Raw genomic sequence first — 55,489 nt, forward strand, 5'->3', positions numbered from 1 at the left:
GACGGCTTCGAGCAGATGCTCAAGGAACTCCCAGGCTGTCTTGCGATTGGCCTTTTCGACGAGTTGGGTAACAGCGTATTTGCTGGTTCGATCAATGGCGACGAAGAGAAATAGCTTGCCCTCAGCGGTCTGGACCTCGGCGATGTCCATGTGGAAGAAGCCGATTGGATACCGTTTAAACCGCTGTCGCTTTGGTTTATCCCCCTCAACATCTGGCAGGCGCGATATACCATTCCGTTGCAGGCACCGATGCAGTGCCGACCGCGTTAGATGCGGGATCGATGGTTGAAGGGCATAGAGGCAATCATCCAGTGGCAGCAATGTATGTCGTCGGAACGCAACGACCATAGCCTCTTCCTCTTCGCTGAGAACGGTTGAGCGGGGCTTTTTGGGCCCTGTTTTGCGATCTTCAACAGTCTCGCGCTTTCGCCATTTGGCGACGGTCTTCGGATTGATCCCAAGTTCGCGGCTCAGCTCCGCGACCGAAGCTTGCGATCGCTGTATTGCTGCTCTGACGGCGTGCGTGCCCTCTCGGCAGATTTGCGTTGCAAATCGCCTGCCGGGTAACAGTGCGTGGCGCAGCCATGACGTACTTGTCCCATAATGCTTCCTTCCATTTCAACGAATGGATCGCACCATCAAACCTTGGGATCAAACACCTAGGCAAAATTGTCAATTGCAGTTATTTGGCTGGCAGCAAACCGGAGACGTTCATGCCATCGCGCCGCCACATCGTCCGTGATATTTCTTACGCCTATTCCGCCGAAACCAAGAGCGGGCGGATGGTCATCAAGCTGATGGAGAACACGACCGGTCGGCTGCGTCTGATCAAACGGGCCGACGGTTATGAACAGGAAATCGCCTGTGGGCGGGATTTCTGGTCGGTCATGGTCGAACGCTATGGGTTGTCACTGGATGTAGCTGCCGGATCATTGGAGAATATTCCCAAAGAGGGGCCCTTGATCCTGATTGCCAATCATCCCTATGGAATATTGGATGGAATGATGATGGGGCATATTCTGTCCCAAACGCGTGGTGATTTCCGAATTCTGGCGAATCGTGTGTTCCGCAAGGCCGAAGACCTGAACCGTATCATCCTGCCGATTTCGTTTGACGAAACGAAGGAGGCGATGAAGCTGAACCTTGATACTCGCAAAACCGCATTGAACTATTTAAGGGAAGGTGGCGCGATCGGGGTCTTCCCCGGTGGAACTGTCAGCACAGCGGCCAAACCGTTTTCTTATCCGATGGACCCGGGTTGGCGTGGCTTTACGGCCAGAATGATCGCCAAATCAAACGCCACCGTGGTACCGGTATTTTTTGACGGCCACACGTCGCGCCTGTTTCAAATCGCCAGTCATCTGCACAATACGTTGCGGATGGGATTACTGATCAAAGAATTCAAAAAACGCGTCGATACGCCCGTGAAAGTGGTCATTGGGGAACCGATAGAGCGTGATGTTCTGGACCCATTGGGCAAGGATACGCGCAAGATGATGGATTTCCTGCGCAAAGCCACGTATGAGCTGTCCCCGAAGCCGTTGAAGTCCTATGACTACGGCTATGAATTCGAGGAACGGCATCGCGCCTGAAGGGGCAAATGGCAGTAGGCATCTTTGATTCCGGATTGGGCGGGCTGACCGTCCTGAACGCCGCGCAGAAACGTCTGCCGGACGTGGATTTCCTGTATTATGCGGACAGCGCACACGCGCCGTATGGCGTGCGGAATGCGGACGACATCTATCAACTGACCCGCAATGCGGTGCAGGGTCTGTGGGCGCGGGGTTGCAATCTGGTGATTCTGGCGTGCAACACCGCCAGCGCCGCGGCGCTGCGCCGGATGCAGGAAGAGGGCGTGCCCGAAGGCAAGCGTGTGCTGGGCGTGTTCGTACCGCTGATCGAGGCGTTGACGGAACGGCAATGGGGCGACAACTCTCCGCCGCGCGAGGTTGCCGTCAAGCATGTGGGGCTGTTTGCAACGCCCGCCACGGTGTCCAGCCGCGCGTTTCAGCGCGAACTGGCGTTTCGCGCCATCGGTGTGGATGTCGAGGCGCAGGCCTGTGGCGGTGTGGTGGACGCAATCGAAGAGGGCGATATGATCCTGGCCGAGGCGCTGGTGCGCTCGCATGTCGATGCTCTCAAGCGGAAAATGCCGGAACCTCAGGCCGCTATTCTTGGATGCACCCATTACCCGTTGATGGCCGAGACATTTCAGCAAGCTCTGGGCCCGAATGTACAGGTTCTCAGCCAGGGAGATCTGGTGGCAGAAAGCCTGGCTGATTACTTGCAGCGGCATCCGAACATGCTGGGCGATGGCGCGGATGGGTTTCTGACCACCGGCAAACCGGGTTTTGTCAGCGACCGGGCGACACAGTTCCTCCGACGACAGATCTCGTTCGAGGCGGCCTGACTTAGGTCAAGGACGATGCCTTTCTATTTCCTTTATTCGAAGACCGTCGCATCGGCGGTCGTGACATGTGACACACGGAAAAAAGAGGTCTGACATGACCCATAAAATCGCAATTCTGGGCGCATCCGGCTATACCGGCGCCGAACTGGTGCGGCTGATAGCCGAGCACCCGAACATGGACATCACCGCGCTGGCTGCCGAGCGTAAGGCGGGCATGTCGATGGCACAGGTGTTCCCGCATCTGCGCCACATGGACCTGCCGGACCTGTGTAAGATTTCCGAGATCGATTTCTCGCAAATCGACCTTTGTTTTTGCGCTTTGCCACATAAAACCAGCCAAGAAGTGATCCGGGACCTGCCAAAAAACCTGAAGATCATCGACCTGTCTGCGGATTTCCGGCTGCGCGACGCGGATGAGTACGAGAAATGGTATGGCAACCCGCATACGGCTTTGGAGCAACAGGAAGAGGCCGTTTATGGCCTGACCGAGTTCTATCGGGACGACATCCGTGCCGCGCGTCTGGTGGCTGGCACCGGCTGCAACGCTGCGACGGGGCAGTATGCGCTGCGGCCGTTGATCACGGCGGGTGTCATTGATCTGGACGATATCGTTCTGGACCTGAAATGCGCTGTGTCAGGGGCGGGACGGGCGCTCAAGGAAAATCTGCTGCATGCCGAGTTGAGCGAGGGGGCCAACGCTTATGCGATTGGCGGCACGCACCGGCATCTGGGCGAATTCGATCAGGAGTTTTCAAAACTGGCTGGACGTACTGTGCATGTCCAATTCACACCACATCTGATTCCGGCAAACCGCGGTATTCTGGCGACGACATACGTGAAGGGCGACCCTCAGAGTGTCTATGAGACGCTTTGCAACGCATATGAGGCAGAGCCATTCATCCAGATGTTGCCGATGGGTGAGGCCCCTTCGACCCATCATGTACGCGGTTCGAATTTCTGCCATATCGGTGTAGTCGCTGACCGGATCGAACGGCGCGCCATCGTGGTTACGGCACTGGATAACCTGACAAAAGGTAGCAGCGGGCAGGCCTTGCAGAACGCCAACCTGATGTTAGGTGAAGATGAAACCCGGGGCCTGATGATGGCTCCTCTATTCCCGTGAGGACGGTATGAAAACACTCAAGAAACGTCGTCGTATACAAGTCATTTTGGTGGCCGTTGTTGCCCTGGTGGTATCGACGGCGTTGATTGGGTACGCGATGCGCGACGGGATCAATTTCTTCCGCTCGCCCAGCCAAGTGATTGCCGAGCCGCCCAAGCCGACCGAGGTGTTCCGCATTGGCGGCCTGGTCGAAGAGGGTTCGATCATTCGGGGGCAGGGTGAGATCATCCGCTTTGTCGTGACAGATGGCGGCGAAAGCGTGCCAGTGGCATTTGCTGGTGTTTTGCCGGATCTGTTCTCGGAAAATCAGGGTATGGTTGGCACCGGAAGCTATGTGAACGGTGTCTTCGAAGCCACTGAAATTCTTGCCAAACACGATGAAACTTACATGCCCAAAGAAGTGGTGGATGCGCTGAAGGAACAGGGTGTCTATCAAGAGCCGGAAGAGAGCTGACATCAGCGACAAGTCATTATAGGGCGTTGCGTGTTTTCAGCAGGCAGCGCCCTTTTTCGTTGCCAACTGTTTACTGTTTTTGGGGATCGTTCGTGCCACCAACTGTTGAGAGGGTGGCATGCAGACGGTTCGACAAATTGCCAAAGAGATTGTGGCGCGTGAAGGCGGTTTCGTAGACGATCCGGACGATCCAGGTGGCGCGACCAAGTTCGGCGTGACGATTCATACGATGCGCAGGCTGGGCCTGGACTTGACCGGGGACGATGTTGTGACTCCGGCGGATGTCCGGGCGTTAAGCCGTCAGCAAGCCGTTGATATCTTCGTCCGGTATTACTTTGCGAAACCGCGCATTGGAAAGCTGCCAAAGGTGCTGCATGCGTCAGTGTTCGACATGTATGTAAATGCCGGGGCGCAAGCGGTCAAAATCCTGCAAAACCTGCTGCGCGAGATGCAGTTCGAGATCGCAGTAGATGGGGTGATCGGGCCGCAAACGGTGCAAGCGAGTGTCTCTGCGGCAGGCCCGCAATCCATAACCTTGCGAGATTCCTACGGCGTGGCGCGGCGGAATTACTATTTCCGGCTGGCGGATCGGCGGCAAGCGTCGCGTAAATATGCACGCTCCCGGTCTGGCGGAAAGGGTGGTTGGATAAAGCGCGCCGAGGAGTTTCTATCGCCACAATACCACATGAATGACGCACAGTTTCAAAGGAGGGTTGCGGGATGGGATTGATCTCGGGCGTGTTGGCAATGTTATTCGGTGGTGGACGCAACGTAGTGCGGGAAACGGCCGAAGTCTTTCGGGAAAATGCTGACGCAAACGCCAAGCGTGGCGTTACAATCCAGAGTCAAGCGATGACCCAGTTCGGGGCCGAGTTTCAAGTGCCGCGCAAGGGTGGGTTTGATCGTTTCATGGATGGCCTGAACCGATTGCCGCGTCCGGCGTTGGCGTTGGGTACGCTCGGATTGTTTGTTGCAGCTATGGTTGATCCGTTGTGGTTTGCGGCGCGAATGCAGGGGATAGCATTGGTGCCTGAACCGTTATGGTGGCTGTTGGGTGTCGTAGTCTCGTTTTATTTCGGGGCTCGGCATCAAGCTAAAATGCAGGACTTACAACGGGACATCACGACGACGATGCTGCACGTGCCGACTGTGATGGCTAATATCGAAGCCTTAAGGCAGATGCGCAGCGACAGCCCCGGTGCAGCGGACACCGGATCGGATGCCCAACTGGCGATGGATGTAACCCACCCAGATGCCAACCCGGCGCTTGAGGACTGGAGGCGTCTGCGCCAAGCCTGAGCCGCGACACTATGTGCGTGTGAAATTGACGAAAGTCATTGGCGCTTGGCTGAGCTCGGGAGTATATCCTAGGGCATGATTACAGAGCTCGGTCACTTCGCCCTCATTCTCGCTTTTCTCGTTGCCATCGTTCAGACTGTGGTGCCTTTGGTCGGGGCTGCAAAGCGCTGGCCCGGATGGATGACATTTGCCGAACCGGCGGCAATTTCCCAGTTCCTGCTGACGGCGTTTTCCTTTGGGGCGCTGGTTTGGGCGTTCACGACTTCGGATTTCTCACTGCGGATTGTGGTAGAAAACAGCCATTCGGCAAAACCGATGCTGTACAAGATCAGCGGCACTTGGGGGAACCACGAAGGCTCGATGCTGCTGTGGGTTTTGATCGTGACCTTGTTTGGGGCTATGGCTGCGTTTTTTGGCGGTGGCCTGCCACCCTCGCTCAAGGCACGGGTTCTGGCGGTGCAATCGGCCGTCGCGGTGGCGTTTTTCGCCTTTATCCTGTTCACCTCGAACCCGTTTGACCGGTTGGCGGTTGCCCCGTTTGACGGCCGCGATCTGAACCCGTTGTTGCAGGATCCCGGCTTGGCCTTCCATCCGCCGTTCCTGTATCTGGGCTATGTCGGACTGAGCATGGCGTTCAGCTTTGCTGTTGCCGCTCTGATCGAAGGGCGCGTGGATGCGGCATGGGGTCGTTGGGTGCGCCCCTGGACATTGGCCGCATGGATTTTCCTGACCATCGGCATCGCGCTGGGATCATGGTGGGCCTACTACGAACTGGGCTGGGGCGGTTTTTGGTTCTGGGACCCGGTTGAAAACGCCTCGTTCATGCCATGGTTGCTGGCTGCGGCTCTGCTGCACTCGGCCATCGTGGTTGAAAAGCGCGAGGTGCTCAAAAGCTGGACTATTCTGCTGGCGATTATCGCCTTCGGGTTTTCCCTGATCGGGACATTCATCGTGCGTTCGGGCCTGCTGACATCGGTGCACGCCTTTGCCAATGATCCAGAACGCGGGGTTTTCATCCTGTTTATCTTGGTGATCTTCATCGGCGGCTCGCTGACGCTGTTTGCGGCACGCGCGCAGGCGATGGTCGCCAAGGGTGTCTTTGGCATGGTCAGCCGCGAATCCGCGCTTATCGTAAACAATGTGTTGCTGGCCGTTAGCTGTTTTGTGGTGTTCTTTGGCACCCTGTGGCCGATGGTGGCCGAGATGGCGTTCGATCGAAAGCTCTCGGTCGGGGCGCCATTCTTCAACGCCGCATTCACGCCGTTCATGATTTTGCTGGGGATGGTTTTGCCGATCGGGGCAATGCTGCCCTGGAAACGGGGTAAGCTTGGCAAGGCTGTTTGGTCCCTGCGGTATGCCTTTGGTCTGGCGTTGGCGCTGGCACTGTTGGTCTGGGCCATGCAATCGGGGCGCAGTGCGCTGGGGCCAGTGGGTTTGTTCCTGGGGTCCTGGATCACCTTTGGCGCCATTGTCGATTTATGGAGCCGTACCGGTCGCAAGCGCAGTCTGAAACGTTTGTTCCGCCTGCCGGGGGCCGATTGGGGCAAAGCCGTGGCTCATACTGGTTTGGGCGTCACGATCTTCGCGATTGCCGGTCTGACTGCGTGGGAAGTCGAAGACATCCGTGTCGCGCAGCAGGGTCAACCGTTCGAAGTCGGACAGTTTACGCTGACCTTGCAAGATGTCCGGAGTGTTCAGGGGCCCAACTATTTCTCGACGACGGCTGACGTTCTGATCGAGCAGAACGGACGCCCGATTGGAACTCTGCACCCGGAAAAACGGGACTACCCCGTGGCCCGGATGCCGACCACAGAGGCGGCGATTGATTACCGTTTTCTGCGGGATCTGTATGTGGTGATCGGGGACCAACAGCAGGACGGCGGATGGGTGATGCGAACCTATATCAAGCCTTTCGCAAACTGGATCTGGGGTGGGTGTATCCTGATGGCGCTTGGTGGTGTCTTCAGCCTGTGTGATCGGCGTTTCCGGGTCGCAGCAGGGGCGCGCAAGACGCCTGCAACCGGAGTGCCTGCGGAATGAAACGCATTGTCTTGATCCTCATGATTTTGGCTTCACCGCTTTTCGCGGTGCAGCCTGACGAAGTTCTGGAAGATCCCGTTCTGGAACAAAGGGCGCGTGACATCAGTACCGGGTTACGCTGCCTAGTGTGCCGGAATGAGAGCATTGACGAAAGCAACGCTGATCTGGCGCGAGATCTGCGCCTGTTGCTGCGTGAACGGTTGGTAGCTGGCGACACGGACGATGAGGCTGTCGCCTTTATCGTGGATCGCTATGGCGAGTATGTACTGCTGAACCCAACCACGAGTGGCTCAAACCTGTTCCTGTGGCTGGCTGGCCCCATCATGTTGTTGATTGCTGCGGCTATGGGGTGGAATTTCCTGCGCAGCCGCGCAAAGGTTCATGAATCTGGCGATACCGATACGCTGAGTGACGCAGAGAAAGAGCGCCTGCGCCAAATTCTCGACGACTGACGTTTGGTTCCACTTTCCCTCGCAGAGCTTATAAGTCAGGGTGCCCCGAAACACGGCGCGAGGGAGGTTTTCATGGATTACGAAACGGTTCTTTTGGACATCACGAATGGTCTGGCGGTTTTGACACTGAACCGCCCAGACAAGATGAACGCGCTGACCACGCAGATGCGCGCCGAAATCACACATGCCATGAAATTTGCCGCCAACCACGCCCGTTGCATTGTGATGACGGGGGCCGGGTCGGCATTTTGCTCGGGTCAGGATCTTGGCGACGCCTCAAGCACCGGCAAGATCGATCTGGAACGGTCGCTGCGCGACGAATATGAGCCGATGCTGGAGACCATTCATAATAGTCCGGTTCCGACCATTGCCGCCGTTAACGGGCCTGCGGCCGGGGCAGGGGCCAATCTTGCGCTGTGTGCGGATGTGGTTATCGCGACCGAGAGCGCCTATTTCCTCCAGGCTTTCGCGCGCATTGGTCTGCTGCCAGACGCCGGAGGTACCTGGTTCATGCCGCGCCAGATGGGGTTAGCCAAGGCCATGGGCGCGGCGCTTTTTGCCGACAAGATCAGCGCCCGGCAGGCGGATGAATGGGGACTGATTTGGGAGGCGGTTGCTGACGATGCCTTCGCCGATCATTGGCGCAAGCGAGCAGAATATCTTGCAAAAGGTCCGACGGCGGGATTTGGCGCTATCAAGCAAGCACTTCGTGGCACCTATGAAAAGACCTTGCCGCAACAATTGGAAACCGAGGCCCATTTGCAGGGAGAGTGCGGACGCTCGCGCGATTTCGCTGAGGGTGTTGTAGCATTTTTGGAAAAGCGCCCCGCAAAATTCGAGGGGCGCTAACCTGCGTCACGCACGGCGGCGGCGGCGTGTCCGCCGTTCTGGGACGGCGTCGTCACCGGTGCCGTCCGAGGCCGAGGAAAACGGCCCCAGTGCTTCGGTAATTTGATCCAGAGTCGGACGGTCGGCACGCGGTGTATTGTCCAGTGCTTCGCGCATTTTCTCCAGATGCGCGGGCATCGTACCACAGCAGCCACCAATGATTGTCGCACCGGCATCCCGGGCCATTACAGCGTACTGCCCCATAAGTTCCGGCGTGCCGTCATAGTGGATATGACCATCCACATATTTCGGAATGCCTGCATTGCCCTTTGAAATCAGTGGCCGTTCAGTGCCCTGCGCGGCAAAGCCCAGAACTGTGCGCAGGATATCTGATGCTCCGGTGCCGCAGTTGGCGCCGAAGGCCAGAGGTGGATTGGGCAGGGTCTCGACCAGTTGGGCCAGATCAGCCGAAGTGACGCCCATCATCGTGCGCCCGGCAGTGTCAAAGCTCATGGTTCCGCACCAGGGCATGTCGGCCAGGGCAAACGCCTCGGCTGCGGCACGAAATTCTTCGGGTGCGCTGATCGTTTCCACCCACAGGACATCAGCGCCGCCTTCTTTCAGTGCGGCAGCCTGTTCGTGAAACATCTCGACGGCTTCGGCGTGGGTCAGGCTGCCAACCGGCTGCATGATTTCGCCCGTTGGTCCGACTGAACCGGCGACCACCACGGTACGTCCAGCCTTGTCTGCAACCTCGCGACCAAGTTCCGCGCCAATGCGGTTCAACTCGGCCACGCGATTCTGCGCGTCATGCAGTTTCAGCCGTGCAGCCGTGCCACCAAATGTGTTGGTCAGAAACAGATCGCTGCCAGCATCGACAGAGCCCTTATACAATGCCCTGATCTTGTCCGGTTCATCGACATTCCACATTTCGGGCGCGTCACCCGATTGCAGACCCATATTGAACAGATTGGTCCCCGTCGCCCCATCTGCCAGAATTGAATCTGCGGTGTTCAGAAGTTTGCTCAGCGCGTTTGTCATTGGGATAATCCAAAAAAGGCGCAAATCGCCGTTAAAAATAGAGACGCCCCGTGTCTCATGACCAGGGCGTCAAATCAAATTCATAAAACTCATGAAGATCATGAGGCCTGTGTTGCGGGTCTTATAGATCGGCCTCGGCTAGGACCTGCTCTTTGGCCTCAACCAGCAATTCGACCATCTTTTCCCGAATTTTGGCTTCGTCGGCAAGATCGCCAAGATAACCTTTGACGGCGACGACGACATCATCTTCGCTGACGTTTTGCAGGTCGGTGTGCACCAGCTCCTGTCCGTAAGCGCGGGCTTGTTCGACGGTTTCACCCTTTAGGGTTGATGCCCATACAGCCATGAACCGGTTGCGTCGCATCCGGGCAATGAACTGCATCTTTTCGTCATGCGCAAACTTGTTTTCAAACGCGGCTTCACGTTCTGCGAATGTGGTCATGAGTTGGGGACCTCTTGGGTTACAGTTTCATTCCTGATGATATGACTATACGTGCCGCAAGGTGCAAGGGATTTGCGCTGCGTCAAAGCCCCTCGGGCCTGTGAACTTGCGGGAAAGGGGGCCTTGGATTATGACGGCGCCAACGCGAAGGGACTCAATCCCTCGCCCCAGACTGGAAAGGTCGCTTATGGCGCGTCGGAAAAAAATCTACGAAGGCAAAGCCAAGATTCTGTATGAAGGCCCCGAACCGGGTACGATCGTACAGTATTTCAAGGACGACGCCACCGCGTTCAACGCCGAGAAAAAAGATGTCATCGATGGCAAGGGCGTACTGAACAACCGGCTGAGCGAGTACTTCATGACCGGCCTGAACCAAATCGGCGTTCCGACCCATTTCATCCGTCGTCTGAACATGCGCGAGCAACTGGTCCGCAACTGCGAGATTGTGCCGCTGGAAATCATCGTGCGCAACTACGCCGCTGGGTCTCTGAGCAAGCGCTTGGGGATTGCCGAAGGCACGCAATTGCCGCGTCCGATCATCGAATACTGCTACAAGGACGATGCACTGGGTGATCCGCTGGTGTCCGAAGAGCATATCGCGGCCTTTGGCTGGGCCAGCCAGCAGGACATGGATGATATCCTCAGCCTGGCGCTGCGGGTAAATGATTTCATGAGTGGCGTGATGTTGGCCGTCGGTATCCGTCTGGTCGATTTTAAAATCGAAATTGGTCGCGTTTTCGAAGGTGACTTCCAACGTCTGATCGTCGCAGACGAGATCAGCCCTGACAGCTGCCGTCTGTGGGATATCGAAACCGGTCAGAAGCTGGATAAGGACGTGTTCCGTCGTGATCTGGGTAACCTGGCAGATGCCTATTCCGAGGTCGCGCGTCGTTTGGGTGTTCTGCCCAAAAGCAACGTTGCCAAGCCGACTCTGATCAATTGATCCATCGGTTTGCGTAAAAGTGAACAAAAGCGTTGCTCCAATCCAGGCAACGCTTTTTTCTTTTGAAGTCGAAATTTGCCAATCGTCCTGCATTGTCGGGCCTGGCATTTAAATCAGGGTGACATTCGACATGGGCGAATTGTTCGATCAGGCAGTTTTTCTGAAATTCCTTGCGGCGCTGCTGGCGATTTTCAACCCGCTTTACGGCATCCCGATTTTTCTGAGTATGACTGAAGGTTACTCCACGCCCGAACGCAGACGTGTCGCTTTGGTCGTGACGGGGACGACCATCATTGTTGCCCTGGTCGCAGTTTTCCTCGGTGAGAAAATTCTGGCCATTTTTGGTATAGATATTCCGTCTTTTCGCATTGCTGGTGGGCTGATCATTCTTGGCGTGGGCATGTCGATGCTGAATGCGTCGGCCCCTTCGCCCGGAGATCAGGACGCGGTAGAGGAAGGTCATAAGAAAAGAAGCAATATCGCGGTGGTGCCACTGGCGATTCCGCTGACAATCGGTCCGGGCACCATTGCGACGACAATCGTGTTTGCACATACACTTTCAAACGGAGCCGAGATTGTGACCTTGGGGCTAGCCGTGTTGATTGCCTGCGCGATCGTCGGGTTGGGTCTGATTTTTGCTGATCCGATTTCGCGGGCTCTGGGACCGACAATGATCAATGTCATTACGCGTGTGATGGCGATTATTCTTGTCGCCGTCGCTGTCGAGATGGTTTTGACCGGGACGTTCAACGCCATTGATACGCACTATCCGGGGTTTTCCTCGATGCTGGGCGGCAAGGGAGGCGGCTGACCTGTTGCACTGCGGTAATCCGCCCGGGTTGTGAAGGGTTGTCCAACGATGCCAAGCAGGCTATTCCCCGCGCAACGAAAGGGGCCTACAGCCACGGCCCACAGGTGGAGTTGCAGAATATGAAGGCACGGGTGCATGTGATGCTCAAGAACGGAGTGCTTGACCCTCAGGGTGAGGCTGTGCGCCACGCCCTTGGTGCGATGGGCTTCAATCAGATCGAAGGTGTGCGTCAGGGCAAGGTCATTGACCTGGAACTGGCCGAAGGGGCGACCGAGGCGGACGTGACCGAAATGTGCGAAAAGCTGTTGGCCAATACGGTCATCGAGCGCTACGAAATCGAACTGGTCTGAGTTCCTAATTCAGATTTGACCAAGGAGGGTCCGCCATGCGCGCAGCCGTCATCGTATTCCCCGGCTCAAACTGCGACCGTGATCTTGCCGTTGCCTTCGAACAGGCCGGCTTTCAGGTTGATATGGTCTGGCACAAGGACGCAGCGCTGCCGGACAGCGTGGACATCGTTGGCGTGCCGGGTGGGTTCTCTTATGGTGATTACCTGCGGTGTGGCGCAATCGCTGCGCAATCGCCGATCTGCAAGGCCGTGGTTCAGCATACAGAGCGCGGCGGCTATGCCGTGGGTATCTGCAATGGCTTTCAGATCCTGACCGAGACTGGAATTCTGCCGGGCGCGCTGCTGCGCAATGCGGGTCTGAAATACATCTGCCGCACTGTTGGCCTTAGGGTTGAAACCAGCGACAGCGTCTTCACCGAAAGCTATAATGCCGGTGATGTGATCGGTATTCCGATTGCGCATCACGACGGCAACTACTTCGCGGATGATGCCACGCTTGCCGCGTTGAAAGATCAGGACCGGATCGCGTTCAGCTATACCGAGAATCCAAATGGATCGGTTGGGGATATCGCTGGAATTCTGTCGGAAAACCGTCGGGTGCTGGGAATGATGCCGCACCCTGAACGGGCGGCGGACGAAGGGCATGGTGGTACCGATGGGACGGCATTGTTCCGCGCATTGTCGGGTGTACTGGCGCCAGCGTGACTTGAGATCGCGCCCACGCCCGCGTAACTTCTGGGGATGAGTATCGAAGTTCGCTCTGGCTGGTCCAAACTGACAAAACCGTTTCGCGGCGCTCCACTGGGGTGGCGGTTGCGCGTGGCCGTAATTGTTCTGCTGATCGCGACTGTTGCGACTGTATGGGTAACAAATCGTCTGCTCACTGACCGGTTTACCGAATCCACCCGTAACCGGGCCGAGCTGCGGCTGGCGCTTTATTCAGGCAATTTGCTGAGCGAGCTGCGCCGCAACGCCATCGTGCCACAATTGCTATCGCGCGACCCGACGCTGCTTGGGGCGCTGCGATCCAGCGACTATTCGCTGTCAACGCAGCGTCTGATCTCCTTTGTGGAAGAAATTGGTGCCGCCTCGCTGATGCTGCTGGATCGTGACGGGCGGTCTGTCGCTGCCACTGACCGAAACCGGCTGGGCGAGGCGCATCGGAATTCAGCCTATTTTGTGGATGCCATCCGGTCCAATTCGACAATCTTTTCGGTCATTCCGAAAGAGTCTGGCGGGTACAGTTTTGTCTATTCACGGCGGATGGATGCCGGGTCTGAGATCCTGGGCGTTATTGTTGTTGAAGTTGATCTGCAGAAATTCGAGCGTGCCTGGTCCGGAATTTCAGATGCGGTGATGGTGACGGACAGCACCGGCAACATCATCCTGTCAACCGAGCCGCAATGGCGGGGGCTGGATGAGAATGCAGCCATGCTACGTCAACCGCCGCAAGGCGCCATTCAGCGGGCCATTCGGGCCACTACGGATTGGACAGCTTTGCCGCCCGATGCCTATCTGCAGGGCGAAGCTGTGATGCGGATGGAAACACGCATTCCCTTCCGCGGTTGGCAGATGACCTCGTTCACCACCTACGCGTCGATCCGGGAAAAGGTGAACAGCGTGCTGGCGCTCGAGATCATGGGATTTGCGATTCTTCTGGCTTTGGCCTTCTATGCGCTGAGCCGGCGGGCGACGTTGCGAATGGCTTTGTTTCAGCGCGAGTCGGCAGAGCTTCGCGCATTGAACGCCAGGCTACAGCGGGAAATTGCTGAGCGGGAACGGGTTGAAAAGACACTGGATCTGGCCGAGCAGACGCTGGCGCAAAGCTCGAAACTGGCCGCCTTGGGCGAGATGTCGGCTGCAGTCAGTCACGAACTGAATCAACCGCTGGCTGCAATGAAAACCTATCTGGCTGGCGCACGTCTGCTGTTGCGTCGCAACCGTCCCGAAGAGGCGTTGGCCAGTTTTGGCCGCATCGACGGTTTGATCGAGCGAATGGGGGCGATCACCCGACAGCTTAAATCCTACGCGCGCAAGGGTGCGGATGCGTTTTCCCCTGTAAACCTTGGCGAAGCGCTGGCATCGTCGCTGTCGATGATGGAGCCGCAGTTGCGCCAGCGACATGTGAAGATCACTCAGATCCTGCCTGAAGAACCGGTAGTCGTTATGGCGGACCGGATGCGGATCGAACAGGTGATGGTGAACCTCTTGCGAAATGCGCTGGATGCCACCAAGTCAGTTGCAGAGCCGGATGTGGAAATCATCCTGGCGGCGGGTGACACGGCGGTGTTGACCGTGCGCGACAACGGTCACGGGATCGAGAATATCGAAAACCTGTTCGAGCCTTTTTACACAACCAAGCAGCCCGGCGATGGTGTCGGACTGGGGCTTGCTATCTCGTCCGGGATCGTGAACGACCATGGCGGACGGCTGACTGCGCGCAACGCCCAACACGGCGGTGCGGTGTTTGAGATGCAATTGCCGATACTGGGAAGCGACGGCCTAGAGGCCGCTGAATAACGAGGAATGACTATGGCACAGGCCATGAAGATAGCCATTGTGGACGACGAACAGGACATGCGCCAGTCGATCAGCCAATGGCTGGCACTTTCTGGATATGACACCGAAACCTTTGCCAGCGCCGAAGATGCGCTCAAGGTGTTGGGACCGGAATACCCTGGCATCGTGATCTCGGACATCAAGATGCCGGGGATGGATGGCATTCAGTTGCTGAAGAAATTGATGGGTGCCGACAGCACTTTGCCGGTCATCATGATTACGGGCCACGGTGATGTACCGATGGCGGTCGAGGCGATGCGGGTCGGCGCGTTCGACTTCCTTGAAAAACCGTTTAATCCGGATCGCATGTCAGAACTGGCCAAACGCGCCAGCAACGCACGGCGTCTGACATTGGACAACCGTGCACTGCGGCGCGAGCTGTCTGGCGGCACACAGATCATGAACAAACTGATCGGCGCCAGCCCTGTGATGGAGCGCCTGCGTGAGGACATTCTGGATCTGGGGCAAGCCGACGGTCACGTGCTGATTGATGGCGAAACCGGCACGGGCAAAACGCTGGTGGCGCATGCGCTGCACGCGGTAGGCAGCCGGGCCGGAAAGAAATTCGTTCTCGTCTCCTGCGCGGCGCTTGAGGAAGAGGCGCTATCCAAGCGCCTGTTTGGCCCGATGATGCCGGAAGATGCGCAATTGCCTGCGATCGAAGAGGCCCGCGGCGGTACGCTGGTTCTGGAAGATGTCGAAGCGTTGAGTGACACGCTGCAGGCCCGGTTGTTAAGTGTGATGAACGATCAGGGCACGCCGGCAGAGACCCGGATCGTTGCCATTTCCAACCTGCAAGAGGCTGGAAAGACCAGCGAGGATGTGCTGCGCCCCGATCTGTTCTATCGATTGGCGGCTTTGCGCATCACCATGCCTCCGCTGCGCCAACGCGGCGAGGATATCCTGACGCTGTTTACCCGTCTCAGCGAACAGTTTGCCGAAGAATACGGCTGTGAAGCACCTCAGGTTAGCGCACAGGAAGCGGCCCAACTTTTACAGGCCCCTTGGCCGGGTAATGTGCGGCAATTGATCAACATTGCAGAGCGTGCAGTTTTGCAATCCCGGCGTGGCTCGGGAACCATCGCTTCACTACTGATGTCAGACCACGAGGAAATGCAGCCGGTTATGACGACCGAGGGCAAGCCGCTCAAAGAATATGTCGAGGCCTTCGAGCGGATGCTGATCGACAATACCATGCGTCGCCACAAAGGATCGATCGCATCTGTGATGGACGAATTGTGCCTGCCGCGCCGTACGTTGAATGAGAAGATGGCCAAATACGGCCTGCAGCGATCTGATTATCTGTAAGGGAGGGGGCCAGCCCCCTCTTGAGCCTATGGCTCAATTCACCCCCGAGGTATTTTCGGCCAGATGAAGGTATCCCGGGGGCTGTGCTGTATGCGTCATGCAGTTTGCCCATTGTCTTTTCCACAGGAACGCTTTTATTGTATCCGAACGGGCCGGGCCACTTCTTGTGTCCATAAGCCCCGAATCATTGAGTTTCGCTGCTTTGCCGCAGGTGATCGATCTTTCACCGCAAAGCAGACCGATTGTGCCCCCTTGCGGGGCAGTAGAGTGCCTGAGCCCGACCCGTTGGGCGAAAGGAATAAATGGGCAGGCCGCAGATTGTATCGCGCCTGTCGGAGAAGAACCGCGATGACGCGCGCGCAACGATTGAGAGAACGGGCAGGCGGCCACAGCGCCGAACCCTGCCGCGCGCCGTCTGATATCGCCCTGACAAGACACCACCCCAAAAGCGCCCGTCCACCAGGACGGGTAAGGACAACGCGTTTGGCGCGGTGCACCAAGGAAACATGGCTAAGAAAATGCTTATCGATGCCACCCACGCTGAGGAAACTCGCGTCGTGGTGGTCGACGGAAACAGGGTCGAGGAGTTCGATTTTGAATCCGAAAACAAACGCCAGCTTGCTGGCAACATCTATCTTGCAAAAGTAACCCGGGTCGAACCGTCGCTGCAGGCGGCCTTTGTCGATTACGGCGGCAACCGACATGGGTTTCTGGCGTTTTCCGAGATTCATCCGGATTATTATCAAATCCCCGTCGCCGACCGTGAGGCGTTGATGGAGGAAGAACGCGCCTATGCCGAAGCGATGAGGGCGCGGGATGAGGTAGAAGAAACCAAGCCTAAGAAACGTCGGTCACGGTCGCGGACCAAAGCTGCGGATGTAAAATCCGACGATGCTGTGGATTCGATTGAGGTGTCTTCCGAGCCAACAGGCATGGAGACGATCGATCTTGAAGATGGAAGCGACGCGGAAGACGTGGCCGTGCCTGAAGGCACATCTCCGGTAGATTTGGTAGCGGATACGCCGGTTGAAGAGCCAGCTGAGGAAAGTGATGCCGCCGCGCCTGCAGAAGACACACAGGTAGAAGGCGCAGAAGCTGTTGCCGAAGCGCCTGCTGCTACTGAAGACACCCCGGAAGGGAATAAATCCGACTCGGCCCAACGAGAAGCCACAGATGGCGAGGCGGAAGCAGTCGAAGCGCAAGCTGAAGATGCGGAGACCGAGCAGCCTGAAACCGAAGTCGGCAAAGCTGATGAAGGCGAAGGCGACGAGGCACGCTCGGACGCGTCGGCCAAGGACGACACGATTGAATCAGTCGCCGATGAGGATGACAGCGAGGATATCCGTCCGCCGCGCAAGCCGCGCCCGCGTCGCTACAAGATTCAGGAAGTCATCAAGGTGCGTCAGGTTCTGCTGGTGCAGGTTGTCAAGGAAGAGCGTGGCAACAAAGGCGCTGCACTGACCACTTACCTGTCGCTGGCTGGTCGGTACTGTGTTCTGATGCCGAACACCGCGCGTGGCGGTGGAATCAGCCGCAAGATCACCAACGCACCTGACCGCAAGAAGCTTAAGGAAATCGCCTCGGAAATAGACGTGCCAACCGGCGCTGGTTTGATCATTCGTACCGCGGGGGCAAAACGCACTAAATCCGAGATCAAACGTGACTATGAATATCTGCAGCGCCTTTGGGAGCAGATCCGCGAACTGACTCTGAAATCCATTGCGCCTGCGAAAATCTATGAAGAAGGCGACCTGATCAAACGGTCGATCCGCGATCTGTATAACCGCGAGATCGACGAAGTTCTGGTCGAAGGCGAAGGCGGATATCGCATCGCCAAAGACTTCATGAAAATGATCATGCCGTCCCATGCCAAAAACGTGAAACGGTACGAGGACGCGCTGCCGCTGTTCGCGCGCTATCAGGTGGAAAGCTATCTGGGGGGCATGTTTAACCCCACTGTGCAGCTGAAATCAGGTGGCTATATCGTGATCGGTGTAACCGAAGCGCTGGTTGCGATCGATGTGAACTCGGGCCGGGCGACCAAGGAAGGCTCGATCGAGGAAACCGCGCTCAAGACCAACCTTGAGGCTGCGGAAGAAGTGGCACGACAGCTGCGTCTGCGCGATCTTGCGGGTCTGATCGTGATTGATTTCATCGACATGGATGAGCGCAAGAATAACCTGGCTGTCGAAAAGCGTATGAAAGATCGGTTGAAAACCGACCGTGCACGTATTCAGGTGGGTCGCATCTCAGGCTTTGGTCTGATGGAGATGAGCCGTCAACGCCTGCGCCCAGGTATGCTGGAGGCAACAACGCAGCCATGTCCGGCCTGCCATGGCACAGGTCTGATCCGGTCGGATGACAACATGGCGTTGACCATCCTGCGTCAGATCGAAGAAGAAGGCACCCGACGTCGTTCGCGCGAGGTATTGGTCCGCTGCCCGGTCAGCATTGCCAACTTCCTGATGAACCAAAAGCGCGAACATATCGCTCAGATCGAGGCGCGCTATGGATTGTCGGTGCGCATTGAAGGTGATGTGCATCTGGTCAGCCCTGATTTCTCGATGGAGAAATTCAAGACCGCCAGCCGGATTGTACCCGAGGCGACCGCGCCGGTTGTGTCGGTGGATGCGTCGCTGATGGATCTGGTCGATGCCACCGATGAGGAAGAGACCGAGGAAGAAACTGCCGAAACAGTTGAAACCGTAGAGGCCGATGAGGAGACCAGACCCAAGCGCAAGCGCCGTCGGCGTCGTCGGAAAAAGAATGGTGGATCTGCTGAAACATCAGAAGCGTCAGTAGAGGAAGGTGAAGTGCCGTCCGAGGATGATGTCGTTGCAGCCGCAGAACCATCGGAAGAAGTTGCATCGGATGCTGCCAGCGAAGAATCAGGTGAGGCAGAGAAACCTGCCAAACCCCGTAAGCGCCGCGCGCCGCGCCGGAAAAAGAAAGACGCTGAGCCGATTGCTGGCGAATCTGAGGCGGTTGCAGAAGAGCCTGCCGCCCAGGAATCAGAGCCTGAACAAGTTGCTGTGGCAGAGGAGCTATCTGAGCCTGCGCAACCTGAAGAAACTACTCAGCCCAAGCAGTTGGATCAGCAAGCAGAAGAAGCGCCAACGGAGACGGTTGAGGTCGCGCCCGTGCCGCTTGAGGTTCAAGAGGTTGCTGAGGTTGCAAGCGAAGAAACGGTGGAAGAAGCACCTGCAGAGCCGGAGCTGGAGACTGTCGCACAAGAGCCGGAACAGCCCAGCGAGCCACCCAAGCCAAAGCGGCGTGGATGGTGGTCTTTGGGCCAATAGGCACAGCAGAATACGAAAAGGCGGGCCCGCTGCCCGCCTTTTTCATTTCTGACACCGGAAATTTTTGTCAATCCGATTTCTGAATGAGGTAAATTTGATGTCCCTCAGCATCTTCCTGAGACAACAGGTGATGGCCGCTTTCGGCACAGAAATGCGGCACATCAATGATGGCGGCGGGGTCATCCGCCAATACACGCAGCACAGCGCCGGCTGGCATCGATTTCAGGCGTTTTCGCGCCTTCAGGACGGGTAAGGGACACAGGAGGCCCAGCGCGTCCAGGGTTTCGGACTGATTTGACATGATGTTCAGATATTTCCACTTTGACATGCTGTCCAGCGCGCAAGCACGAGGATGTGACCGAATGGCCCCGTGACGGCGGCGTGTTGATACCATATGTGCTGATCCATGTTCGGAATAGAAATCATCGACGCGGGCCTGCTGCCTGCCATGTTCATCGCCCTGATTGGTGGGCTTATCAGCTTTTTGTCGCCCTGCGTGCTGCCCATCGTGCCGCCTTATCTGGCCTATATGAGCGGTGTGACGATCAACGAGATGCAGGACGAAGCAAAAGCGCGGCGTAAGGCAACACTGTCGGCTTTGTTTTTTGTAATGGGTCTGTCGACTGTGTTCTTGTTGTTGGGGTTCACTGCCTCGGCCTTTGGTGTGTTTGTTCTTCAGAATCAAGTGCTGTTCGCCAAACTCTCGGGCGCTGTTGTCATCATCTTTGGCCTGCATTTTCTGAACGTATTCCGCATTCCACTTCTGGATCGCGAGGCACGGGTTGAAACCGGCGATTCCGGCGGATCGGTCTTTGGTGCGTATATTCTGGGCTTGGCTTTTGCCTTTGGCTGGACGCCGTGTATCGGTCCCCAGCTCGGGGCGATTTTGTCGTTAGCCGCGTCCGAGGCGTCCGTGGCGCGCGGCACCTTATTGCTGGGTGTCTATGCCGCGGGTCTAGGCATCCCGTTCCTGCTGGCAGCGATGTTCCTGAACCGGTCGATGACGGTTATGAACCGGATCAAGCCCTATATGGGAACCATCGAAAAGGTTATGGGCGGACTGTTGCTGTTCGTAGGTATCATGCTGATCACCGGGCTGTTTACCGAATTCAGCTGGTGGCTGTTGGAAACCTTTCCGGGACTCGCGCTGCTGGGCTGATCTGCTGAATCATCTTACCTTGGCCGCAATGCTGGGTTAACCTGCGCGGCAGAAGGTAAGGCAATGAGCAGTCAGATAAATCAGCCTCGGGTGCGCAGACGCCGGGTGTTCTACATTCCCGGTTACGACCCGTTTCCGCCGCGGCGTTATCGCGAGCTGTATCGCAGCGAGGCACGCGCACAGGCAGAGATTTCAGGATACGATATTTCAGTCTCTGCCCGATCTGGCGAGGGGCCATTTGGGTGGCATGTGATCTCTCATCAAAACGGCGTGGATATCCAAACCGAGGTCGAGGTTCTGGTTTGGTCCGACATTGTACGTGACAGCATGTCGGGTTCGATCCCTGCGACCTATCTGCAACTTGCGCGAACGGCGTGGACATATGTTTCCACCGGAACGCTGCGGCGGTTGATGCGTCTGCGCAAAGGGCCAGTTATTGCCGCGCTCTATCCCGTGGGGATGCTGTTGTTGCAACTTGTTGTTGCACTGGCTGTGGCATCGGGTGTCGTAGCGCTGCTGTGGTCGTTTGCGGCGTGGTGGGGACTGGTCCCTGCGATTGCCGTAGCCTACGTTCTGCCGCGCTGGTTTCGCAAAATCGACAACCGCCTGTTTGCGTATTACCTGATGCATGATTACGCCTATTCCGCGCAGTCGAAGGGCGAAACCTCGGCCGAGCTACAAGAGCGGCTGGACAGCTTTCAAGAGCTGATTGGGCAAGCTCTGGAGACAGATGTAGATGAGGTTCTGGTCGTGGGCCACAGCTCGGGCGCGCATCTTGGGGTTTCGGTTCTGGCGGAATTGATCCGCACCCAAGCGGGCGTGGGCCGACGGCCGGTGCTATCCTTTTTGACATTGGGGCAGGTGGTTCCAATGGTCTCATTCCTGCCCAAAGCCTGTCAACTGCGCACAGATCTTCAGTTTCTATCAATTCAACACGATCTGAACTGGGTGGATGTATCCGCACCGGGGGATGGTTGTGCGTTTGCCCTGTGCGATCCGGTTGCTGTAAGTGGCGTTGCCGGACCGGACAAACGGTTGCCGTTGGTCCTGTCCGCGGCGTTCACCCAAACCCTTTCGCCAAAGCGTTGGCAAGAGTTGCGCTGGCAATTCTTCAGGCTGCACTTTCAGTACCTTTGCGCCTTCGATCAGCCAGGGCACTATGACTACTTCCGCATCACTGCAGGTCCCCAGACTCTGGGCCAACGGTTTCAGGACAGCGCGCCATCCAGAACGCGTATCGAGGAGGCGGTGTCCAAATACACCTCGGTCCGTGCATGAACCCGCCCAAACCGCAACCACGCCCAGACAAGGTATCGCTGTGGCGGTATCTGAGGTTGTTCCGTCAAGACTTACTGTCCGCACAACCCCAACGCCTGTATCGCGCCTGGATGGCCGAGTTCCGCACGCCGTTCTTTCAATCTTACATGATCAACCAACCGGACTTGATCAATACGGTTTTAAAGAAGCGCCCGGACGACTTCCCGAAATCCGGTCGGATCAGCGAAGGGTTGCGTCCTTTGTTGGGTGACTCGGTGTTTCTGACCAATGGTGAGGCGTGGAAACGCCAACGCCGGATTATCGATCCTGCGTTTGAAGGAGGGCGGCTCAAGGATACCTTTCCGGCCATGCTTGCGGCAGCTCAGACCTGCGTAGACCGTTTGCGTCAACGCGTCGGCACCGAAGTTGAATGCGAGGAAGTGACCAGTCACGCGGCGGCAGATGTCATATTTCGCACCCTGTTTTCGGTCCCGATCGAGCATGAGATCGCCGCACAGGTGTTCGAGAAGTTCCGTGCCTACCAAAGAGGGCAGCCGCTATTGAACCTTGCGGCCTTTGTACCGTTGCCCCGTTGGGTGCCGCGGTTTCATTCCCGTAAGACCCGCCGAAACGCCGCAGATATTCGGAACCTGATCAGCAAGCTGACGGCTGATCGAGCCTTTGCAATCGCTCAGGGCCACGCGCCGGACGATCTGGCGACCAAGATCATGACCACGCCTGATCCAGAGACCGGCCGCTGTTTCGAAACGCACGAAATGGTCGATCAAGTTGCGATCTTCTTTCTGGCCGGGCACGAAACCAGCGCTTCGGCTCTGGCTTGGGCGCTCTACCTGATGGCTCTTTACCCAGACTGGCAAGACAAGGTGGCAGAAGAGGCGCAGGCTTTGGACGAACCCTCATTCGCAGCCATGTCCAGACTAAGGATCAGCCGTGACGTGTTTCGCGAAGCGCTGCGTCTCTATCCGCCGGTTCCGATGATGGTACGCGAGGCCAGTTGTCCCGAACGGTTTCGCAACCGCGATGTGCCGAAAGGATCGCAAATTGTCATCAGCCCATGGCACCTGCATCGACAGGAACGCCTGTGGGAGAATCCGGATGCGTTTGATCCGACCCGATGGGGCACAGAAAATGGCAAGACCTGTCAGCGTGAGGCGTATATCCCGTTTTCCACCGGACCTCGGGTCTGCACCGGTGCCGGGTTTGCGATGGTAGAAGGGCCGCTGATCTTGTCGATGCTGCTGCGCCATTTCAAATTCGAAACAATCAGCGATAAAACGCCTGTTCCGGTCGCTCATCTGACGGTTCGGTCCAAAGAGGGCATATGGTTGCGATTGGTTGAGCGCTAACAATCTACCATCACTCTGCGCCGTGCTGTATGCGAGTGAGGAAATCGGAATCAGTATTGAACGGGAAAGCATTATGTCCAAAGCAGAACAGCGCGCGCAGATGTCCAACGGCGCAGGCTTTATCGCAGCACTGGATCAAAGCGGCGGATCAACCCCCAAGGCGCTGGCGCTATACGGTGTAGAAGCGTCCGATTACAGTTCGGACGCTGAGATGTTCGGCGAAATTCAGAAGATGCGCGCGCGGATCATTCTGGCGGATGGTTTCACCAAGGACAAAGTGATCGGTGCAATCCTGTTCGAGCGGACGCTGGCTGAAGAGATCCAAGGTCGCAAGGTTGCTGACTATCTGTGGTCGGTCAAAGGTATCGTGCCGTTCCTTAAGATCGACAAAGGTCTGGAAGAGCAGGTCGACGGTGTTCAGATGATGAAGCCGATCCCGGGTCTGGCCGAAACTCTGGCCAACGCTGACGGTGTGTTTGGCACCAAGGAACGCTCGGTCATTCACGAAGCCAATGCGGATGGTATCGCCGCTGTTGTGGCGCAACAATTCGACGTTGCCCGTGAGGTTATTGGCGCAGGTATGGTTCCGATTATCGAACCTGAAGTGAATATTCATTCCGGAGCCAAGGCCGAGGCCGAGGATATCCTCAGGGTCGAAATCCTGAAGAATCTCGATCAACTGGGCGAGGGGCAGGATGTGATGTTGAAGCTGACCATACCCAACGCACCTAATCTTTATGACGCACTGGCCGATCATCCACGTGTAATCCGTGTTGTGGCGCTATCGGGTGGCTATTCCACTGAACAGGCCTGCGATTTACTTGGACAGAACGGCAAGATGATTGCGTCTTTCTCGCGGGCGCTCACCGAAGGTCTGTCGAAGCAGCAGTCCGATGGTGATTTTAATGCGGCTCTTGGCGGTAATATCGACAAGATTTTCCGCGCGTCAGTCTGATCTGGGGCGCCCGGCAGGGCGCCTTTTTATTCCGGTTTGATGAATTCGCGGCGCATCAGCGCCGCTTTTTCACGCATAACGCATCCTTTGGCGTGGTCATTGACCAGGCCCATGGCCTGCATGAAGGCAAAGACTGTCGTTGGACCGACAAATTTCCAGCCGCGTTTCTTGAGATCCTTGGACATCGCGATCGATTCCGGAGAGGTCGAAGCTGTTTGCGGTTCCGGCGGTGTTTCAGCCTCATACCGCCAGACATACGCGGCCAGAGAGCCCTCGGCGGCAATCAACTCCTGCGCGCGGCGGGCGTTATTGATAACGGCTTCGATTTTCCCACGATGCCGGATGATGCCCTTGTCTTGCAGCAGGCGCTCAACGTCGACTTCAGAAAACTTCGCCACTCTATTGATATCAAAGTCATAAAACGCTCTGCGAAAGTTCTCGCGCTTGTTCAGGATCGTCCGCCAACTTAGACCGGATTGAAAGCTCTCCAGACACAGTTTTTCGAACAGCTGCAGATCATCTGACACCGGATAACCCCATTCTGCGTCGTGATAGTCGAAGAATTCAGGCGCGGCCTGACACCATGCGCAGCGGGGTTGACCGTCAGGTCCAGAAATCAAGTCGCTCATAAATGTACCTTCTTTGTTCCATCAAGGTTAAACGCTGATTTGCTAAGGATGCAAGAGGTTATGCCTTGTCGCGATACCAGTTTAAAATGAAAACCCGTATGGCCGAGGCCAGTCCAGTTTCTGGATCTCGGTCAACGTCAATTTCAGCGGCTAAAACATTGATTGGCATGTCTTTTGATTTCGCAATTTCACGAAACGTCTGCCAAAACTCATCCTCCAGCGACACCGATGTTCGGTGTCCTTTGAGGGTGAGAGATCGTTTGATGGGACGGCCGCTCATTCGTCCAGCTCGTGGCTGTCTAAATCTCGCTGCTGCTTGTCTTGCCGCAACTTCGAGACTTCTTTTTCCGCTTTTGTTCGACCGAATTTGATGGCGTTCTGGTCGGCGCGGACCTTTTCGTTGGCCCGCGCCTTTTCCTTTCGAAACCGGTTCAGATTGACCGGTTTGCCCATCAGTCTTTCGGCCCGATCATCTGTTCGGGGCGCACGACAGCGTCGAACGTCTCTGCATCCACAAAGCCCAACGCGATGGCCTCTTCCTTGAGGGTCGTGCCGTTCTTATGCGCGGTTTTGGCGACTTTGGTGGCATTGTCATACCCGATGGTCGGCGCCAGCGCCGTCACCAGCATCAGCGATTCCTTCATCAACTTATCGATGCGCGGCTCATTGGCCTGAATGCCCAGCAACATCCGCTCGGTAAAGCTGTCGGTGGCGTCGCCCAGCAGTTGGATCGATTGCAGCAGGTTATAGGACATCATCGGGTTGTAGACGTTCAACTCGAAATGACCTTGGCTGCCTGCGAACTTGATGGCCGCGTCGTTACCCATTATGTGCGCAGCGACCTGCGTCAGCGCTTCGGCTTGGGTCGGGTTGACCTTGCCGGGCATAATCGACGATCCGGGTTCATTTTCGGGCAGGATCAGTTCGCCCAATCCCGAACGAGGGCCAGAGCCCAAGAACCTGATGTCATTGGCGATCTTGTAGCAGCTGCCTGCAATGGTTGCCAAAGCGCCGGATAGGAAGACCATCGCATCATGCGCCGCCAGAGCCTCGAATTTGTTTGGCGCGGTGACGAAGGGCAGGTCGGTGATATCGGCCATATGCGCCGCAACAGCCTCACCCCAACCATGTTGTGTGTTCAGGCCCGTGCCGACGGCCGTACCGCCCTGTGCAAGTTCGTAAATTCCCGGTAGGGTGGCCTTTACCCGTGCGATACCCTGACGTATCTGATGGGCATACCCGCCAAATTCCTGACCGAGGGTCAGGGGGGTCGCATCCTGCGTATGGGTGCGGCCGATCTTGATGATGTCTTTGAATTCCTCGGCCTTTTGTTCCAAGCCCGCCGCCAGCTTTTCCAGACCAGGCAGCAGAACGTCCCGAACACTCATTGCCGTGGCGATATGCATGGCTGTGGGGAAGGTGTCGTTGGATGACTGACCCATGTTGCAGTGATCGTTGGGATGCACAGGATCTTTCGATCCAATCACGCCGCCAAGTATCTCAATCGCGCGGTTGGCGATCACTTCGTTCGAGTTCATGTTCGACTGTGTGCCAGATCCTGTCTGCCAGACGACCAGAGGGAAGTTGTCGTCGAACTTGCCGTCGATTACCTCGCCGGCGGCCTCGATAACGGCGTCGGCGATTCTGGCATCCAGCTTACCGGTTGCCTTGTTCTGAATCGCACAGGCTTTCTTGATCACGCCCAGCGCGCGAACGATGGCAACAGGCTGCTTTTCCCATCCGATGGGAAAGTTCATGATCGAACGCTGTGTTTGCGCGCCCCAATATTTGTCGGCGGGAACCTCAAGCGGGCCAAAGCTGTCGGATTCGGTGCGGGTTTGAGACATCTGTCACTCCGTCTGGTATGCAATCGCATGCCGTTTACCCGCAGCGGCGCTGTGGCGCAATCGGCCAGTTGCGCGCACCTTAAACACAAGCCCGTCAAAGGTATAGGTGCCGGGGTGCGTCATTTTTATTGGTGCAGTTCGGAATTGCGCCATTGTGCGCACGATCCGCTTGGCTACAATGCAGGAATTACCGTGGTGGAGGTTTCGATGTCCGTATCCGATCGGATTGTACCCTGGAAAGTCATTGCTCTCGCTGCGGGTTTGATGGCGTGGATGGCGATGCTGAGCGTTTCGGCCCGTGCCGCTGAAATCACACCATTTGTTGGCGATTATGTTGGATCAGCAAATGTCGTTGATACAGACGGATCCAGCACCCCAAGGGACATGAGCGTATCGATCCATGAGACCAAGAATGGGTTCAACGTCAGTTGGGGAACTGTCACCTACAAGCTGGACGGGCGTGTAAAAGAGCAGAAGTTTTCGGTCGATTTTCAACCCTCCCATCGCGCCGACGTTTTTTCAGCAGCCATGAAACGAAACGTATTCGGGCATGAGGTGCCGCTGGACCCGATGAAAGGCGAGCCTTTTGTGTGGGGCCGCATTGAAGGGGCAACACTGACGGTGTTTTCCCTATTCATTAACGAAAACGGTGGATATGAGCTGCAGCAGTTTGACCGGACTCTCGCCGAGGGCGGTCTGGACCTGTCGTTTTCACGGTTCATAAACGGAGAAAAGTCCCGCTCGGTCGAGACATTCCTCAAGAAACAATAAACCCCGCGCAGGGCGGGGTCTGGGGTCGGTTACTTGCGGAAACTGTCCAGCGAAACGACGTCCGCGTCGTGATGCTCTTCTTCTTCCTCGACCTCGATTATCTCTTCGATGTAGTGATCTTCATCCTCGTCTTCGTCCTCGGGGCTTTCAAACCGCAGGCCAAATTCGACCGAAGGATCCACAAACGTCTTGATAGCCGAATAAGGGATGTACAGCGGTTCAGGCGCATCGCCAAAGTTCAGCGTGATGGCAAATCCGGCCTCCCCAACCTCAAGATTTTCGAACCAGTGCTGCATGACGACTGTCATCTCATCCGGATAGCGTTCACGCAGCCAGTCGGCCAGTTGAACACCATCCTCGCGTGTATCAAACGTGATGAAGAAATGATGTGCGCCGGGCAGCCCGGTTTCTGAAACGCTGGTCAGAACAGTCTTGATCAACCCCCGCATGGCGGTGTGCATCAGGTTTCCATAGTCGATGTCTTGCGACATGTGTCTTCCTCGAAAGTGGTTGCCCTCAGCATAGGGGTTTTGTTCGGAAACGAAAGAGCACGAATGACCGGATTGATCAGATAAAGTGCATTGCAATTCCGGCGGTCGCCATCAGACCCAATACCGTTGCCACCCCAAATTTCAGGCGAAAAATCAATATGCCGGCAGCAATTGTCAGAGCCAGTGCGGTGAAATCCAGTGTGCCGATCTGCGGGGTGGGCGCTGTGACCGGTCCCCATGATTTTTGCGAGACAGATCCGAAAAGAACATTCAGACCAAACCACACGGACAGGTTGAGAATCACGCCAACCACCGCTGCGGTGATCCCGTGCAAGGCTGCAGCCAGACGTGGACGCGCGGCAAGGCGGTCCAGATAGGGTGCGGCAAGGAAAATCCATAAAAAGCACGGCACAAACGTGGCCCAAAGCGCCACCGCACCAGCGGCAAGCGCAAGCGTGACGCCACCGGTCATCTGTCCTGTCAGCATGGCAACGAATTGCGTCACCAGAATAAGAGGACCCGGCGTTGTTTCCGCCAGACCAAGGGCGTCGATCATCTGATCCGTGCTGATCCATTGATATTGATCCACCACGGTCTGTGTCATGTAGGCAAGAACGGCATAGGCGCCCCCAAAGGTCACCACCGCGAGGCGGGCAAAGAACCACCCCAAATCACTGAGAAGTTGCTGTCCGGTCAAGCTTAGCACGATCAACGGTCCCAACCAGAGGCAGAGCCAGATAGCCGTCGTCCGTATTGGACGGGCAAGGCTTGGAGATTGTGTGACTTCAATCGATGCTGCAGCACCTTTGAACGTTACATATCCCCACAGCGCGGCGGCGAGAATGATCAAGGGGAACGGTAGGTTCAGCAAAAAGATTGACACAAAACCCAACGCCGCAATCACCCGATGTTCGACATTGGTCAATGCTTTGCGCGACAGATTACGCAACGCTTGCAGAACGATCACGATGACAGTCGCCTTGATCCCTAGGAATGCGGCTTGCACGAGGGGCAAGGTGCCAAACGCCGCGTATAACGAAACAAGGACAGCGATCACGACGGCGCCAGGCAAGACGAACAGCCCACCTGCGATCAGGCCGCCGGTTACACCCCGCAGACGCCAACCCGCATATGTTGCCAACTGCATCGCCTCGGGGCCCGGCAACAGCATGCACAGCGACAAGGCCCGTAGATAGGTCTGCTCGTCTAGCCACGGCCTGCGTTCCACCAATTCCTGATGCATAAGCGAGATTTGAGCCGCCGGTCCGCCAAAAGACAACAGGCCGATCCGGCAGAATACCCGGACCAGTTCACTGAGTGTTGGCGTCATGATTTTTGCCCTGTTGGCCAATCGTGGCTTTCCTCGAACCCGTCGCGCGCCCAGCGATACAGGGCGTCATACAGATTCAGGCCAGCCTCGAGATTTTCGTGGTCGTCACGATATTGTCGGGACAACCCAACTGAAACGGCCAGAAGGCCAGCGGCCTCGGGGGCAAGGTCGTGACGATTTGTGTCTGCCGCACGGATGACGGTTGCTAGCCTGTCCAAAGCAGGTGATCGCAGGTTGAACTCATCCAGCATCGTATCAAACGTGCATTTGTCGCCTCGGTGGCTCCAGAATGTGTTCCCGACATCAAACGGTGTCGCCCCAAATTTCTCTGCGACGCTTTCAACTTCGGCCGGGGACACGAACAGGAATCTTGCCTTGCGGTCCACGAACCGCCGGATAAGCCAGGGGCACGCGATCCGATCAATCTTTGGCCGGTGGCGTGTGACCCAAAGTGTGTGATCCGCAATCGGATCGGGCAGGGCGGAAAAGGGGATGCGCATGGCGTCGGGCATATCTCGCCACGCATACATCCCACCCTCAAGGTACTCCGCAGCGTGACCTTCGCTGCGCAGCCATGAGACAAGACCTTGGCTGAGTTTCTTGCCTTTCTGGCAAATGATGACACTGGAACCACCCGACACCCTCTGAATAAGGCCTGGGATGTCGGTTGCCGAATGTCTGATCGAGCCGGGGATTAGAAACGGATCGGTGTCGAAATCTGGATCCAGGCAGACATCCACTAGGGTTGGCGCTTGAGGTGTTCCGATCAAACGCGAAAGCTGGCGGGGAGAAATGGAATTTGGCGACGCCATAGCATGCTTCCTTATGATTTAGGATACATGCGAAACTTGGGCTGACGCCTCACGGGGCGTTCGCAATCTTACCCCATGACACTTGCTAACGCGCAAGCGCCTGAGGGGTCAAGATAGGTTCGATTTCTGATCAGGCCCAGTGCAACCGCTGTCCAGTCATGCAGACCGGCAAGGTATCGGACGGAAACTGGCCAAGCTCTTCAAAGAACGAGATAAAGTCGAAATGGTTATACGCCTCGACCATCTTGTTGTTCTTGAACCGCGCCATCACCTGACCAGTGACTTCGAGTGGCGCGCCATTGTCGGCCCGAAACGTCCGGACATGCAGGATGGCAGAAACCCAGTCACCATTCTCGATGATCTTGGGTAATTCCACTGTAATCTCCCCCAGAATATGTCGAAAGGCCATGACCAGATCCCGGAAATCATCTGCGCCGACCTGCATTTCCGGGATCAACCCTTCTGCCATTGTTTCAGGCGCAAAGAACTGATCGATCGCGTCGGTGTTTCCGTTTTCCCAAACTTCGGAATACCATGTTCTGAGTATCTCTGAATTCGTCATCCCGGCTCTCCTGTCTGTCCGGTGCGACGATGGCAAAAAGGTATGAATAAACCCTGAACATGAGCACAGGGTGACTTAAACATAGACATTAAGGGATGTAGTGCAGGTTTCTGTTGCCAGGTACCTGCGAACCCCGCCTTACGCGGCTAGGCGCAAGGGCTTAAGTTTCGGTCTTGCTACTGCTTACGCAGCAACTGCAACCGGAGCACGATTGTCATTTGCAATTGTACTTTTCGGGCCGATACGGTGGCACCCCGCCGAGACAAAGCTAACCCTTTTAGACGTTCGTCGATCCTATTTCGGCCCCATGATCCCCAAATGAGGGATGTTTGGTGGAGCCGCCGGGTACCGCCCCCGGGTCCGATCCGCTTATTGCGAGCGCGTTTATGTCCATAGTCCCGAAGGACATCTCATATATAGGTGAGGTCAGAGCCGGATGCAAACTGAGAATGGTTCGCTGTGATGATAATGATAACAGCATCTTACGACGTTCTGTTGATGTTTACTGCAATCAGCCAGACGGCCAGTACCAATTCGATTCCACCAAATGTCACAGCCTTGACCAACGGCGGATTGTCCAGAATCACGGATACAAACCGCCCCAATGCTGCGCCAGCGTATACGATGCCCAGCATTGCGTATGCCATGGGGTTGTTCAGCCACAGCACTGCAATTCCGGTCACGACGAACAATCCACCTACAGACGCGCGTATCTCGCTTAAACCCATGGTGCTATTGGTCGGTGCCAGATCCAGCGAGGTCGCCGTCCAGGCCGGAGCGAGAAAACCAAAAAGCCCGAATCCGATGGTCAGCGCCGCAGCGATGATATTGAGCGTTGTGACCATAGGTGGACCTTTCCTGTGTCAGGCCGCGTATGCGGCGTCGAAGAAATCACGTTCCAATTCGATCGCGCGGTGGAACAACCGCGTAGCTTCGGCTTGCGCGTCGGCATCCAACGTTGGCCAAACTTTGTCGAGCTGACCTCGTAAATACTCTACAACGCCTTCAAAACCTTCGCCCGCATGTAGTGTGATCCATTCGGCAAACCAGAAGGGTAGAGTCTCGTGAGGTGGATTTTCCGGGTTTGCCCATGTCAGGTACACCCATTCAGCCACAACCAGAACCGCCAACATGTTCCCATACCGGCCCGAGGCCGCGGCTCCGGCCATAAGATCTTGAAACGCCCGGGTGGCCGGGGCCGCATCGTTGCTGGGTTCTGTGCCCAGAGCGTCCATCGCGCGCAAGAAATAAGTGTTCTCGGGGCCGGTAATCACAGCCAGGAATTGCGCTGCCGGGACGCTATCAGCCAAGCTGGGCGCATACGCGATTGCACTGGCCAGCAAGCGAACGAATCCGTCGACGAATTGGTAGTCCTGTTGCAAATACCAGCGCATCTTGTGCTCGGGCAGGGTTCCGTCCGATAGCTCTCGGGTAAATGCGTGCGTGGTGGCAGCCTTCCAATCGACATCCTTGCCTTGGCGCAGTGTTTCTGTGGCGCGCGCGCTGTCCTGCATCTGTGATCTCCTGAACTTTTGACGCAGAAAGACAGACACTGGCAACAAAATGCAAGGCTATCCGGTCTTGAGTGTGCCGTTCTTTTTCCCAGTGCCTTGTGTAGCTTTGATGCGGGTCGCCATGACATCACGGCCCAGACCACGTGTATAGGATTCCAACTCGGCCAAAGTGTGTTCCGCCCTGCTGCCATTCTTTGCGTCGATCGCGTCAACCAACCGCGTGTGCAGCGCGATGATTTCTTCGCGAGAGCGGGCGGTAAAGGTGATCATGTTCATCAGCGGCTGCATCGCTTCCACGGCACCCGCCAGTTGATACGACAACACCGGGTTCCCGGCTCCGTCCACCAAAGCCCGGTGAAAAGCTACGTCCGAAGCGCAAAACGCCTCGTCGGTCAGACCGGGTTGGGCCTGACGGAAGATTTCTGCCCGCATCGTCGCCAGTTGATCCGCGGTGCGACGTTCTGCTGACAACGGCGCGCAGGCGCGTTCCAGTGCATAGCGCGCCTCGCAGGCGGTATCGAAACTGACCGCATTCATCGATAGCAACAGGGTCGAAGTGGTAATTTGCAGCGAATGGGCGTCCTCAAAGCTGAGGCGGTTCACAAACGCCCCGCCCGTAGCTCCGCGTTGCGTTCGGATCAGCGATTGTGCTGCCAGCCGCTTCAACGCTTCGCGTACAGTGGGGCGAGACACTTGAAACTGGTCGGATAGCTCGGCCTCTGACGGGAGACGCTCATCAACGATCAGTTCCCCAGATACGATGGCATCGCGGATGGCCTGTGCGATTTGCGCGGACAAGTCTGCAGGCTTTTGAGGGTCGATTTTCATCTTATGGAGGCCATTCTTACGATTTTATTTGTCTGACATTTAAAAGTCTGACATTTGAAAAGCAAGGGATGAGTCGGGAGGAACTCATGAGTCGCGTTATGCTTCGCAGCGGTTTGTGGCTGGGCTTTTACGCCATGATCTTGTGGTCGTGGTGGATCATGTTCTCGATGAGCCGCGACATGGACCTAGACTGGATCGGCCGCCCCGGCCCAATGGGAGAGGCCATGCGGACCATGGATCCCCGCATGGACATGTACATGCCCATGGCCGAGTTTGGGCCGCTGTTCTGGATGTGGGCGATCATGATGGCGGCGATGATGCTGCCGACTCTGGTACCTACATTGCGCAGCTACGATGATCTGATCCACAGTGCTGATGGCACGCGAGCTGGCTGGTTGGGTGTGTTGACCGGATACTTCGTTGTCTGGGTCGGATTCGCGGCACTCATCACTGGCGTACAACTTGTCTTACTGTTTGGCGGTGTCGTGGACATGTTGGGCATTGCCAAGTCGCAGTTGGTCGCCGGCGGGTTGTTGATTGCCGTCGGCGCATTTCAGTTCACTCGCGCGAAAGAGGTCTGCCACGGCGTCTGCCACGCTCCAATGACCTATTTTCTGGGCCATTGGAAAACCGGCTTCACCGGCGGCCTGCGCATGGGTTTGGGGCTAGGCGCATTTTGCGTCGGTTGCTGCTGGGGCTTCATGGCGCTTGGCTTTGTAGGTGGCGTCATGAGCTTGTTGTGGATGGGGTTCGCGACCCTGTTCATGGTTTTGGAAAAGCTCCCTCAGATCGGGCATGTTGTGACCCGTCCGATGGGATTCGTATTGATTGCGGGCGGCATTGTTCTGCTCGTTTATCCTATTGCTTACGGAGGATAAGCCGATGGCTAAGAACAGAAAACCAGAATCCGACCGGCTGCCCATCAGTCAGCGGATCGACAGCCGCATGCCCAATCCTAAACGGCGCGAGATGGCGCCGACAAACTGGGCGATCAAGGGTGAGTTGATCCTGAACTGCTCGTGTGATGTGTTCTGTCCCTGCGTTGTGTCGCTGGGCGCGCATCCACCGACCGAGGGGCATTGTCACGCCTGGATGGGGATTATCATTGATGAGGGGCATTATGAGGGCGAGGACCTGTCGGGCCTGAACGTCGGTCTGCTTGTCGATATTCCCGGTCGTATGGGTGAAGGTCAATGGAAGGTCGCCGCCTACGTTGATGAACGCGCCAGCGGCAAAGCCTATAACGGGTTGTTACAGATCTTCAGCGGGCAGGCAGGTGGAACCACGGGCCTGTTCACCATGCTGGTCAGCGAAATCATCGGCGCCGAACGGGCGCCCGTCGAAATTGAGCGGGACGGCAACAAGCGACGTATCGCTATCGGTCGCAAAATTCAGGGTGAGATTGAAATGCTGGCGGGTAAGGACCCAGACCATCCAGTCATGGTGTCAAACTCGAAATACTGGATGGGGCCGGACATCATTGTGGCCCGAGGGACCAAATCCAGGGTTCGTGACTATGGCCGCATTTGGGACTTTGGCGGTAAATCCGCCGAAATCTGCCCCATCGACTGGCACGGGCCAAAGTGATGATTACCGGATCATATGCCCGGGAAATGGCGCGCTATAACCATTGGCAAAACAAGCAGTTGGCCGAGTTTCTACAAGCGCTGACTCCCGAAGAATTGATCCGCGATCGGGGTGCCTTTTTCGGCTCGATCATGGGCACAGCCAACCATTTGCTTTGGGGCGACTGGATGTGGATGTCGCGCTTTGACAAGGGACCCGGTCCGCAAGGCAATATCCACCGCGCAGGTGGTGGAATTCATGAAAGTGTCTTTCTGTGTCCGGATCTGGCGGCGTGGCTGCCATTGCGCGAAACGGTTGATGCCAGAATTTCAGGCTGGGCGGAAGCGCTGGGTGATGTTCCTCTGACGGGGTCGTTCACGTGGTATTCAGCGGCGAAAGAGGGCGATGTAACAATGCCTTATGCGCATTGTGTCATCCACCTGTTTAATCACCAGACCCATCACCGCGGGCAGCTCCACAAGATGCTGACCGAAACCGGATCAGAGGCCCCGGTCAGCGATCTTGTCTTCATGCCGCAGGAGGTTTGAATGCCGCAAATCTCCTTGTCCCGCCGCCTGCGGCGCACCCCTTTTTCCGATGGCGTCGAAGCTGCGGGTGTCAAGGCATATACGGTTTATAACCACATGTTATTGCCTACTGTTTTCGAAAGCGTTGAGGCAGATTACCGGCACCTGAAGACACATGTACAGGTTTGGGATGTGTCCTGTGAACGGCAAGTCGAGCTGCGCGGCCCGGATGCTGCGCGTCTGATGCAAATGCTGACGCCGCGCGATCTGCGAGGGATGCTGCCCGGTCAGTGTTTTTATGTGCCCATCGTTGACGAGACGGGTGGCATGCTGAACGATCCGGTGGCGGTGAAGCTGTCTGAAGATCGCTGGTGGGTCTCGATCGCGGATAGCGATTTATTGTTGTGGGTCAAAGGGGTAGCCAACGGATATCGTCTGGATGTGTTGATGGACGAACCGGACGTATCGCCACTGGCCGTGCAAGGTCCAAAAGCGGATGAGTTGATGGTTCGGGTCTTCGGGGACCGGGTGCGGGATATCCGGTTCTTCAAATTCGATATGTTCGAATTTGAAGGCCGTGATCTGGCTGTGGCGCGTTCGGGCTATTCCAAACAGGGTGGATTTGAAATCTATGTCGAAGGCAGTGATATTGGAATGCCGCTCTGGAACGCTCTGTTCGAGGCCGGCGAGAATCTAAATGTACGAGCTGGTTGCCCAAACCTGATCGAACGGATCGAAGGCGGGCTGCTGTCTTACGGCAATGACATGACTGACGACAACACCCCGCATGAGTGCGGCTTGGGCAAGTTTTGCAATACGCATACCGCAATTGGATGTATTGGGCGGGACGCTCTGCTGCGCGTCGCGAAAGAAGGGCCGGTACAACAGATACGCCCGATGGCAATTGATGGTGCCGCTGTACCGCCCTGTGACCGGCCATGGCCCGTTTTCGCAGGCGAAAAGCGGGTCGGGCAGGTGACCTCTTCGGCTTGGTCGCCTGATTTCGAAATCAATGTATCGATTGGTATGCTTCGGCTGAGCCACTGGGATGCTGGCACGATTGTCAAGGTTGCAACGCCAGACGGCATGCGCAGCGCAACAGTGCAAGAGAAGTTTTGGATTTAAAGACCGGCGTTGGCAAACCCCGTTGAAGTACAAATTTGGCCAGATGATATGCAGGGCTGGCCGCAAGGAACGAAAGGAATATCAACATGTTCAATGCATTGGTGATGGAGAAGGATGAAGAAAGCGGTCTGGCGAGCGCCTCGGTGCAGCAGCTTTCTCAGGATGCGCTGCCACATGGCGAGGTGACCGTTGCGGTCGAATATTCCACGGTGAACTACAAGGACGGTCTATGTATGTCACCGAAAGGCGGCGGCTTGGTCCGCGCCTATCCTCATGTGCCCGGCATCGACTATGCGGGTACGGTCGAGGTGTCGTCGGATGATCGCTACAAGCCGGGCGACAAGGTTGTTCTGACCGGCTGGCGGGTCGGAGAGGCGCATTGGGGCGGTTATTCTCAAAAGGCCAATGCGCTGGCCGATTGGCTTGTGCCGCTACCGGACGGGTTGGATGCGCGTCAGGCGATGGCTGTCGGGACGGCAGGATTCACCGCCATGCTTGCGGTCATGGCGCTGGAGGATCACGGTTTGACGCCGGATCACGGGCCGGTTCTGGTGACCGGGGCAGCGGGTGGAGTAGGGTCTGTTGCGACGGCCATTCTGGGCCATCTGGGCTATGAGGTCGCCGCTGTGACGGGTCGTCCTGAAACGGGTGAATACCTCAAAGCCTTGGGCGCAGCCACCATCGTGCCACGTGCAGACCTCAACGAGACGTCCAAACGACCACTCGAGGCAGAAACCTGGGCCGGTTGTGTTGATGCGGTTGGGGGCGCGATGCTGGCGCGTGTGCTTGGTCAGATGAAATATGGCGGGTCGGTTGCTGCAGTGGGACTGGCGGGTGGTGCAGCGCTGCCTGCGACTGTGATCCCGTTCCTGCTGCGGGGCGTGAACCTGCTGGGCATCGACAGCGTGATGCAGCCGTATGACAATCGTGTCCGCGCATGGAAGCGTATTGCGACCGATCTGCCCATGGAAAAGCTGGAGGCAATGATCCATCCAGCGGCACTGTCCGATCTGCCCCAGTTGGGCGCAGATATACTGCAGGGGCAGGTCAAGGGCCGCGTTGTTGTGGACGTAAACGCCTGATCCAACCGTCTTTTCAAAACCGGCCGGGCCAAAAGGCGTTGGCCGGTTTTTCAATTGAAAAGATGTCCTAAAATGGTCGAAACAACTCTGGTCATTGGCGCAATTCCTGATCATGATTGCTATACATCCCATTTGCGATGGCTTAAGACCCAAGAAAACAGCACCTGAATACGGGGAGTGAGCAGCATGTCTGACGACTTCGAACTGGACACCGATGATCTGAAACGCCGCATGGACGGCGCCATGGCCAATCTCAAAACCGAATTTGCCTCATTACGGACCGGGCGGGCCTCGGCCTCGATGCTCGAGCCGGTGATGGTCGATGCTTATGGCGCGATGACGCCGATCAATCAGGTTGGAACCGTCAATGTACCCGAGCCACGCATGGTCACGGTGAATGTCTGGGACAAGGGCCTGGTCGGTAAAGTTGAAAAAGCGATCCGTGAAAGCGGCTTGGGGATCAATCCACAGCTGAATGGCACGATCATCATGCTGCCGATCCCTGAACTGAATGAAGAACGCCGCCGCGACTTGACCAAGGTGGCCGGGCAATATGCTGAACATGCGCGTGTTTCGATCCGCAATGTTCGGCGCGACGGTATGGACCAGATCAAAAAGGCCAAGAATGACGGCATGTCGGAAGATGACCAGAAATTCTGGGAAACCGAAGTTCAGGAACTGACGGATGAATTGATCAAAGTTGTCGACGCCGCGCTTGAGACAAAGCAGGCCGAGATCATGCAGGTCTGAGCCGACATTATGCCTAAAGACCCCCAAACCGAAGCAGGTGCTGGCCCGCGCCACGTCGCCATCATCATGGATGGAAATGGTCGTTGGGCGCAGGCACGTGGCCGCCCCAGGTTGTTCGGTCATCACGCAGGCGCACGGCGTGTACGTGAAGTGGTCGAAGCCTGTCCGGGACTTGGGATCAAGTACCTGACCGTGTTCGCCTTTTCGACGGAGAACTGGAAACGGACACAGGTCGAAGTGGCTGGGCTTATGAGCTTGTTTCGCCGCTACATCATCAAAGAGACTAAAACTCTGTCGCAAAACGGCATTCGTGTGCGGTTCATTGGGGATCGGGTGCGACTGGATGCCAAGCTGACCGATCTGATGGATACGCTTGAGGTGGAAACCGAAGGCAATGACCTCGTTCATCTGACGGTTGCGTTGAACTACGGTGGTCGGGACGAGGTGGCCCGGGCGACCAAGCGTTTGGCGCGGGACGTGGCCGATGGGCATTTGCGCCCCGAAGATGTGAATGAAGAGACGCTGCCCAAGTATCTGGATACGCGCGTTTTACCTGATCCTGATCTGGTCATTCGAACAAGCGGCGAAGCGCGTGTTTCGAACTTTCTGCTCTGGCAGTCTGCTTATTCCGAATATGAATTCATCGACACGCTGTGGCCGGACTTTACCGCGGCCGAGCTAGAGCTCCTGTGCCGTAACTATGGCGCGCGCGAACGGCGGTTCGGAGCGGTGCCAGTATGAGTGATGGCCGATGGTCAGATCTGACTGCGCGGATTCTGTCCGCTGTAGTGCTGGTGGCGATTGGATCGGTCGAGGTCTGGCTGGGCGGAATCTGGTTTGAATGCTTCATCGCGGCCGCTTGCGGCCTGATGACTTGGGAACTGGTCCGCATGATCGACCCTCAGCGCTCTGGGGTGGCGGTGCAATTGGGTATTCTCACTGCTGTTGCGGTGATCCTGAGCTATCATTTGCCCCCGCTATACAAGCTGCCGTTTCTGTTGGCTCCGGCGCTGGTTGGGGCAGGGCAGGTCAGTCGGGCACGTGGGCTCTATGTACTGTTTGCAATCTGGATCGCAGGAGCGGGATTGGGATTCATCTCAATCCGCGAAAACATGGGATTCGGCTGGATGGTCTGGCTGATCGCTGTCGTCGTGGCCACCGATGTCGCAGGGTATTTTGTGGGCAAGACGTTCGGCGGCCCTAAGTTCTGGCCAAAGGTTAGCCCGAAGAAAACATGGTCCGGCACAGCAGGTGGATGGGCTGCTGCTGCGGTTGTCGGGATCATCTTTGCGGTCCACGGTGGCTTTGGTTTCGCGTTTGTTTTGATCTCGGTTCTTGCATCGATGGCAAGTCAAGCGGGTGACATTGTCGAAAGTGCGGTCAAACGGAAATTCGAGGTTAAGGACAGCTCGAATTTGATCCCCGGGCATGGCGGGTTTCTGGATCGCTTTGATGGCATGATGGGGGCTGCGCTGTTCGTACTGATTGCAGGGCTGCTATATTCGCCCGGAGAGATGTGATGCGGAAGGTTTCCATTTTTGGGGCGACGGGTTCGATTGGTCAAAACACCATCGACCTGATTGCCCGAGACCCTTTGGCCTATGACGTCGTCGCCCTCACAGGTGGCGCAAATATCGAGAGATTGGCCGCCGACGCCCGGCGCTTGAATGCAGATCTGGCCGTAACCGCCTACGAGGATCGATTGCAGGATCTACGCGATGCCTTGCAGGGTAGTGGTGTAGAGGTCGCTGCAGGCCCTGACGCCATTACCGAGGCTGCGGCTCGCCCGGTCGATTGGGTGATGTCCGCCATTGTTGGCGCGGCGGGATTGGCGCCGGGGATTGAGGCCCTGAAGCAGGGTGCAACGCTGGCCTTAGCGAACAAGGAAACTCTGGTTTGTGCTGGCGCGCTGGTTCTTGAAACAGCGCGGGATCATGGTGCCCGGTTGCTGCCCGTCGACAGTGAACACTCCGCTGTGTTTCAGGCTCTGGTCGGCGAGGATATGGGCGCGGTCGAGCGGGTGATTATCACTGCCAGCGGTGGGGCGTTTCGCGACTGGCCTTTAATCGACCTTGCACGGGCTACGGTTGAACAGGCGTCGAGCCACCCGAACTGGAACATGGGTCAGCGTATCACAATCGACAGCGCCTCGATGTTCAACAAGGCGCTTGAGATCATTGAAACGAAAGAGTTCTTCGGGATCGATCCAGAGCAGATCGAAGTGCTGGTTCATCCTGAATCCATCGTTCACGCCATGGTTGGCTTTCATGATGGCGCTGTGATGGCCCACATGGGTATGCCTGATATGCGTCACGCGATCGGATACGCATTGCATTGGCCTGAACGGCGTGATCTTCCTGTGCAAAGGCTCGATCTGGCGAAACTGGGTCAACTGCGCTTTCATGATCCGGATGAGGCCCGTTATCCCGCGTTGAAACTGGCGCGCGACGTCATGGCGCGGGGCGGCCTGGCCGGGGCTGTGTTCAATGCCGCCAAAGAGCGGGCGTTGGACCTTTTCATCGAGCGACGGATCGGTTTCTTGAGCATGGCGGATGCTGTAGCAGCGGTTCTGGACCAGTTTGACTCAGCTGGTGGCCTTATTGATGCCCCCATGACACTTGATAACGTGCAACAAACGGACCATCTGGCACGTCAATGGATTGATGAAGCCGTGATCAAACGAGCAGGATAGAATTTTGGACGTACTTTCTCTGATCCCACAGTTCGGCAATTTTGTTTGGACGATTGTGGCCTTTGTTATCGCCTTGTCAGTCATCGTGGCAGTGCATGAGTATGGCCACTACATCGTCGGACGCTGGTCCGGTATCCAGGCCGAAGTCTTCTCGATCGGATTCGGGCCCGTATTGTGGAGCCGCATGGACAAGCGCGGAACCAAATGGCAGATCGCGCTGCTTCCCTTTGGCGGTTATGTCAAATTCCTAGGGGATGCCAACGCCGCGTCGGGTAAAGACGAAGAGACGATGGAAGACATCGCCGAACAAAGCCCGGAAGAACTGCGCCGCACGATGCATGGTGCACCCCTGTGGGCGCGGGCGGCCACGGTTGCTGCGGGTCCGGTGTTCAATTTCGTGATGTCGATTCTGGTCTTTGGTTTGATTTTCTGGTCGCAGGGCGTATCGCGCGAACCGCTGACCGTTGGTAAGTTGCAGCCTTTGCCGGGAACGGTACAGGAATTGCAGGACGGCGATGAAATCACTGCGATTGCTGGCATACCGACGCCGGATTTCGACGAAGAGGGTGCCTGGGGTGATTTCACCGAAGCGTTGCCGGTTCAGCCGGTTCTGGACTACACAGTCGTTCGGGACGGTGAAACCATCGATGTGGCGGCGCCTTGGTTGTTCCCGCCACTGATCAGACAAGTTACCCCGCGCAGCGCTGCAATGGACATTCAACTGGCGCAGGGCGACGTCATCACAGCCGTGAACGGAGAACCGATTTTTGCATTCGAACAGCTCAAAGAGTTTGTCGAAGGATCGGATGGCCGCGTGTTGTTGCTGAACGTGTGGCGCGACGGGGCGGATCTGGAGTTTGCTCTCGCACCGCGTCGGACCGATGAGCCGAAGCCGGATGGAGGGTTCGTGACCCATTGGCGGATCGGCATCGTCGGGGGCATGATGTTGGAGGCCGCGACAGAACCCGCCGGCGTGCTGGACTCGTTGTCTGGAGGCGTTCAACAAACCAAACGGGTCATCGAAGGATCGCTATCCGGTATGTGGCATATGGTGACCGGGGCGATCAGCACCTGCAACATTTCGGGTCCGATTGGCATCGCCGAGACCTCTGGTGCAATGGCCAGCCAGGGGGCGCAGAGCTTTGTCTTCTTCATCGCGGTTCTGTCAACGGCCGTAGGTTTGCTGAATCTGTTCCCAATCCCCGCGCTGGATGGAGGTCATCTGGTGTTTTACGCCTACGAGGCGGTCGCAGGCAAACCGCCAAGTGACAAAGCCCTTCGGGTTTTGATGGGTGTTGGCATAACCTTGATTCTCAGTTTGATGCTGTTTTCTCTAACCAACGATCTGTTCTGCTGATTGTGGCGGCGACCGCATATTGCGGTCGCATTTTCGCCGCATTCCAGGGCTAGGTTATTTGCGCTTATCGAGGGCCCCGCCATGACAAAAGCGCTGCAAAAATCTTATCAAAGTTTCAGTTTCCTGTTCATGCTGAATTGGGATCATTTGTTGTATTTTGGTCTGACTGCACTGGCGCTGGCCGGTGGTGCATACTTGGCCGGTATGTGATTCTTGATTCCCGACCATGACAAGTGATGACCCGACCAATTGGCCGGTGTCCATTTGGCCTTTTGACAAGCTCATCCATTCCCGTTACTCAGCATTAAAGTCCTAAAATTCTGGGTAGAGAACAAAATGACTTACGGGCGAGGCGCGGGCACATCCTGCGGGGGGCAGAAGCCGACAAACAAGATTTTGTGGCGGACGCTAACGTTTTTTTTCTTTTTTGCAGCGGTAAGTTTACTGGCATTACCACAGGCTGCGCAGGCGCAAAACTTCACGATCAATTCCTTTGACGTTGATGGAAATCGCCGGATTGAAACCGGAACGATCATCGCGCGTACGGGAATCGAGCCGGGTCAAACTGTGACCGCCGGACAGTTGAATGATGCGTATCAGCGTTTACTTGACAGTGGTGTTTTTGAGACAGTCGAACTGACGCCGCGCGGTAGCACTCTGGTCATCGAGGTTCAGGAATACCCAACGATCAACCAGATCAGCATCGAAGGTAACAGCCGCGTCAAAGATGATGTGTTGATGGAAGTCATCGCATCCCAGCCACGCCGCGTGTTCACACCGCAGGTTGCCGAATCTGACGCCGATCTGATTGCCGAGATCTATTCAGCGCAGGGCCGCGTATCTGCCACGGTAATTCCCCGCATCATTCGACGCAGCGACAACCGTGTGGATCTGGTTTTCGAGGTGGCCGAAGGCACGACCATCGAGGTCGAGCGGGTCAGTTTCGTGGGCAACCGCGTCTATTCGGATCGCCGTCTTCGCCGCGTTCTGGAAACCAAACAGGCAACCTTTCTGCGGACATTCTTTCAGAACGACACTTTCATTGGTGATCGGATCGAATTCGACAAGCAGGTTATTCGGGATTTCTACCTGTCTCGCGGGTATATTGATTTCCGCGTGAACAGTGCCAATGTCGAATTCACACGGGAACGGGATGCGTTCTTCTTGGTTATGAACATCACCGAAGGCCAGAAATTCTCGTTCGGTAAGATTACGACTGTCAGCGAGATTCCTGGCGTTGATGCAGCCGCCTATCAGGATGCTCTCAAGATCAAGCCCGGAGTGACCTATACGCCGACGCTGGTCGATAGCTCGATTGCCCGTCAGGAACGGCTGGGTCTGAAGCAGGGGGTCGACTTTCTGCGCGTGGAGCCCAGGGTTACCCGTAATCCTCGTGATCTGACGCTGGATGTTCAATTTGTGCTGACCAGAGGTCCGCGCATCTTCGTCGAACGGATCGATATCGAAGGGAACACCACAACGCTTGATCGCGTTATCCGCCGTCAGTTCGACACGGTCGAAGGCGATCCGTTTAATCCACGGGAAATCCGACAGGCTGCCGATCGTATCAACGCTCTTGGCTTCTTTGCAACTTCCGACGTGGAACCGCGTGAGGGGTCTTCGCCCAGCCAGGTCATCCTTGACGTGGATGTGGAAGAACAACCAACCGGGTCGCTGAGCCTGGGTGGTAGCTACTCGGTCACTGATGGTTTCGGGATCGCGATTGGTTTGAACGAGTCCAACTTTCTTGGACGTGGTCAGAACCTGGGGGTTACCCTTTCAACGGCGCAGGACGCTGAACAGTACATTATCAATTTCACTGAACCTTACCTGCTGGGACGAAAACTGCGGTTTGATCTGGGCTTGGGCCTGTCGTCCACAAATTCCAGCTTTGCCAGCTATGACACTGAAAGTCTGTTTTTCAATCCTCAGCTGAGCTATGCGATCGGTGAGCTGTCCGCGATCCGGTTGCGTTACGGGTGGGACCGTAGCGAGATGACTCAACAGGACGACGAAATCAACGGCGCGGTGATCTCTTCGGAAATCGATCAGGGCAAGCGGACCAGCAGCACACTTGGACTGTCTTATGTCTACGACAGCCGTATTGGTGGTTTGAATCCGAACGCTGGTGTCCTTTTTGAAGTTGGGGTTGATGCCGGGGGTCTGGGCGGTGACAACAAGTTCTTCAAAACGACGGCACGCAGTATTGCGCAAACCAAAGTGTGGAGCGAGGAAGTTGTCCTGCGCGCGACCCTGGAACTGGGCGCGCTTCATTGGAGAGGTAACGACTTCAGCCGTACGATCGACCGCTTTGTTCTTGGTCCGAACACTTTCCGTGGCTTTGAACCGGCTGGTCTGGGTCCGCGTGATTTGTCAAATGGGCAGGACGATGCAATCGGCGGCAACTACTATTGGGTTGCCCGTTTCGAAACGGATTTCCCGTTGGGACTGCCCGAAGAGCTGGGTCTGCGCGGTGGCCTGTTCTACGATGTGGGTAACCTTTACAATACCAGCAACGTGAATACTGCGGGTGCTGACATTGTGGGCGCGGACGGCTCGGTTCGTCACGTCATCGGAGTATCCGTGTTGTGGGAAACGCCCTTCGGCCCGCTGCGGTTCAACTTCTCGAAAGCTCTGAAGAAAGAAGAGTTTGATAAAGAGCAGAACTTTGACCTGACTGTTCAGGCCAGGTTCTGATTTGCGATGCTGAGTGTCTTTCTGACGCGACAACAGGGCCCAATCTGGGCCCTGTGTGTTTTTCTGGGTCTGTTCTACGCAATCCCGGTCGTGGCGCAACAATTGGGCGTGACTCAGTCCGGTGTTCTGACGATTTCCAGCGAACGGCTGTTTACTGACTCGGCCTTTGGACAGCGTGTTCTACGTGATATCGAACAAGAAAGTGCCTTGCTGGCGGACGAAAATGAACGGATCGTCGCCGAACTCAGCAAAGAGGAAAAAGCCCTGACGGAAAAGCGTGCGAGTCTGGAAGCCGATGATTTCCGCCCGTTGGCGGAAGCGTTTGACAGAAAGGTCCAATCCCACCGCGACGGGCAGCGCGCCAAACTGGACGCATTGGCCCGCAGAAGCGAGGAGGCGCGGCAGGCGTTTTACGGGTTGGCGCGTCCTGTTCTGATTGATTTGCTGCGCGAAACCGGCGCTTCCCTGATCCTTGAACGCTCGAGCGTTTTTCTGAGTTCGGACACTTCCGATATCACCGACGCTGCGATTGCGCGGATCAACGCCGCAATCGGTGACGGCACCGGGTTGCAGGACGGAACGGGCGAATAGGTTTGCTTGCCCTTATGTTCCGGTATTGCTAACCACGCGGGAACTGAGACATCCAAGACAGGACATCTGCACTATGACCACGGAAACCAAAAGCGCCGACATTCAGCTGATCCAGCGGATATTGCCGCATCGCTATCCGTTTCTGCTGGTCGACAAGGTGGTGGAGATCTCGGGCTACCAATCGGCTGTTGGCATCAAGAATGTCACCATGAACGAGCCTCATTTCCAGGGCCATTTCCCCGGAACACCGATCATGCCGGGCGTAACAATCGTCGAGGCGATGGCGCAGACGGCAGGCGTGATGTTGGGTGTTGGCATGGACGTCATCGACACCGAGCTGCTGATTTACTTTATGAGCATCGATAAGTGTAAATTCCGCCGCAAGGTGGTGCCGGGTGACGTGCTTGAAATGCATGTCGAAACCATTCGCGGCAAGAAGGGCGGAAAGCTGTTCAAATTCACCGGCCGTGCGACTGTCGAGGGAGAGGTTGCGGCCCAAGCTGAATTCTCGGCCTATGTCGACTGGGAGATGGAAAAAACGGCATGAGCGGTATTCACCCCAGCGCAATCATCGAAGAGGGTGCTCAGATCGGTCAGGACTGCGTGATCGGACCGTTCTGTTACATCGGTGCACAGGTCAATCTGGGCGACCGGGTCGAGCTGAAATCACATGTCGTCGTAACCGGTGACACGTCGGTTGGGGATGACACGGTGATCTTCAATTTCTCGGTCATCGGTGAGATTCCACAAGATCTGAAATTCGGCGGTGAAAATACCCGGCTGGAGATCGGCAAGCGCAACCGAATTCGCGAGCATGTAACGGTGAATACCGGTACCGAAGGCGGTGGCGGTGTAACTCGGATCGGGGATGATTGTCTGCTGATGGCTGGGGTTCATGTGGCGCATGATGTTCAGATCGGCAACCGGGTCATCATGGTGAATCATGCTGGCGCGGCTGGTCACTGCATAATCGAAGATGATGTCATCATTGGCGGGATTTCCGGCCTGCACCAATGGGTACGTGTGGGACGTGGGGCCATCATTGGCGCGCTGACCATGGTGCCCAATGACGTCATTCCTTATGGGCTGGTTCAAGCCCCGCGTGGCGAGTTGGACGGTTTGAACCTTGTTGGCCTGAAACGGCGCGGTGTGTCGCGCGAGGATATCTCGGCCTTGCGTGCTGCGTTCCGCGAGCTGTCCAAGGGAGAGGGGACCTTCATGGACCGCGCAACCCGGGTCGGACAGGGCAATGACAGTGAATATGTGCAGCGGATCGTCGATTTCGTGACCGGGCACAGTGATCGTTCCTTCCTGACACCGGGGAAATAAGACCATGCTGGCGCTGATTGCTGGAACCGGCGCGCTGCCGAACGAAGTGGTTGCCCAACTGGCACAACGCCCGGTGATCTGCGCCATGGAAGGGTTTCTGCCCGATGACCTGTCGACGGACATCGTATTTCCGTTGGAGCAATTGGGAAGCTTTATCAACGATCTGCGCGCGAAAGGTGTGACAGAGATTTGCATGGCGGGCGCAGTGAAACGCCCGATGATTGACCCGTCCCGCATCGACGCAGCGACGCTACCTTTGGTCCCGATCCTGCAAAAGGCGATCATGTCAGGCGATGACGGGGCTTTGCGCGCTGTCATCGGGATATTCGAAGATTCAGGCCTACAAGTTCGGGCGGCGCATGAAATCGCTCCGAACCTGTTGCCGCCAGTCGGATGTTTGACCGAGGCACAGCCGTCAGAGTCCGATCTCACCGACGCGAACCGGGCTGCGGGTATACTGCGTGCCATGGGAGGTGCTGATATAGGGCAGGCTTGCGCAGTGTCCAAAGGGCAGGCTCTGGCGATCGAGTGTATTTTCGGCACCGCTTGGATGTTGCAGTCTCTGACACAGCGCCCGGATGCTGGCGGCGGCGTTTTGTTCAAAGGTCCAAAGCCAGAACAGGACCGACGCGCGGATCTGCCCGCAATCGGCCCGGATACCGTATCCGGCGCCGTGGCTGCCGGCCTTTCCGGCATCGTCATTGAAAAGGGCGGCGTAATTGTCTTGCAACGAGACCGTGTTATCGCAGAATGCAACCGACTGGGTCTGTTCCTTTACGTCCGCGAGCGGACGGTCTGATGCGCGTTTTTCTGGTCGCCGGTGAACCGTCGGGCGACCGTTTGGGCGCCGCGCTGATGGAGGGATTGAAGAGTCTGGTGCAGGGCGTCGAATTCGATGGTGTTGGTGGACCGCTGATGCAAGCGCAAGGGTTGAGCAGCCGCTTTCCCATGTCCGAGCTCAGCGTGATGGGCCTGGTCGAAGTACTGCCCAAGTTCTTTCACCTCAAACGCCGGATAACGGAAACCGCTCAGGCGGTTCTGGATACGCGGCCGGATGTGTTGATCACTATCGACAGCCCTGATTTCAGCCTGCGTGTCGCCAAGATCGTCAAGGCAAGCAGCGATATTCGCACCGTTCACTATGTCGCGCCCAGCGTCTGGGCCTGGCGACCGGGACGGGCCGATAAAATGGCCAAGGTCATCGATCATGTTCTGGCGCTGCTACCGTTCGAGCCGCCTTATATGGAACGCGCCGGAATGGAATGTGATTTCGTCGGGCATCCTGTCGCCAGCGAACCGGTCGCAACACCGCAGGAAATCGCGACCTTTCGCGCGACTTTTGATCTGGGGGACGCTCCGATCCTGCTGGCCTTGCCCGGATCGCGACGCGGCGAAATTGAGCGACTGTCCGAGTGTTTCGGCGACGCGCTGAACCGTTTCACCTCTGATCGCTCCGATTTTCGGGTTGTTGTTCCGACGGTTGACGCGACAACCGACCTGATCAATTCCATCGTCCCCGGTTGGCCAGGCAACCCGGTTGTGCTGGATCCACGTCAGGTCGGACCAGTTCAGGCCAGCGCTTATAAACGGGCGGCTTTTGGAGCGGCAGATCTCGCCCTTGCGGCGTCGGGAACCGTGTCGCTGGAATTGGCTGCACAGAACACGCCGATGGTGATTGCCTACAAACTCAACTGGCTGACCCAAAAAATGGCCGAACGGATGGTCAAGCTGGATACGGTGACGCTGGTTAATCTGGTATCAGAGACGCGCGCTGTTCCCGAATGCCTGCTGGATGACTGCCAGACCGACAAGATTGCCGCCGCACTGAAACAAGTGACGGACGCCCCTGACGCGCAGCGCGACGCCATGGAGGTGACAATGGATCGTTTAGGTCGTGGAGGAGAATCCCCCGGTCTGCGCGCTGCACGGGCGGTTCTGAAAAAAATGCCGCCGCATCATGATTGAATATCTGTTATTCTCTGTTTCCGCTGGCGTGGCGTTGATATCGACCAATCTGGACAATCTGGCAGTTTTGTTGGGCCTGATGATTGCCATGGAACAACGGCGCGCCATCGTTGGGTTTGCGATTGCTCAAGTGATCGTTCTGGCTTTGGCAATTGCTGTTGCAAACGGCTTAAGCCAAAGCGGGATTTCGTCATGGATCGGGTATCTGGGGGTTGTACCTTTGGTGCTGGGCCTGCGCGGGGTCTGGTTGCAGATCACCGCCACAAAGACACAGGAAATGAGTTCGAAAAGTGCTGCAGCCTCGGTCGTTGTCCTGTTTCTGAGTCTGTCCATCGACAGCTTTGCAGTGATCACGCCTTTGCTGGCGGATTCGACAGCTGCGTTCAGGTTGGCTGCAGTTTTAGGGGCTGGGATCGCAGGGGCGGTGTTGGTGATCATCGCAATCTGGGGCGCGCCGCGGGCCAAAAGCCTTGGTCCTCGCATTGCGCGCATGGACAGGATCGCGCCTTATATTATGATCTGTGTGGGCCTGTACATCTTGCTCAACACGCCGACTGACGCATTGTAGCCCTGCCAATTGGTTGACCGAAGAAAAACCAGAACTGGCTACGTAACCGTCAAAGAAATTGGACAGAATTCCTGCGGCTTCAACATTCCGCGTTGCGGATCATGTCACCTATTTTCAACTGGAAATGAGTGATGAATTCGACCTCCTGACAGATCGCGAATGTCTCTGGTTGGATCAGGTGGGAGCGTGTTTCGCAACTTTGTGATTGCCGGGTTGTTGCGGCACTGTTCCCGACCTGAGATATGCGATCTGTAAAGGAGACACACCATGACCCGCATCCCGCCTTTGACCGATCAGGATATGTCCAAGGCGGCGCATGCGTCACGGATCGCTCTTGCCGAATATGGACCGTTTGACAACTGGGCGCGGCTGGCGGCATATTCTCCGCCGGTATTGGAGCACGTGACCGGGATGTTGACCGAATTGCGGGCGCAAGACAACTTGCCACGCCGGGCGCTGGAACTGGCGATGGTCACCGTGTCCAAACTGAACGCCTGTGACTACTGCGTCTCACATCATACACCGTTACTGACGGTTGCCGGGCTTAGCCCCGAAGGCGCGGCGCGGTTGCCAAATGTCGAAGACCACCCTGAGCTGGATGATTGCGACAAGGCCGTGGTGCGCTATGCCGAGGCGGTCACGACCCGATCGGGTCGGATGCGGGACGCCGAGGTCTCGGGGTTGCGGGACTGGTTCAGTGACGCGCAGATTGTTGAACTGACCTGGCGCATTGCCCTGTGCGGTGCATTCAATCGGTTCAACGACGCGTTACAGATTCAGATAGAGTCCGACCTGGCCCCGGTGTCTGCCTAATATCCGCGCCAGATCCATCCGCCGCCAAATATACGACTGCCGGTTCCTCCCTCGTAGAACACACAGGCCTGTCCGGGAGAGATGCCTTCTTCGGGGGTGAGCAGTTCGACCTCGGCCGTGGTGTCCGAGAGGGGGCGCACAATTGCCTCGCGCGGGGGACGGGTGGACCGCACCTTGACCGACAGATGCCATTCCTTTTGCGAGGTGAACGGAACGTCACCCAGCCAGTTGATCTCACGCACGGGGACAGTGCGGGTGGCCAGCATGTCTTTGGGGCCAACCACGACCTGTTTTTGATCCACATCCAGTCTCACCACGTAAAGCGGCTCGCTCAGTCCACCGATGCCAAGACCGCGGCGCTGTCCGATCGTGTAATGGATGACACCGGTGTGTTGCGCAAGGACACGGCCATCGGCATGCACGATGTCGCCCGGTTCAGCGGCGCCGGGGCGCAGCTTTTCAATCACGCTGGCATAGTTGCCGTCGGGCACAAAGCAGATGTCCTGACTGTCGGGCTTGTCGGCCACCGCCAGCCCATACTGAGCGGCCATTTCGCGCGTCGCGTCTTTTGAGGGCAGGTGCCCCAGCGGGAAGCGCAGGAACTCCAGCTGATCCGGCGTGGTTGAGAACAGGAAGTAGGATTGATCGCGGTTCGCATCCTCGGCGCTGTGCAACTCGGGTCCGTTGGGTCCTGTCTTACGCTGAATGTAGTGGCCGGTTGCCATGCAGTCGGCTTCTAGATCCTTGGCGGTTTCCAGCAGGTCCTTGAACTTTACCCGTTCATTGCAGCGGATACAGGGGACGGGTGTCGCGCCAGCCAGATAGCTGTCGGCAAACTCGTCGATGACGGCGTCTTTGAAGATGTTCTCGTAATCCAGAACGTAATGAGGAAACCCGCGCTCTTCAGCAACGCGGCGTGCATCGTGGATATCGATCCCTGCGCAGCAAGCGCCTTTCTTGGCCAGCGCTGCGCCGTGGTCATACAGCTGGAGCGTTACACCAACCACATCATAACCCTGATCGGCCAGATGGGCCGCGACCACAGAGCTGTCGACGCCACCGGACATGGCAACCACCACCCGCGTTTCCGAGGGCGGTTTGGCAAAACCAAGCGAGTTGAGCGGGGTCTCGGTATCGAGGGCCATGACGGTTCCAGTTCGGGTTAAGAAAGACCGGCAGAATATAGGAAAATTCTACACACTCTCAAGGGGCGGTTTCACGCCACATTAAGTAGGCTGATGTCAGCTTTGTCGCAGCAGGAAAAGGGTTGAGAGATGTATTTGCACAAAGTTGAGGGGCCACGGTCCGTAACCCTGCCGGATGGAACGGTTTTAACGCGCGCCGATCTGCCACCGGCGGACACACGGCGCTGGGTTGCGTCGCGCAAGGCCATTGTAGTGCGGGGCGTGCTTTATGGTTTGATTTCCTTGTCAGAGGCAAAAAAACGCTATGGCATCAGCGATGAAGAGTTCAACACCTGGGTCGCTGCGGTTGCAGAACATGGTGTTGATGCGCTGAAAGTCACGGCGCTAAAAAAATATCGACAACCTAAGGTAGAGGGTGAATAAATGATTCAACGGTAACGTCAGATTAACCATTCTTGGTCAGGGTTAATTTCAATTGGAATAATTGACCCGAATTGGAGCAGTGAAATGCGAATACTTCTTGTCGAGGATGATCCTACAACATCCAAAAGCATCGAACTGATGCTGACGCATGCGAACCTGAATGTGTATGCGACGGATCTTGGCGAAGAAGGTATCGATCTGGCGAAGCTCTATGATTATGATCTGATTTTGCTGGACCTCAACTTGCCGGACATGAACGGGCATGAAGTATTGCGCCAACTGCGGATCGCGCGGGTGGAAACACCGATCCTAATTCTGTCGGGCGCCGACGATACGGAAAGCAAAATCAAGGGGTTCGGATTCGGTGCGGATGATTATCTGACCAAGCCGTTTCATCGCGAAGAACTGGTTGCGCGTATTCATGCGATCATCCGCAGGTCCAAGGGACATTCGCAGTCGATCATCCACACTGGCCGCGTTGCGGTGAATCTGGATGCGAAGACTGTCGAAGTTGACGGGCAGACCGTTCATCTGACCGGCAAAGAATACCAGATGCTGGAGCTGTTGAGCCTGCGCAAGGGGACGACCCTGACCAAAGAGATGTTCCTGAACCATCTCTATGGTGGAATGGACGAGCCGGAATTGAAAATTATTGACGTGTTTATCTGTAAGCTTCGCAAAAAGCTCAGCAATGCAACGGGCGGTGACAATTACATAGAAACCGTTTGGGGGCGTGGCTACGTGTTGCGCGATCCGCAAACCAACAGCGTCGATGAGACACGGTTGGCCGTCGGCGCCTGACCGGAACCTCAATTTGTGCCGCCGGCGGTCCAGGGCGGCACTTCTCACTCACGGCTCAGCACGACTGGACCTAGCCATGACCTCGCCCTATCACTGAGATCCAAGAACGCGTGATAGGGCGAGGCCATGAGCAACTCCATTTCGATACCAGAGCTGACTGAAGATGAGGCGCGCAACGAGCTGGCGCGCCTTGCCGAATTGCTTGTGCAGGCCAACACGCTTTACCACGCGGAAGACGCGCCTGAGATTTCTGATGCGGAATACGATTCGCTTAAGCGCAGAAATGCCGGGATCGAGGCGCGTTTCCCACATCTCAAGCGGCCGGACAGCCCGTCCGATCAGGTCGGCGCACGCGCGGCAGACGGCTTTTCCAAGGTCACGCACGCAATGCGAATGATGTCACTTGGCAATGCGTTCAATGATGAAGATGTTGCCGACTTTGATCGGTCCATTCGAAAATACCTCGGTCTGGCCGAGGACACCCTCTTGGCCTTTACGGCCGAGCCGAAGATAGACGGCCTGTCCTTGTCTCTGCGTTACGAAAAAGGCGAGCTGGTTCAAGCCGCAACACGGGGCGACGGTGAGGTGGGTGAGAACGTAACCGCGAATGCCCGCACGGTGTCGGACATTCCGCAGCAGATCGAAAATGCACCTGACGTCCTTGAGGTTCGGGGCGAGGTCTACATGTCTCATGAAGATTTCGAGCACCTGAATGCGCGTCAGGCCGAGGTCGGTGGCAAAGCCTTTGCCAACCCAAGGAATGCTGCCGCGGGCTCATTACGGCAGTTGGATTCATCGATCACGCGTGCGCGTCCACTACGGTTTTTTGCCTATGCCTGGGGAGAGCTGTCCGAACCCTTGGCCGAGACGCAAATGACGGCGATCCATCGGCTGCAGAGCTTTGGTTTTCAGACGAACACCCTGACAAGACAGTGCCAGACAACTGCGGAGATGTTGGCGCACTATCACGAAATTGAGGCACAGCGCGCGACCCTCGGTTATGATATTGACGGGGTCGTCTACAAGGTCGATGACTTGGCCTTACAGGCCCGTTTGGGGTTCCGATCCACGACGCCCCGATGGGCGATCGCGCATAAATTTCCGGCCGAACTGGCCTGGACCCGGCTTGAGGCGATTGACATACAAGTGGGCCGAACAGGTGCGCTGAGCCCGGTTGCCCGATTGCACCCGGTGACCGTAGGCGGAGTGGTCGTGTCCAACGCCACGTTGCACAACGAAGACTATATCGCCGGATCAGACGCCAAAGGTGGGACGATACGCGACGGCAAGGATATTCGCGTTGGAGACTGGGTACAGGTTTATCGCGCCGGAGACGTGATTCCGAAAATCGCGGATGTGGATGTTTCGAAACGCCCCGAAGCGGCGGAACCTTACCAATTCCCCACCAAATGCCCTGAATGCCAAAGCGACGCGATCCGCGAAGAAGGTGACGCGATCAGGCGCTGTACCGGTGGCTTGATTTGTCCGGCACAGGCGATTGAAAAACTGAAGCACTTTGTGTCTCGAAAAGCTTTTGACATCGAAGGGTTGGGCGCAAAGCAGATCGAGATGTTCTATGACGATCCCGATCTGCCCATCAGAGCTCCGGTCGATATTTATACGCTGCAGAACCGCGATGCCGCCAATCTGAACAAGCTGGCCAACCGCAAGGGCTGGGGCGCGCAGAGCGCCAGTAAGCTATGGGCCGCGATTGACGAGAAACGCATAATCCCGTTTGGGCGGCTGCTATTCGCGTTGGGAATTCGACACATGGGTGAGGCGGCGTCAAACCTGATTGCCAATCATTATGGAACTTGGAGCGAATTCGAACAGGCCATAACAGTGGCTTCTGCCTGCGAAGGCCCTGAATGGGAAGACCTGCTTGGTATCGATGGAATCGGAGAGGTCATGGCTCGCGCGCTGGTTTCCGCCTTCGCACAGCCTGCGGAACGGGCCAGCATCGATGATCTGGTCGCTCAGTTGCAGGTACAGGAAGCCAAGCGGCCGGACAATACGGGCAGCCCTGTGGTTGGGAAGACCGTCGTTTTCACCGGCACGTTGGAAAAAATGACCCGCGCTGAAGCCAAAGCGCGGGCAGAAACGCTTGGAGCCAAGGTCTCAGGTTCGGTCAGCAAGAAAACCGATATTCTGGTGGCCGGACCCGGTGCGGGATCCAAGGCAAAGAAGGCAGCTGATTTGGGCATTGAAACGTTGGATGAGGATGGCTGGCTGCAGCTGATCGAAGGCGCATGAGCGGACGGCCGGAACAACTCTTTCCTCTGTTTGCGGGATTGGAAACGCTGGACGGTGTTGGACCCAAGACCGCTCAAGTGATGGCGCAAACGGGTGTTGAATGCCCGCGCGATGTGCTGTTCAGCTTGCCTTATGCCGTTGTAGACCGGCGCAGGCGCGACACAATTCAGGGCGCTGATGTGCCGACGACCCTGACGGTTGAAGTTACGGTGGGAACGCATGTTCCATCCCGGAACAAAGGTGGCGCGTATCGTGTGCATGTCGAAGACAGTCAGGCCGATTTCCAGCTGGTCTTTTTTCATGCACGCGGGGATTACCTGAAAAAGGTTCTGCCGCAGGGCGCGCGTCGGGTGATATCGGGCAAGCTAGAACTGTTCGATGGCATGGCCCAGATGGTCCACCCAGATCATATGTTGCCCGTGGAAGAGGCTGGCGAGATCCCAGAGTTCGAGCCTGTTTACCACCTGACGCAGGGTCTGACGCAAAAGGTGGCGTTCAAAGCCGCGCGGAGTGCATTGTCACGGGCACCCGAATTGGCAGAGTGGATTGACCCGGCGCAAGTAGCTCAGCAGAAATGGCCGGATTGGGTGTCGGCCATCCAGGCGGCTCATAACCCGCAAGGGGCAGATGATGTTGCGCTATATGCACCGGCGCGTGAACGTTTGGCTTATGACGAGTTGCTTGCCCATCAATTGACGCTTGCCTTGGCCCGGCTACGGGAACGCAAAGCGCGCGGCATTGTCAGCGTCGGAACCGGTGGGTTGCAATCCAAGGTTCTGGCCAACCTGCCATACCGTCCCACGGGGGCACAAACCCGAGCGATCGAAGAGATTTCTGCGGATATGGCGTCAGAATCACGCATGAACCGTCTGCTTCAAGGTGATGTGGGTGCTGGTAAAACACTGGTGGCTTTCATGGCGCTGCT

General features: G+C 56.7%; 60 protein-coding genes and 1 other RNA gene (1 of these 61 cut by a window edge). 44 read left to right on the top strand and 17 right to left on the bottom strand.

Translation table 11 applies throughout. From position 1 onward, the window contains the following. Positions 1-540, bottom strand: a 540-nt coding sequence (locus HW561_RS23880) for a helix-turn-helix domain-containing protein (RefSeq protein ID WP_176863626.1), incomplete at its 3' end; no start/stop codon positions are given. Positions 541-713: 173 nt separating this feature from the next. Here HW561_RS23880 and HW561_RS04960 point away from each other — a divergent pair. The 9 genes from HW561_RS04960 (at position 714) to HW561_RS05000 (ending at position 8,627) form a co-directional block, all read left to right on the top strand. After that, the gene (locus HW561_RS04960) at positions 714-1,592 is read left to right on the top strand and encodes a lysophospholipid acyltransferase family protein (protein ID WP_176862311.1); all 879 of its coding nucleotides are present in this window, start codon (positions 714-716) and stop codon (positions 1,590-1,592) included. Between the two features lie 8 nt (positions 1,593-1,600). Further along, positions 1,601-2,410 (top strand): glutamate racemase, encoded by an 810-nt coding sequence (gene murI / locus HW561_RS04965; RefSeq protein WP_176862313.1) that lies wholly within the window; start codon positions 1,601-1,603, stop codon positions 2,408-2,410. 94 nt (positions 2,411-2,504) lie between these two features. Continuing rightward, complete coding sequence (gene argC / locus HW561_RS04970; RefSeq protein WP_176862315.1) at positions 2,505-3,533, top strand: N-acetyl-gamma-glutamyl-phosphate reductase; 1,029 nt, start codon at positions 2,505-2,507, stop codon at positions 3,531-3,533. A 7-nt stretch (positions 3,534-3,540) separates the two neighbouring features. Next, positions 3,541-3,987 carry a cytochrome c maturation protein CcmE gene (gene ccmE / locus HW561_RS04975; RefSeq protein ID WP_176862317.1) on the top strand — a complete coding sequence of 149 codons (447 nt, stop codon included), beginning with the start codon at positions 3,541-3,543 and terminating at the stop codon, positions 3,985-3,987. Positions 3,988-4,105: 118 nt separating this feature from the next. Beyond that, positions 4,106-4,717 carry a holin-associated N-acetylmuramidase gene (locus tag HW561_RS04980; RefSeq protein WP_176862319.1) on the top strand — a complete coding sequence of 204 codons (612 nt, stop codon included), beginning with the start codon at positions 4,106-4,108 and terminating at the stop codon, positions 4,715-4,717. Then, on the top strand, positions 4,708-5,286 hold the full coding sequence (locus HW561_RS04985; RefSeq protein ID WP_176862321.1) for a holin family protein: 579 nt from the start codon (positions 4,708-4,710) through the stop codon (positions 5,284-5,286). The genes HW561_RS04980 and HW561_RS04985 overlap by 10 nt, the downstream gene beginning before the upstream one ends. A 75-nt stretch (positions 5,287-5,361) precedes the next feature. Further along, complete coding sequence (locus HW561_RS04990; protein WP_176862322.1) at positions 5,362-7,326, top strand: heme lyase CcmF/NrfE family subunit; 1,965 nt, start codon at positions 5,362-5,364, stop codon at positions 7,324-7,326. After that, positions 7,323-7,778 carry a cytochrome c-type biogenesis protein gene (locus HW561_RS04995; protein ID WP_176862324.1) on the top strand — a complete coding sequence of 152 codons (456 nt, stop codon included), beginning with the start codon at positions 7,323-7,325 and terminating at the stop codon, positions 7,776-7,778. Before HW561_RS04990 ends, HW561_RS04995 begins: the two co-directional genes overlap by 4 nt. Before the next feature lie 72 nt (positions 7,779-7,850). Then, positions 7,851-8,627, top strand: a complete 777-nt coding sequence (locus tag HW561_RS05000; protein ID WP_176862326.1) for an enoyl-CoA hydratase-related protein — start codon at positions 7,851-7,853, stop codon at positions 8,625-8,627. A gap of 6 nt (positions 8,628-8,633) precedes the next feature. Here HW561_RS05000 and bmt read toward each other — a convergent pair whose 3' ends face one another. Then, positions 8,634-9,647 carry a betaine--homocysteine S-methyltransferase gene (gene bmt / locus HW561_RS05005; protein ID WP_176862329.1) on the bottom strand — a complete coding sequence of 338 codons (1,014 nt, stop codon included), beginning with the start codon at positions 9,645-9,647 and terminating at the stop codon, positions 8,634-8,636. 121 nt (positions 9,648-9,768) lie between these two features. Then, positions 9,769-10,089: a DUF1476 domain-containing protein gene (locus HW561_RS05010; RefSeq protein WP_176862330.1), complete on the bottom strand. Its 321-nt coding sequence runs from the start codon at positions 10,087-10,089 to the stop codon at positions 9,769-9,771. A 187-nt stretch (positions 10,090-10,276) separates the two neighbouring features. Here HW561_RS05010 and purC point away from each other — a divergent pair, with 187 nt between their 5' ends. The 7 genes from purC (at position 10,277) to HW561_RS05045 (ending at position 19,358) form a co-directional block, all read left to right on the top strand. Then, entirely contained in the window at positions 10,277-11,032 is a 756-nt protein-coding gene (purC, locus tag HW561_RS05015; protein ID WP_176862332.1) for a phosphoribosylaminoimidazolesuccinocarboxamide synthase, read from the top strand. 130 nt (positions 11,033-11,162) lie between these two features. Continuing rightward, positions 11,163-11,843, top strand: coding sequence for a MarC family protein (locus HW561_RS05020; protein ID WP_176862333.1), 681 nt, complete (start codon positions 11,163-11,165; stop codon positions 11,841-11,843). Positions 11,844-11,962: 119 nt separating this feature from the next. After that, positions 11,963-12,193: a phosphoribosylformylglycinamidine synthase subunit PurS gene (gene purS, locus HW561_RS05025; protein WP_176862335.1), complete on the top strand. Its 231-nt coding sequence runs from the start codon at positions 11,963-11,965 to the stop codon at positions 12,191-12,193. Between the two features lie 35 nt (positions 12,194-12,228). Next, positions 12,229-12,897: a phosphoribosylformylglycinamidine synthase subunit PurQ gene (gene purQ, locus HW561_RS05030; protein WP_176862337.1), complete on the top strand. Its 669-nt coding sequence runs from the start codon at positions 12,229-12,231 to the stop codon at positions 12,895-12,897. Positions 12,898-12,933: 36 nt separating this feature from the next. After that, positions 12,934-14,712 (top strand): sensor histidine kinase, encoded by a 1,779-nt coding sequence (locus HW561_RS05035; protein WP_176862339.1) that lies wholly within the window; start codon positions 12,934-12,936, stop codon positions 14,710-14,712. Between the two features lie 12 nt (positions 14,713-14,724). Further along, positions 14,725-16,059, top strand: coding sequence for a sigma-54-dependent transcriptional regulator (locus HW561_RS05040; RefSeq protein ID WP_176862341.1), 1,335 nt, complete (start codon positions 14,725-14,727; stop codon positions 16,057-16,059). A 506-nt stretch (positions 16,060-16,565) separates the two neighbouring features. Continuing rightward, a complete protein-coding gene (locus HW561_RS05045; protein ID WP_176862343.1) occupies positions 16,566-19,358 on the top strand; it encodes an Rne/Rng family ribonuclease in 2,793 nt (930 codons plus the stop codon). 67 nt (positions 19,359-19,425) lie between these two features. Here HW561_RS05045 and HW561_RS05050 read toward each other — a convergent pair whose 3' ends face one another. Next, positions 19,426-19,659 (bottom strand): sulfurtransferase TusA family protein, encoded by a 234-nt coding sequence (locus tag HW561_RS05050; protein ID WP_176863628.1) that lies wholly within the window; start codon positions 19,657-19,659, stop codon positions 19,426-19,428. 105 nt (positions 19,660-19,764) lie between these two features. On the opposite strand from HW561_RS05050, the gene HW561_RS05055 reads away from it, so the two are divergent. From HW561_RS05055 to HW561_RS05070, 4 genes are all read left to right on the top strand, one after another. Next, positions 19,765-20,517: a cytochrome c biogenesis CcdA family protein gene (locus tag HW561_RS05055; RefSeq protein WP_176862345.1), complete on the top strand. Its 753-nt coding sequence runs from the start codon at positions 19,765-19,767 to the stop codon at positions 20,515-20,517. Positions 20,518-20,580: 63 nt separating this feature from the next. Beyond that, the gene (locus HW561_RS05060; RefSeq protein ID WP_176862347.1) at positions 20,581-21,795 is read left to right on the top strand and encodes a hypothetical protein; all 1,215 of its coding nucleotides are present in this window, start codon (positions 20,581-20,583) and stop codon (positions 21,793-21,795) included. Continuing rightward, entirely contained in the window at positions 21,792-23,141 is a 1,350-nt protein-coding gene (locus tag HW561_RS05065) for a cytochrome P450 (protein ID WP_176862349.1), read from the top strand. Before HW561_RS05060 ends, HW561_RS05065 begins: the two co-directional genes overlap by 4 nt. A gap of 73 nt (positions 23,142-23,214) precedes the next feature. Further along, positions 23,215-24,096 carry a fructose bisphosphate aldolase gene (locus HW561_RS05070; protein WP_176862351.1) on the top strand — a complete coding sequence of 294 codons (882 nt, stop codon included), beginning with the start codon at positions 23,215-23,217 and terminating at the stop codon, positions 24,094-24,096. A gap of 26 nt (positions 24,097-24,122) precedes the next feature. Here the strand turns inward: HW561_RS05070 and HW561_RS05075 are convergent, their stop codons facing one another. The 4 genes from HW561_RS05075 to fumC are packed head-to-tail and all read right to left on the bottom strand — an operon-like array spanning position 24,123 to position 26,572. Then, on the bottom strand, positions 24,123-24,725 hold the full coding sequence (locus HW561_RS05075; protein ID WP_176862353.1) for a DNA-3-methyladenine glycosylase I: 603 nt from the start codon (positions 24,723-24,725) through the stop codon (positions 24,123-24,125). A 58-nt stretch (positions 24,726-24,783) separates the two neighbouring features. Next, positions 24,784-25,005, bottom strand: a complete 222-nt coding sequence (locus HW561_RS05080) for a ribbon-helix-helix domain-containing protein (RefSeq protein WP_176862355.1) — start codon at positions 25,003-25,005, stop codon at positions 24,784-24,786. Next, entirely contained in the window at positions 25,002-25,178 is a 177-nt protein-coding gene (locus HW561_RS05085) for a DUF4169 family protein (protein ID WP_176862357.1), read from the bottom strand. Before HW561_RS05085 ends, HW561_RS05080 begins: the two co-directional genes overlap by 4 nt. After that, positions 25,178-26,572, bottom strand: coding sequence for a class II fumarate hydratase (fumC, locus tag HW561_RS05090; RefSeq protein WP_176862359.1), 1,395 nt, complete (start codon positions 26,570-26,572; stop codon positions 25,178-25,180). The genes HW561_RS05085 and fumC overlap by 1 nt, the downstream gene beginning before the upstream one ends. 207 nt (positions 26,573-26,779) lie before the next feature. On the opposite strand from fumC, the gene HW561_RS05095 reads away from it, so the two are divergent. Continuing rightward, positions 26,780-27,343, top strand: coding sequence for a hypothetical protein (locus HW561_RS05095; RefSeq protein ID WP_408015364.1), 564 nt, complete (start codon positions 26,780-26,782; stop codon positions 27,341-27,343). Between the two features lie 29 nt (positions 27,344-27,372). On the opposite strand, the gene HW561_RS05100 is transcribed toward HW561_RS05095, so the two are convergent. The 8 genes from HW561_RS05100 to HW561_RS05135 form a co-directional block, all read right to left on the bottom strand. After that, positions 27,373-27,834 carry an SspB family protein gene (locus HW561_RS05100; protein WP_176862361.1) on the bottom strand — a complete coding sequence of 154 codons (462 nt, stop codon included), beginning with the start codon at positions 27,832-27,834 and terminating at the stop codon, positions 27,373-27,375. Between the two features lie 76 nt (positions 27,835-27,910). Further along, positions 27,911-29,164 (bottom strand): chromate efflux transporter, encoded by a 1,254-nt coding sequence (gene chrA / locus HW561_RS05105; RefSeq protein WP_176862363.1) that lies wholly within the window; start codon positions 29,162-29,164, stop codon positions 27,911-27,913. Next, complete coding sequence (locus HW561_RS05110) at positions 29,161-29,976, bottom strand: chromate resistance protein ChrB domain-containing protein (RefSeq protein ID WP_176862365.1); 816 nt, start codon at positions 29,974-29,976, stop codon at positions 29,161-29,163. Before HW561_RS05110 ends, chrA begins: the two co-directional genes overlap by 4 nt. A 130-nt stretch (positions 29,977-30,106) precedes the next feature. Continuing rightward, the gene (locus HW561_RS05115) at positions 30,107-30,538 is read right to left on the bottom strand and encodes an ester cyclase (protein WP_176862367.1); all 432 of its coding nucleotides are present in this window, start codon (positions 30,536-30,538) and stop codon (positions 30,107-30,109) included. Between the two features lie 99 nt (positions 30,539-30,637). After that, positions 30,638-30,984, bottom strand: a transfer-messenger RNA (tmRNA) gene (ssrA, locus tag HW561_RS05120). A gap of 36 nt (positions 30,985-31,020) precedes the next feature. Continuing rightward, positions 31,021-31,383, bottom strand: a complete 363-nt coding sequence (locus tag HW561_RS05125; protein WP_176862369.1) for a DUF4345 family protein — start codon at positions 31,381-31,383, stop codon at positions 31,021-31,023. A gap of 18 nt (positions 31,384-31,401) precedes the next feature. Next, a complete protein-coding gene (locus tag HW561_RS05130; protein WP_176862370.1) occupies positions 31,402-32,052 on the bottom strand; it encodes a TenA family protein in 651 nt (216 codons plus the stop codon). Between the two features lie 57 nt (positions 32,053-32,109). Next, positions 32,110-32,880, bottom strand: a complete 771-nt coding sequence (locus tag HW561_RS05135; protein WP_176862372.1) for a FadR/GntR family transcriptional regulator — start codon at positions 32,878-32,880, stop codon at positions 32,110-32,112. Positions 32,881-32,966: 86 nt separating this feature from the next. Here HW561_RS05135 and HW561_RS05140 point away from each other — a divergent pair, with 86 nt between their 5' ends. From HW561_RS05140 to HW561_RS05225, 19 genes are all read left to right on the top strand, one after another. Beyond that, the gene (locus tag HW561_RS05140; protein ID WP_176862374.1) at positions 32,967-33,758 is read left to right on the top strand and encodes a DUF2182 domain-containing protein; all 792 of its coding nucleotides are present in this window, start codon (positions 32,967-32,969) and stop codon (positions 33,756-33,758) included. 4 nt (positions 33,759-33,762) lie between these two features. Further along, positions 33,763-34,467: a DUF1326 domain-containing protein gene (locus tag HW561_RS05145; protein ID WP_176862376.1), complete on the top strand. Its 705-nt coding sequence runs from the start codon at positions 33,763-33,765 to the stop codon at positions 34,465-34,467. Beyond that, positions 34,467-34,994, top strand: coding sequence for a DinB family protein (locus tag HW561_RS05150; protein ID WP_176862378.1), 528 nt, complete (start codon positions 34,467-34,469; stop codon positions 34,992-34,994). The genes HW561_RS05145 and HW561_RS05150 overlap by 1 nt, the downstream gene beginning before the upstream one ends. Continuing rightward, complete coding sequence (locus tag HW561_RS05155; protein ID WP_176862380.1) at positions 34,995-36,098, top strand: dimethylsulfoniopropionate demethylase; 1,104 nt, start codon at positions 34,995-34,997, stop codon at positions 36,096-36,098. It abuts the gene before it with no gap. Between the two features lie 86 nt (positions 36,099-36,184). Next, positions 36,185-37,180, top strand: a complete 996-nt coding sequence (gene acuI, locus HW561_RS05160) for an acryloyl-CoA reductase (RefSeq protein ID WP_176862381.1) — start codon at positions 36,185-36,187, stop codon at positions 37,178-37,180. Between the two features lie 186 nt (positions 37,181-37,366). Beyond that, positions 37,367-37,930 carry a ribosome recycling factor gene (gene frr / locus HW561_RS05165; RefSeq protein ID WP_176862383.1) on the top strand — a complete coding sequence of 188 codons (564 nt, stop codon included), beginning with the start codon at positions 37,367-37,369 and terminating at the stop codon, positions 37,928-37,930. A gap of 9 nt (positions 37,931-37,939) precedes the next feature. Further along, positions 37,940-38,671 (top strand): polyprenyl diphosphate synthase, encoded by a 732-nt coding sequence (uppS, locus tag HW561_RS05170; protein ID WP_176862385.1) that lies wholly within the window; start codon positions 37,940-37,942, stop codon positions 38,669-38,671. Beyond that, positions 38,668-39,450 (top strand): phosphatidate cytidylyltransferase, encoded by a 783-nt coding sequence (locus HW561_RS05175; protein WP_176862387.1) that lies wholly within the window; start codon positions 38,668-38,670, stop codon positions 39,448-39,450. Before uppS ends, HW561_RS05175 begins: the two co-directional genes overlap by 4 nt. Further along, on the top strand, positions 39,450-40,622 hold the full coding sequence (dxr, locus tag HW561_RS05180; protein WP_176862403.1) for a 1-deoxy-D-xylulose-5-phosphate reductoisomerase: 1,173 nt from the start codon (positions 39,450-39,452) through the stop codon (positions 40,620-40,622). The genes HW561_RS05175 and dxr overlap by 1 nt, the downstream gene beginning before the upstream one ends. Positions 40,623-40,626: 4 nt before the next feature. Continuing rightward, on the top strand, positions 40,627-41,979 hold the full coding sequence (rseP, locus tag HW561_RS05185; RefSeq protein ID WP_176862405.1) for an RIP metalloprotease RseP: 1,353 nt from the start codon (positions 40,627-40,629) through the stop codon (positions 41,977-41,979). 81 nt (positions 41,980-42,060) lie between these two features. After that, complete coding sequence (locus HW561_RS24120; protein WP_268952721.1) at positions 42,061-42,189, top strand: hypothetical protein; 129 nt, start codon at positions 42,061-42,063, stop codon at positions 42,187-42,189. Between the two features lie 126 nt (positions 42,190-42,315). Beyond that, on the top strand, positions 42,316-44,676 hold the full coding sequence (gene bamA / locus HW561_RS05190; protein WP_176862407.1) for an outer membrane protein assembly factor BamA: 2,361 nt from the start codon (positions 42,316-42,318) through the stop codon (positions 44,674-44,676). A gap of 6 nt (positions 44,677-44,682) precedes the next feature. After that, entirely contained in the window at positions 44,683-45,267 is a 585-nt protein-coding gene (locus HW561_RS05195; RefSeq protein ID WP_176862409.1) for an OmpH family outer membrane protein, read from the top strand. 73 nt (positions 45,268-45,340) lie between these two features. Next, positions 45,341-45,814 (top strand): 3-hydroxyacyl-ACP dehydratase FabZ, encoded by a 474-nt coding sequence (fabZ, locus tag HW561_RS05200; protein WP_176862411.1) that lies wholly within the window; start codon positions 45,341-45,343, stop codon positions 45,812-45,814. Continuing rightward, positions 45,811-46,596 carry an acyl-ACP--UDP-N-acetylglucosamine O-acyltransferase gene (gene lpxA, locus HW561_RS05205; RefSeq protein WP_176862413.1) on the top strand — a complete coding sequence of 262 codons (786 nt, stop codon included), beginning with the start codon at positions 45,811-45,813 and terminating at the stop codon, positions 46,594-46,596. Before fabZ ends, lpxA begins: the two co-directional genes overlap by 4 nt. Before the next feature lie 4 nt (positions 46,597-46,600). Continuing rightward, on the top strand, positions 46,601-47,395 hold the full coding sequence (locus tag HW561_RS05210) for an LpxI family protein (RefSeq protein ID WP_176862415.1): 795 nt from the start codon (positions 46,601-46,603) through the stop codon (positions 47,393-47,395). Beyond that, complete coding sequence (gene lpxB / locus HW561_RS05215) at positions 47,395-48,561, top strand: lipid-A-disaccharide synthase (protein WP_176862417.1); 1,167 nt, start codon at positions 47,395-47,397, stop codon at positions 48,559-48,561. Before HW561_RS05210 ends, lpxB begins: the two co-directional genes overlap by 1 nt. Then, positions 48,554-49,129 carry a hypothetical protein gene (locus tag HW561_RS05220; RefSeq protein WP_176862419.1) on the top strand — a complete coding sequence of 192 codons (576 nt, stop codon included), beginning with the start codon at positions 48,554-48,556 and terminating at the stop codon, positions 49,127-49,129. The genes lpxB and HW561_RS05220 overlap by 8 nt, the downstream gene beginning before the upstream one ends. A gap of 267 nt (positions 49,130-49,396) precedes the next feature. Beyond that, positions 49,397-49,942 carry a carboxymuconolactone decarboxylase family protein gene (locus tag HW561_RS05225; RefSeq protein ID WP_176862421.1) on the top strand — a complete coding sequence of 182 codons (546 nt, stop codon included), beginning with the start codon at positions 49,397-49,399 and terminating at the stop codon, positions 49,940-49,942. Here HW561_RS05225 and mnmA read toward each other — a convergent pair. Next, positions 49,939-51,087 carry a tRNA 2-thiouridine(34) synthase MnmA gene (gene mnmA / locus HW561_RS05230; RefSeq protein ID WP_176862423.1) on the bottom strand — a complete coding sequence of 383 codons (1,149 nt, stop codon included), beginning with the start codon at positions 51,085-51,087 and terminating at the stop codon, positions 49,939-49,941. The two genes, HW561_RS05225 and mnmA, sit on opposite strands and share 4 nt — an antisense overlap. 129 nt (positions 51,088-51,216) lie before the next feature. Here mnmA and sciP point away from each other — a divergent pair, with 129 nt between their 5' ends. The 4 genes from sciP to recG form a co-directional block, all read left to right on the top strand. After that, positions 51,217-51,510 (top strand): CtrA inhibitor SciP, encoded by a 294-nt coding sequence (gene sciP / locus HW561_RS05235; protein ID WP_176862425.1) that lies wholly within the window; start codon positions 51,217-51,219, stop codon positions 51,508-51,510. Between the two features lie 84 nt (positions 51,511-51,594). Next, positions 51,595-52,311 (top strand): response regulator transcription factor CtrA, encoded by a 717-nt coding sequence (gene ctrA, locus HW561_RS05240; protein WP_176862426.1) that lies wholly within the window; start codon positions 51,595-51,597, stop codon positions 52,309-52,311. Between the two features lie 126 nt (positions 52,312-52,437). Then, positions 52,438-54,564, top strand: coding sequence for an NAD-dependent DNA ligase LigA (ligA, locus tag HW561_RS05245; protein ID WP_176862428.1), 2,127 nt, complete (start codon positions 52,438-52,440; stop codon positions 54,562-54,564). Further along, positions 54,561-55,489 carry the beginning of an ATP-dependent DNA helicase RecG gene (gene recG, locus HW561_RS05250; RefSeq protein ID WP_176862430.1) on the top strand. The gene runs 1,162 nt beyond the window's last position, so 929 of the gene's 2,091 nt are visible here — the first part of the coding sequence; it begins with the start codon at positions 54,561-54,563; its stop codon lies off the right edge, out of view. Before ligA ends, recG begins: the two co-directional genes overlap by 4 nt.

It is taken from the genome of Ruegeria haliotis, assembly GCF_013377785.1.
Taxonomy (GTDB): domain Bacteria; phylum Pseudomonadota; class Alphaproteobacteria; order Rhodobacterales; family Rhodobacteraceae; genus Ruegeria; species Ruegeria haliotis.

What these genes read in the sequence shown, in the direction of transcription:
- HW561_RS05055 (WP_176862345.1), top strand. Translation starts at nt 19,765, where the DNA reads ATGTTCGGAATAGAAATCATCGACGCGGGCCTGCTGCCTGCCATGTTC.
- HW561_RS05080 (WP_176862355.1), bottom strand. Translation starts at nt 25,005, where the DNA reads ATGAGCGGCCGTCCCATCAAACGATCTCTCACCCTCAAAGGACACCGA.
- purS (WP_176862335.1), top strand. Translation starts at nt 11,963, where the DNA reads ATGAAGGCACGGGTGCATGTGATGCTCAAGAACGGAGTGCTTGACCCT.
- HW561_RS05035 (WP_176862339.1), top strand. Translation starts at nt 12,934, where the DNA reads ATGAGTATCGAAGTTCGCTCTGGCTGGTCCAAACTGACAAAACCGTTT.
- purQ (WP_176862337.1), top strand. Translation starts at nt 12,229, where the DNA reads ATGCGCGCAGCCGTCATCGTATTCCCCGGCTCAAACTGCGACCGTGAT.
- ligA (WP_176862428.1), top strand. Translation starts at nt 52,438, where the DNA reads ATGAGCAACTCCATTTCGATACCAGAGCTGACTGAAGATGAGGCGCGC.
- purC (WP_176862332.1), top strand. Translation starts at nt 10,277, where the DNA reads ATGGCGCGTCGGAAAAAAATCTACGAAGGCAAAGCCAAGATTCTGTAT.
- HW561_RS05045 (WP_176862343.1), top strand. Translation starts at nt 16,566, where the DNA reads ATGGCTAAGAAAATGCTTATCGATGCCACCCACGCTGAGGAAACTCGC.
- murI (WP_176862313.1), top strand. Translation starts at nt 1,601, where the DNA reads ATGGCAGTAGGCATCTTTGATTCCGGATTGGGCGGGCTGACCGTCCTG.
- HW561_RS24120 (WP_268952721.1), top strand. Translation starts at nt 42,061, where the DNA reads ATGACAAAAGCGCTGCAAAAATCTTATCAAAGTTTCAGTTTCCTGTTC.
- HW561_RS05145 (WP_176862376.1), top strand. Translation starts at nt 33,763, where the DNA reads ATGGCTAAGAACAGAAAACCAGAATCCGACCGGCTGCCCATCAGTCAG.
- HW561_RS05040 (WP_176862341.1), top strand. Translation starts at nt 14,725, where the DNA reads ATGGCACAGGCCATGAAGATAGCCATTGTGGACGACGAACAGGACATG.
- HW561_RS05075 (WP_176862353.1), bottom strand. Translation starts at nt 24,725, where the DNA reads ATGAGCGACTTGATTTCTGGACCTGACGGTCAACCCCGCTGCGCATGG.
- HW561_RS05065 (WP_176862349.1), top strand. Translation starts at nt 21,792, where the DNA reads ATGAACCCGCCCAAACCGCAACCACGCCCAGACAAGGTATCGCTGTGG.
- lpxA (WP_176862413.1), top strand. Translation starts at nt 45,811, where the DNA reads ATGAGCGGTATTCACCCCAGCGCAATCATCGAAGAGGGTGCTCAGATC.
- HW561_RS05155 (WP_176862380.1), top strand. Translation starts at nt 34,995, where the DNA reads ATGCCGCAAATCTCCTTGTCCCGCCGCCTGCGGCGCACCCCTTTTTCC.
- HW561_RS04985 (WP_176862321.1), top strand. Translation starts at nt 4,708, where the DNA reads ATGGGATTGATCTCGGGCGTGTTGGCAATGTTATTCGGTGGTGGACGC.
- fabZ (WP_176862411.1), top strand. Translation starts at nt 45,341, where the DNA reads ATGACCACGGAAACCAAAAGCGCCGACATTCAGCTGATCCAGCGGATA.
- mnmA (WP_176862423.1), bottom strand. Translation starts at nt 51,087, where the DNA reads ATGGCCCTCGATACCGAGACCCCGCTCAACTCGCTTGGTTTTGCCAAA.
- HW561_RS05050 (WP_176863628.1), bottom strand. Translation starts at nt 19,659, where the DNA reads ATGTCAAATCAGTCCGAAACCCTGGACGCGCTGGGCCTCCTGTGTCCC.
- HW561_RS05225 (WP_176862421.1), top strand. Translation starts at nt 49,397, where the DNA reads ATGACCCGCATCCCGCCTTTGACCGATCAGGATATGTCCAAGGCGGCG.
- HW561_RS05125 (WP_176862369.1), bottom strand. Translation starts at nt 31,383, where the DNA reads ATGGTCACAACGCTCAATATCATCGCTGCGGCGCTGACCATCGGATTC.
- HW561_RS04960 (WP_176862311.1), top strand. Translation starts at nt 714, where the DNA reads ATGCCATCGCGCCGCCACATCGTCCGTGATATTTCTTACGCCTATTCC.
- HW561_RS05070 (WP_176862351.1), top strand. Translation starts at nt 23,215, where the DNA reads ATGTCCAAAGCAGAACAGCGCGCGCAGATGTCCAACGGCGCAGGCTTT.
- ccmE (WP_176862317.1), top strand. Translation starts at nt 3,541, where the DNA reads ATGAAAACACTCAAGAAACGTCGTCGTATACAAGTCATTTTGGTGGCC.
- HW561_RS05100 (WP_176862361.1), bottom strand. Translation starts at nt 27,834, where the DNA reads ATGTCGCAAGACATCGACTATGGAAACCTGATGCACACCGCCATGCGG.
- HW561_RS05130 (WP_176862370.1), bottom strand. Translation starts at nt 32,052, where the DNA reads ATGCAGGACAGCGCGCGCGCCACAGAAACACTGCGCCAAGGCAAGGAT.
- HW561_RS04980 (WP_176862319.1), top strand. Translation starts at nt 4,106, where the DNA reads ATGCAGACGGTTCGACAAATTGCCAAAGAGATTGTGGCGCGTGAAGGC.
- sciP (WP_176862425.1), top strand. Translation starts at nt 51,217, where the DNA reads ATGTATTTGCACAAAGTTGAGGGGCCACGGTCCGTAACCCTGCCGGAT.
- bamA (WP_176862407.1), top strand. Translation starts at nt 42,316, where the DNA reads ATGACTTACGGGCGAGGCGCGGGCACATCCTGCGGGGGGCAGAAGCCG.
- fumC (WP_176862359.1), bottom strand. Translation starts at nt 26,572, where the DNA reads ATGTCTCAAACCCGCACCGAATCCGACAGCTTTGGCCCGCTTGAGGTT.
- HW561_RS05135 (WP_176862372.1), bottom strand. Translation starts at nt 32,880, where the DNA reads ATGAAAATCGACCCTCAAAAGCCTGCAGACTTGTCCGCGCAAATCGCA.
- HW561_RS05195 (WP_176862409.1), top strand. Translation starts at nt 44,683, where the DNA reads ATGCTGAGTGTCTTTCTGACGCGACAACAGGGCCCAATCTGGGCCCTG.
- HW561_RS05210 (WP_176862415.1), top strand. Translation starts at nt 46,601, where the DNA reads ATGCTGGCGCTGATTGCTGGAACCGGCGCGCTGCCGAACGAAGTGGTT.
- HW561_RS05220 (WP_176862419.1), top strand. Translation starts at nt 48,554, where the DNA reads ATGATTGAATATCTGTTATTCTCTGTTTCCGCTGGCGTGGCGTTGATA.
- frr (WP_176862383.1), top strand. Translation starts at nt 37,367, where the DNA reads ATGTCTGACGACTTCGAACTGGACACCGATGATCTGAAACGCCGCATG.
- dxr (WP_176862403.1), top strand. Translation starts at nt 39,450, where the DNA reads ATGCGGAAGGTTTCCATTTTTGGGGCGACGGGTTCGATTGGTCAAAAC.
- HW561_RS05115 (WP_176862367.1), bottom strand. Translation starts at nt 30,538, where the DNA reads ATGACGAATTCAGAGATACTCAGAACATGGTATTCCGAAGTTTGGGAA.
- uppS (WP_176862385.1), top strand. Translation starts at nt 37,940, where the DNA reads ATGCCTAAAGACCCCCAAACCGAAGCAGGTGCTGGCCCGCGCCACGTC.
- bmt (WP_176862329.1), bottom strand. Translation starts at nt 9,647, where the DNA reads ATGACAAACGCGCTGAGCAAACTTCTGAACACCGCAGATTCAATTCTG.
- HW561_RS04990 (WP_176862322.1), top strand. Translation starts at nt 5,362, where the DNA reads ATGATTACAGAGCTCGGTCACTTCGCCCTCATTCTCGCTTTTCTCGTT.
- HW561_RS05110 (WP_176862365.1), bottom strand. Translation starts at nt 29,976, where the DNA reads ATGGCGTCGCCAAATTCCATTTCTCCCCGCCAGCTTTCGCGTTTGATC.
- HW561_RS05085 (WP_176862357.1), bottom strand. Translation starts at nt 25,178, where the DNA reads ATGGGCAAACCGGTCAATCTGAACCGGTTTCGAAAGGAAAAGGCGCGG.
- HW561_RS05150 (WP_176862378.1), top strand. Translation starts at nt 34,467, where the DNA reads ATGATTACCGGATCATATGCCCGGGAAATGGCGCGCTATAACCATTGG.
- HW561_RS05010 (WP_176862330.1), bottom strand. Translation starts at nt 10,089, where the DNA reads ATGACCACATTCGCAGAACGTGAAGCCGCGTTTGAAAACAAGTTTGCG.
- HW561_RS04995 (WP_176862324.1), top strand. Translation starts at nt 7,323, where the DNA reads ATGAAACGCATTGTCTTGATCCTCATGATTTTGGCTTCACCGCTTTTC.
- HW561_RS05060 (WP_176862347.1), top strand. Translation starts at nt 20,581, where the DNA reads ATGAGCAGTCAGATAAATCAGCCTCGGGTGCGCAGACGCCGGGTGTTC.
- HW561_RS05140 (WP_176862374.1), top strand. Translation starts at nt 32,967, where the DNA reads ATGAGTCGCGTTATGCTTCGCAGCGGTTTGTGGCTGGGCTTTTACGCC.
- argC (WP_176862315.1), top strand. Translation starts at nt 2,505, where the DNA reads ATGACCCATAAAATCGCAATTCTGGGCGCATCCGGCTATACCGGCGCC.
- acuI (WP_176862381.1), top strand. Translation starts at nt 36,185, where the DNA reads ATGTTCAATGCATTGGTGATGGAGAAGGATGAAGAAAGCGGTCTGGCG.
- ctrA (WP_176862426.1), top strand. Translation starts at nt 51,595, where the DNA reads ATGCGAATACTTCTTGTCGAGGATGATCCTACAACATCCAAAAGCATC.
- lpxB (WP_176862417.1), top strand. Translation starts at nt 47,395, where the DNA reads ATGCGCGTTTTTCTGGTCGCCGGTGAACCGTCGGGCGACCGTTTGGGC.
- HW561_RS05000 (WP_176862326.1), top strand. Translation starts at nt 7,851, where the DNA reads ATGGATTACGAAACGGTTCTTTTGGACATCACGAATGGTCTGGCGGTT.
- HW561_RS05095 (WP_408015364.1), top strand. Translation starts at nt 26,780, where the DNA reads ATGTCCGTATCCGATCGGATTGTACCCTGGAAAGTCATTGCTCTCGCT.
- HW561_RS05020 (WP_176862333.1), top strand. Translation starts at nt 11,163, where the DNA reads ATGGGCGAATTGTTCGATCAGGCAGTTTTTCTGAAATTCCTTGCGGCG.
- HW561_RS05175 (WP_176862387.1), top strand. Translation starts at nt 38,668, where the DNA reads ATGAGTGATGGCCGATGGTCAGATCTGACTGCGCGGATTCTGTCCGCT.
- chrA (WP_176862363.1), bottom strand. Translation starts at nt 29,164, where the DNA reads ATGACGCCAACACTCAGTGAACTGGTCCGGGTATTCTGCCGGATCGGC.